General features: G+C 68.7%; 47 protein-coding genes and 1 pseudogene (1 of these 48 running past the window's edge). 24 read left to right on the top strand and 24 right to left on the bottom strand.

Annotation, left to right across the window (positions count from 1 at the left end):
- The 4 genes in view from BLR46_RS14680 to BLR46_RS14665 are tightly spaced (each overlapping or abutting the next) and all read left to right on the top strand, a layout consistent with a single transcriptional unit that may run on beyond the window.
- On the top strand, positions 1-124 hold the 3' portion of the coding sequence (locus BLR46_RS14680) for a right-handed parallel beta-helix repeat-containing protein (protein ID WP_143008330.1). The gene continues 776 nt to the left of window position 1, outside the view; only the last 124 of its 900 coding nucleotides appear in the window; its start codon lies beyond the left edge, outside the window; the stop codon is at positions 122-124.
- Positions 121-1293: a polysaccharide pyruvyl transferase family protein gene (locus tag BLR46_RS14675; protein WP_093253862.1), complete on the top strand. Its 1173-nt coding sequence runs from the start codon at positions 121-123 to the stop codon at positions 1291-1293. Before BLR46_RS14680 ends, BLR46_RS14675 begins: the two co-directional genes overlap by 4 nt.
- Complete coding sequence (locus tag BLR46_RS14670; RefSeq protein ID WP_093253860.1) at positions 1284-3233, top strand: O-antigen ligase family protein; 1950 nt, start codon at positions 1284-1286, stop codon at positions 3231-3233. The genes BLR46_RS14675 and BLR46_RS14670 overlap by 10 nt, the downstream gene beginning before the upstream one ends.
- Positions 3226-4293, top strand: a complete 1068-nt coding sequence (locus BLR46_RS14665; RefSeq protein WP_093253857.1) for a GNAT family protein — start codon at positions 3226-3228, stop codon at positions 4291-4293. Before BLR46_RS14670 ends, BLR46_RS14665 begins: the two co-directional genes overlap by 8 nt.
- A 3-nt stretch (positions 4294-4296) precedes the next feature.
- Here BLR46_RS14665 and BLR46_RS14660 read toward each other — a convergent pair whose 3' ends face one another.
- The 6 genes from BLR46_RS14660 to BLR46_RS14635 are packed head-to-tail and all read right to left on the bottom strand — an operon-like array spanning position 4297 to position 10206.
- The gene (locus BLR46_RS14660) at positions 4297-5253 is read right to left on the bottom strand and encodes a glycosyltransferase family 2 protein (RefSeq protein WP_093253855.1); all 957 of its coding nucleotides are present in this window, start codon (positions 5251-5253) and stop codon (positions 4297-4299) included.
- Positions 5250-6752 carry an oligosaccharide flippase family protein gene (locus BLR46_RS14655; protein ID WP_093253852.1) on the bottom strand — a complete coding sequence of 501 codons (1503 nt, stop codon included), beginning with the start codon at positions 6750-6752 and terminating at the stop codon, positions 5250-5252. The genes BLR46_RS14660 and BLR46_RS14655 overlap by 4 nt, the downstream gene beginning before the upstream one ends.
- 12 nt (positions 6753-6764) lie before the next feature.
- A complete protein-coding gene (gene nadE / locus BLR46_RS14650; RefSeq protein ID WP_093253850.1) occupies positions 6765-7757 on the bottom strand; it encodes an NAD(+) synthase in 993 nt (330 codons plus the stop codon).
- Positions 7754-9736 carry an asparagine synthase (glutamine-hydrolyzing) gene (gene asnB / locus BLR46_RS14645; RefSeq protein ID WP_093253848.1) on the bottom strand — a complete coding sequence of 661 codons (1983 nt, stop codon included), beginning with the start codon at positions 9734-9736 and terminating at the stop codon, positions 7754-7756. The genes nadE and asnB overlap by 4 nt, the downstream gene beginning before the upstream one ends.
- Before the next feature lie 3 nt (positions 9737-9739).
- Positions 9740-9946 (bottom strand): hypothetical protein, encoded by a 207-nt coding sequence (locus BLR46_RS14640; protein ID WP_093253846.1) that lies wholly within the window; start codon positions 9944-9946, stop codon positions 9740-9742.
- Entirely contained in the window at positions 9943-10206 is a 264-nt protein-coding gene (locus BLR46_RS14635) for an acyl carrier protein (RefSeq protein ID WP_093253844.1), read from the bottom strand. The genes BLR46_RS14640 and BLR46_RS14635 overlap by 4 nt, the downstream gene beginning before the upstream one ends.
- A gap of 97 nt (positions 10207-10303) precedes the next feature.
- Here BLR46_RS14635 and BLR46_RS14630 point away from each other — a divergent pair, with 97 nt between their 5' ends.
- From BLR46_RS14630 to BLR46_RS14600, 7 genes are all read left to right on the top strand, one after another.
- Positions 10304-11770: a class I adenylate-forming enzyme family protein gene (locus tag BLR46_RS14630; protein WP_245701758.1), complete on the top strand. Its 1467-nt coding sequence runs from the start codon at positions 10304-10306 to the stop codon at positions 11768-11770.
- Between the two features lie 37 nt (positions 11771-11807).
- The gene (locus BLR46_RS14625; RefSeq protein WP_093253839.1) at positions 11808-12629 is read left to right on the top strand and encodes an SGNH/GDSL hydrolase family protein; all 822 of its coding nucleotides are present in this window, start codon (positions 11808-11810) and stop codon (positions 12627-12629) included.
- A 14-nt stretch (positions 12630-12643) separates the two neighbouring features.
- On the top strand, positions 12644-13045 hold the full coding sequence (locus BLR46_RS14620; RefSeq protein WP_093253837.1) for a holo-ACP synthase: 402 nt from the start codon (positions 12644-12646) through the stop codon (positions 13043-13045).
- Positions 13046-13082: 37 nt separating this feature from the next.
- A complete protein-coding gene (locus BLR46_RS14615; RefSeq protein WP_176761807.1) occupies positions 13083-13949 on the top strand; it encodes an SGNH/GDSL hydrolase family protein in 867 nt (288 codons plus the stop codon).
- A gap of 131 nt (positions 13950-14080) precedes the next feature.
- Positions 14081-16984: a PxKF domain-containing protein gene (locus BLR46_RS14610; protein ID WP_093253832.1), complete on the top strand. Its 2904-nt coding sequence runs from the start codon at positions 14081-14083 to the stop codon at positions 16982-16984.
- A gap of 70 nt (positions 16985-17054) precedes the next feature.
- The gene (gene gnd, locus BLR46_RS14605) at positions 17055-17936 is read left to right on the top strand and encodes a phosphogluconate dehydrogenase (NAD(+)-dependent, decarboxylating) (protein WP_093253829.1); all 882 of its coding nucleotides are present in this window, start codon (positions 17055-17057) and stop codon (positions 17934-17936) included.
- Entirely contained in the window at positions 17936-18991 is a 1056-nt protein-coding gene (locus BLR46_RS14600; protein WP_093253827.1) for an LLM class flavin-dependent oxidoreductase, read from the top strand. Before gnd ends, BLR46_RS14600 begins: the two co-directional genes overlap by 1 nt.
- A 120-nt stretch (positions 18992-19111) precedes the next feature.
- Here BLR46_RS14600 and BLR46_RS14595 read toward each other — a convergent pair whose 3' ends face one another.
- From BLR46_RS14595 to dhaK, 5 genes are read right to left on the bottom strand one after another with little or no spacing between them, the layout of a single operon-like run.
- Positions 19112-19990 carry a patatin-like phospholipase family protein gene (locus BLR46_RS14595; protein WP_245701757.1) on the bottom strand — a complete coding sequence of 293 codons (879 nt, stop codon included), beginning with the start codon at positions 19988-19990 and terminating at the stop codon, positions 19112-19114.
- Positions 19987-20418: a DUF3151 domain-containing protein gene (locus BLR46_RS14590; RefSeq protein WP_093253824.1), complete on the bottom strand. Its 432-nt coding sequence runs from the start codon at positions 20416-20418 to the stop codon at positions 19987-19989. The genes BLR46_RS14595 and BLR46_RS14590 overlap by 4 nt, the downstream gene beginning before the upstream one ends.
- Before the next feature lie 29 nt (positions 20419-20447).
- Positions 20448-21152 (bottom strand): dihydroxyacetone kinase phosphoryl donor subunit DhaM, encoded by a 705-nt coding sequence (gene dhaM, locus BLR46_RS14585; RefSeq protein ID WP_093253822.1) that lies wholly within the window; start codon positions 21150-21152, stop codon positions 20448-20450.
- Complete coding sequence (gene dhaL / locus BLR46_RS14580) at positions 21149-21775, bottom strand: dihydroxyacetone kinase subunit DhaL (RefSeq protein ID WP_218118493.1); 627 nt, start codon at positions 21773-21775, stop codon at positions 21149-21151. Before dhaL ends, dhaM begins: the two co-directional genes overlap by 4 nt.
- Positions 21763-22758, bottom strand: coding sequence for a dihydroxyacetone kinase subunit DhaK (dhaK, locus tag BLR46_RS14575; protein WP_093253819.1), 996 nt, complete (start codon positions 22756-22758; stop codon positions 21763-21765). The genes dhaL and dhaK overlap by 13 nt, the downstream gene beginning before the upstream one ends.
- Before the next feature lie 149 nt (positions 22759-22907).
- Here dhaK and BLR46_RS14570 point away from each other — a divergent pair, with 149 nt between their 5' ends.
- Genes BLR46_RS14570 through purD form a run of 4 tightly spaced genes read left to right on the top strand, consistent with a single transcriptional unit; the run spans position 22908 to position 25832 of the window.
- Complete coding sequence (locus tag BLR46_RS14570) at positions 22908-24191, top strand: adenylosuccinate synthase (protein WP_093253813.1); 1284 nt, start codon at positions 22908-22910, stop codon at positions 24189-24191.
- A gap of 2 nt (positions 24192-24193) precedes the next feature.
- Positions 24194-24427 (top strand): hypothetical protein, encoded by a 234-nt coding sequence (locus tag BLR46_RS14565; RefSeq protein WP_093253811.1) that lies wholly within the window; start codon positions 24194-24196, stop codon positions 24425-24427.
- Positions 24427-24609, top strand: a complete 183-nt coding sequence (locus tag BLR46_RS14560; RefSeq protein WP_093253808.1) for a DUF6767 domain-containing protein — start codon at positions 24427-24429, stop codon at positions 24607-24609. The genes BLR46_RS14565 and BLR46_RS14560 overlap by 1 nt, the downstream gene beginning before the upstream one ends.
- Positions 24606-25832 carry a phosphoribosylamine--glycine ligase gene (gene purD / locus BLR46_RS14555; RefSeq protein WP_093253805.1) on the top strand — a complete coding sequence of 409 codons (1227 nt, stop codon included), beginning with the start codon at positions 24606-24608 and terminating at the stop codon, positions 25830-25832. The genes BLR46_RS14560 and purD overlap by 4 nt, the downstream gene beginning before the upstream one ends.
- 87 nt (positions 25833-25919) lie before the next feature.
- Here the strand turns inward: purD and BLR46_RS14945 are convergent, their stop codons facing one another.
- The 7 genes from BLR46_RS14945 to BLR46_RS14520 all read right to left on the bottom strand — a co-directional run bounded on the left by BLR46_RS14945 (position 25920) and on the right by BLR46_RS14520 (position 40704).
- Positions 25920-28469 (bottom strand): S1 domain-containing protein, encoded by a 2550-nt coding sequence (locus BLR46_RS14945; RefSeq protein ID WP_143008329.1) that lies wholly within the window; start codon positions 28467-28469, stop codon positions 25920-25922.
- Between the two features lie 259 nt (positions 28470-28728).
- The gene (locus tag BLR46_RS14545; RefSeq protein WP_093253798.1) at positions 28729-30222 is read right to left on the bottom strand and encodes an SWIM zinc finger family protein; all 1494 of its coding nucleotides are present in this window, start codon (positions 30220-30222) and stop codon (positions 28729-28731) included.
- Positions 30212-33607, bottom strand: coding sequence for a DUF5682 family protein (locus BLR46_RS14540; protein ID WP_245701756.1), 3396 nt, complete (start codon positions 33605-33607; stop codon positions 30212-30214). Before BLR46_RS14540 ends, BLR46_RS14545 begins: the two co-directional genes overlap by 11 nt.
- On the bottom strand, positions 33604-34674 hold the full coding sequence (locus BLR46_RS14535; RefSeq protein ID WP_093253795.1) for an ATP-binding protein: 1071 nt from the start codon (positions 34672-34674) through the stop codon (positions 33604-33606). Before BLR46_RS14535 ends, BLR46_RS14540 begins: the two co-directional genes overlap by 4 nt.
- Positions 34675-34685: 11 nt before the next feature.
- Positions 34686-39125, bottom strand: a complete 4440-nt coding sequence (locus BLR46_RS14530) for a hypothetical protein (RefSeq protein ID WP_093253793.1) — start codon at positions 39123-39125, stop codon at positions 34686-34688.
- Positions 39122-39964 (bottom strand): DUF4132 domain-containing protein, encoded by an 843-nt coding sequence (locus BLR46_RS14525; RefSeq protein WP_093253790.1) that lies wholly within the window; start codon positions 39962-39964, stop codon positions 39122-39124. The genes BLR46_RS14530 and BLR46_RS14525 overlap by 4 nt, the downstream gene beginning before the upstream one ends.
- 83 nt (positions 39965-40047) lie before the next feature.
- On the bottom strand, positions 40048-40704 hold the full coding sequence (locus BLR46_RS14520; protein WP_093253788.1) for a helix-turn-helix transcriptional regulator: 657 nt from the start codon (positions 40702-40704) through the stop codon (positions 40048-40050).
- Positions 40705-40793: 89 nt separating this feature from the next.
- Between BLR46_RS14520 and BLR46_RS14515 the strand changes: the two genes are divergently transcribed.
- Positions 40794-41216: a DoxX family membrane protein gene (locus BLR46_RS14515; protein WP_218118492.1), complete on the top strand. Its 423-nt coding sequence runs from the start codon at positions 40794-40796 to the stop codon at positions 41214-41216.
- A gap of 183 nt (positions 41217-41399) precedes the next feature.
- Here the strand turns inward: BLR46_RS14515 and BLR46_RS14510 are convergent, their stop codons facing one another.
- The 3 genes from BLR46_RS14510 to BLR46_RS14940 form a co-directional block, all read right to left on the bottom strand.
- Entirely contained in the window at positions 41400-42638 is a 1239-nt protein-coding gene (locus BLR46_RS14510; RefSeq protein ID WP_093253786.1) for an alpha/beta fold hydrolase, read from the bottom strand.
- Complete coding sequence (locus BLR46_RS14505; protein ID WP_093253784.1) at positions 42631-44721, bottom strand: cytidylate kinase family protein; 2091 nt, start codon at positions 44719-44721, stop codon at positions 42631-42633. The genes BLR46_RS14510 and BLR46_RS14505 overlap by 8 nt, the downstream gene beginning before the upstream one ends.
- A gap of 274 nt (positions 44722-44995) precedes the next feature.
- A complete protein-coding gene (locus tag BLR46_RS14940) occupies positions 44996-45223 on the bottom strand; it encodes a hypothetical protein (RefSeq protein ID WP_143008328.1) in 228 nt (75 codons plus the stop codon).
- A gap of 34 nt (positions 45224-45257) precedes the next feature.
- Here BLR46_RS14940 and BLR46_RS14500 point away from each other — a divergent pair, with 34 nt between their 5' ends.
- Entirely contained in the window at positions 45258-45605 is a 348-nt protein-coding gene (locus BLR46_RS14500) for a hypothetical protein (RefSeq protein WP_093253782.1), read from the top strand.
- Here BLR46_RS14500 and BLR46_RS14495 read toward each other — a convergent pair.
- The 3 genes from BLR46_RS14495 to BLR46_RS15160 are packed head-to-tail and all read right to left on the bottom strand — an operon-like array spanning position 45602 to position 49121.
- A complete protein-coding gene (locus tag BLR46_RS14495) occupies positions 45602-46645 on the bottom strand; it encodes an LCP family protein (protein WP_093253780.1) in 1044 nt (347 codons plus the stop codon). The genes BLR46_RS14500 and BLR46_RS14495 overlap by 4 nt on opposite strands.
- Positions 46642-48603 (bottom strand): dTDP-4-dehydrorhamnose 3,5-epimerase family protein, encoded by a 1962-nt coding sequence (locus tag BLR46_RS14490; RefSeq protein ID WP_176761805.1) that lies wholly within the window; start codon positions 48601-48603, stop codon positions 46642-46644. The genes BLR46_RS14495 and BLR46_RS14490 overlap by 4 nt, the downstream gene beginning before the upstream one ends.
- Positions 48604-48626: 23 nt before the next feature.
- The gene (locus tag BLR46_RS15160; protein WP_176761804.1) at positions 48627-49121 is read right to left on the bottom strand and encodes an SGNH/GDSL hydrolase family protein; all 495 of its coding nucleotides are present in this window, start codon (positions 49119-49121) and stop codon (positions 48627-48629) included.
- A gap of 460 nt (positions 49122-49581) precedes the next feature.
- Here BLR46_RS15160 and BLR46_RS14485 point away from each other — a divergent pair, with 460 nt between their 5' ends.
- The 7 genes and pseudogenes from BLR46_RS14485 to BLR46_RS14455 form a co-directional block, all read left to right on the top strand.
- Positions 49582-50952 (top strand): tyrosine-protein kinase domain-containing protein, encoded by a 1371-nt coding sequence (locus BLR46_RS14485; protein ID WP_093253775.1) that lies wholly within the window; start codon positions 49582-49584, stop codon positions 50950-50952.
- A 139-nt stretch (positions 50953-51091) separates the two neighbouring features.
- Complete coding sequence (locus BLR46_RS14480; protein ID WP_093253772.1) at positions 51092-52171, top strand: EpsG family protein; 1080 nt, start codon at positions 51092-51094, stop codon at positions 52169-52171.
- Entirely contained in the window at positions 52168-53280 is a 1113-nt protein-coding gene (locus BLR46_RS14475; protein ID WP_176761803.1) for a glycosyltransferase family 2 protein, read from the top strand. The genes BLR46_RS14480 and BLR46_RS14475 overlap by 4 nt, the downstream gene beginning before the upstream one ends.
- A 407-nt stretch (positions 53281-53687) precedes the next feature.
- Positions 53688-54347 carry a nitroreductase family protein gene (locus BLR46_RS15155; RefSeq protein WP_176761802.1) on the top strand — a complete coding sequence of 220 codons (660 nt, stop codon included), beginning with the start codon at positions 53688-53690 and terminating at the stop codon, positions 54345-54347.
- A 170-nt stretch (positions 54348-54517) separates the two neighbouring features.
- Complete coding sequence (locus BLR46_RS14465) at positions 54518-55702, top strand: polysaccharide pyruvyl transferase family protein (RefSeq protein ID WP_093253765.1); 1185 nt, start codon at positions 54518-54520, stop codon at positions 55700-55702.
- 230 nt (positions 55703-55932) lie between these two features.
- Entirely contained in the window at positions 55933-56997 is a 1065-nt protein-coding gene (locus BLR46_RS14930) for a polysaccharide biosynthesis protein (RefSeq protein ID WP_143008325.1), read from the top strand.
- A 131-nt stretch (positions 56998-57128) separates the two neighbouring features.
- Positions 57129-57632 (top strand): annotated as a pseudogene (locus BLR46_RS14455) (transposase); the annotation flags it as partial.
- Positions 57633-57671: the final 39 nt, after the last annotated feature.

Raw genomic sequence — 57671 nt, 5'->3', positions numbered from 1 at the left:
GTATCGCGACAACAGGTTCGGCCGCGACTACCGGTTCGGCGTGGCCGGGAACCTGGAGAACAGCGTCTGGGACAGCAGCAACGTGTTCGACGACAACGACGAACCGGCGAGGGGGTCAGGATGAGGATCGGCTTCCTGGGGATCCAGTGCGACAACGCCAACCTCGGCGTGGCCGCGCTCGCGTACGCCGGCCTCCACCTCGTGCACCGCCTCGCCCCGTCGGAGGCGGAGTTCGTGCTGTTCTCAGACAACTCCGTCTCGGGCATCGACCGGATGCGCACCGCCCTCGGGATTGGGGAGCGACGAATCCGCGCCGTCCCGTTCCGTCACCGCAGCCCGCGCCACATGGCCCGGTCGGTCGCCGCGATGGCGGGGTGCGACGCGATCGTCGACTTCAGCGGGGGCGACAGCTTCTCGGACCTCTACGGCGCAAAGCGGCTGGCCAAGCTGCTGCTGCACAAGGAGCTGGCGATCCTGACCCGCACGCCGCTCGTGCTTGCGCCGCAGACCTACGGGCCCTTCCAGCGGCGGTGGTCCCGGCCGCTGGTGCGGCACGTGCTCGACCGCGCGGCGCTCGTCTTCTCGCGGGACGATCCATCGGCCGAATACGTCGCCGGGCTGGTGGACCGGGAGGTAATCGTCGCCACCGACGTGGCCGTGACACTGCCCTGGCGGCGCGGCGTCGAACTCGAGGGAGCCGAACCGGCGGTCGGTTTCAACGTCTCCGGCCTGCTGTGGCGCGGCGGCTACACCGGCCGGAACCAGTTCCACCTCGTCGCCGACTACCGCGCCTACTGCGACGAGGTGGTGGCCGCGCTGCTGGACGGAGGATTCTCGGTCCACCTCGTCTCCCATGTCGGGCCGGCGGGCAGGCCTGCGGCGGAGGACGACCTCACAGCTTGCCGGGAACTGCAGCGGCGCCATCCGCGCGCGAGATTGTCACCGCCGTTCGGGGATCCAGTGGAGGCGAAGTCCTGGATCGCCGCCACCGAAGTGTTCATCGGCTCCCGCATGCATGCCACGATCGCCGCCTTCACGTCGGGCGTGCCGGTGGTCCCGGCGGCGTACAGCCGCAAGTTCGCCGGCCTCTTCGGCAGCCTGGGCTACGAACCGCTCGTGGACCTCACGGTGCTGGACGCCGGGGCGGCGGCTGCGCTGACGCTCGGCCTCGTGCATGATCGGGCACGGCTCGCCGAACAGGTCGCCCTGGCCAACGAGCGGGCGCAGGCGCGGATCAGCATCTTCCCGGAGCGACTCGAGGCACTGCTCGGTGCGGAGCCGTCATGGGACTGAGACGCTTGGGCCGGGGGTCGTTGCCCGGGTGGGCCGTGCTGTGGGTTGGACTCGCGCTGACGCTGGGCGCCGCCCTCATCATCCCCGCCCACGCCCCGCCGCAGTACCAGTCGACCGCCCGTCTTCTGCTGCTGCTGCCGCCCGATGCCCGCAGCACGGAGGTCAACCCCTACCTGAACCTGCCCAACGGGCTCATCGTGCTCAGCATGCTGGTGGCGCAGGTCCCGGACGGCGACGCGGCCCGGGACGCGATGGCGGCTGAGGGCTTGGAGTCGCAGTTCGAGGTGGGCCTCGACCCGTCGCGGCCGGTGGTGACGCTCAGCGTGGAGGGCACGGACCCGGACGACGTGGTGCGCACCCGCGATTGGCTCGTCGCGCTGCTGGAGGCGGAGTTGTTGCGCGTCCAGACTGAGGAGGGTGCACCCGCGAGGCACGTCGCCGACACGTACTCGATCCTCGCCGAGCCCTCCGCGGACCGGATCCAGGGCGACCCGCTCCGCGCGTCGGCGGGGTTCGTCGCCGCGGGCACCGTGCTCAGCGTGCTGGCCGCGCTCGCCGTGGAGCGCCGCCGGTCCTCACCGGTGCCCGATTTCACCACGCCGGAAACCGGCGGGTTCTTTCCCGCGTGGATGTTCGTCGCGCTGTTCGCCGTGCTGCTGCTGGTGATCCCCACGCGGCTCGTGGTGGGTCCGATCGGTGCGCCGGGCGCCCCCGCGAACCTGCTGGCGCTCGGCGGCCTGCTCTGGTGGACGGCGGCCACGCTGGGCGGCCAGCTGCGCCGGTTCGACCTCTCGCCGCTGCGGTTGGGCGTCGGCCTGCTGGTGGGCGTGACGCTGCTCAGCTACGCCTTCGGCCACGTCCAGGGCTGGTACCAGCCGGCCGACGTCCGCCCGCGTTACGGTGCGAGGAACTGGCGGCTGGCGGACGTCCCGGAGATGACCGAAGTGGCCGTGAGCGCCTCCGACCGTGGGCTGCTGGCGCTGGCCGGCTGGGTCGGCATCGCGCTCGTCACCGCCGAGGGCATCCGGACGTGGCGCGAGATGCATCGGGTGCTGGTCTGGTTGGTGGGGGCCGCGACGGTGGCCGCCGCGATCGGCGTGGTGCAGTACTTCACCGGGTTCAACGCCGCCACGCTGATCGACCTGCCGGGCCTGTCGGCGTCGGCCGAGTTCGGGCGGGGCATCGCCCGGTCCGACCTCGTGCGGGTGGTGAGCACCTCGACACACCCCATCGAACTCGGCGTCGTCATGGCCTGCCTGTTGCCAATTGCGTTGCACGTGGGGCTGTACTCGAAGCGGCTCATCGGCTGGCTGCCCACCCTGATGGTCGGGCTCGCCACGCTGATGACGGTCTCACGCTCCGGCATCGTGGTGGCGGCGGTCGCGCTCGTCGTCCTGTTCCTCGGGTGGCCCAACCGGTGGCGAATGATGGCGCTGCTCGCCCTGCCGGTCATGGGGCTCGTCGGCCCGGTGGCGCTCCCGGGTCTCCTCGGCACCATCCGGTCGCTCTTCACCAATCTGGGCGACGACCCGAGCATCACGGGCCGGACCGACGACTACGACCTCGTCTTCAGGCTGATCGGCGAGCATCCGCTCTTCGGGCTCGGCTTGTTCACGTTCGTCCCGATGGTCTACCGCACGATCGACAACCAGGCACTGGTGCTCCTCCTCGAGATCGGGGTGGTGGGGACCCTCGCATTCTTCGCCCTGGTCCTCGTCGGGGTCGGCCAGGGCATCTCGGTGCACCGCCGGGGCCGCGACGACCAGGAGCGTCACGCCGGTCTGGCGGTGACCGCGTCGCTCGCTGGCGTCGTGACGAGCTACATCACCTTCGACGCCCTCGGCTTCCGCCAGGTGGCCGGCCTCACGTTCCTGTTCCTGGGGCTGGCCGGCGCGCTGTGGGGGCTGACGAGGCAGGTCGAGAGGACCCACCATGGCTGACGACGAGTACGAGTTCGGTCCGCTCAGGCGCGACGACCCGGAGGCGATCTCGGACCTCATCACACGGATGGACGGCGGACGGGGGGAGCAGCGGCTGCGAGACAAGTCCGCCGCCTACTACCGGTGGATGTATCTCGACAACCCGGCCGGGCAGGCCGTCGTGCACTCCGCGCGGCTGGGGGACAAGGTGGTGGCCTCCTTCGCCGTCGCGCCGAAGATCTTCCAGGTCGAGGGTCGACGCGTCATCGTCGGCAAGACCATGGACATGTTCACCGACCCCGGGCACCAGGGCAGGGGCCTGATCAAGCGCTGCACCGCCGCCGTCTTCGCGGGAGCCAGGGACGCCGGCATCGCCGGCTGGTACGTCACGCCCTCGGTGAATTCCTACCCGATCTTCCGCGACCGGTGGGGCTACGTCGAGGACTTCTCGCTGGCCTACCGGACCCGGGTGCTGCGTTGGGGGCCGCTCCTGGCCGCGTTCCTCCGCCCCCGCCCCGTCGCCCGGCTGCTGGGGGCCGTCCTCGGGCGGCTGCCGCGCCTCGTGCCCCGGCGCCGCCGAGCGCCGAGGGGCACCACCGTCGAGCTCCTGGAGTCGTTCGACTCCGAGGCCGACCGGCTCTGGGACTCGGTGGCGCCGGGATACCGCGTGGCCATGGTGCGGGACTCGGAGTACCTCAACTGGAGGTACGTGGCGAACCCGGACCGGTACACCTGCTTGGCGCTGCGCCGCGGCGGAAGGCTCGTCGGCATCGTCGTGCTCACCGAGACGATCCGGCGCGGGGTCCGGGTGGGGGAGGTCGTCGACCTCGTCTGCCCGGCCGGCGGCGACACACTCCGGCTGCTGCTGCGCGTCGCCCTCACCCACTTCCGGCGAGAGGGCGTCGCGCTCGTCCAGGCGTGGTCGATCCCCGGCACCGGACTGGACCGGCGGCTGCGCGGCGCCGGCCTCCGGCTCCGCCGCGGCCACGTGAAGTTCCTCGTCAGCCCGAACTTCCCGGAGCCGGCGGTCCACGACCCCGAGGCGTGGTTCATCACCCAGGGCGACGGCAACGACGTGTGAGCCTCAGCTCCAGCCGGGCGTCACCACCAGGGAGCGACGGGTGAGCAGCCACACCGCGTTGATGACGCTGCCGCGCACCTTCAGCGCCGCCTGCTCCCGCCGTCGCGGCAGCAGCACCCAGATCGCCGCCCAGGCCACGGTGGACACGGCATGGTGCAGGAGGCGGACCACCGCGTAGACCGCGCGCTCCCAGAGGGGATGGTGCTTGCGCCAGTAGAGGAGGTCCGACTTCTCCATGATCAGGTAGTACTTCACCGGGTAGGCCTTGGTGCTGCCGCCCCCGAAGTGGATGGCCTCGGCCTCCGGGTGGTAGACGCTCACCCAGCCGGCGTCGTGGAACCGCTTGCCCCAGTCGGTGTCCTCGCCGTAGAAGAAGAAGTCCTCGTCCAGCATGCCGACGCGGTCCATGGCCTCGCGCCGCACCATCAGGAAGCAGCCGGACAGGACCTCGGCGGGGTGCGTGTGGTCGTAGGTCTCTGGCGGCAGCGACCGGCCCGGGACCAGCCCGGTGCGCTTCAGCCACAGGTGGTCGCCGACCGCGTTCAGCAGGCTGGGGAACCGGCGGCAGTTCTGCCTCGTCCCGCCCTGCTCGTTGTAGGTGCGGGGGCCCACCATCGCCACCTCGGGGTGCTCGACGAGGTACGCGTACAGCGTGTCGATCACCCCGTCGAGGGCGACCACGTCGGTGTTCACCAAGCACACCGCTCGGCCGCGCGCAGCCCGGAACCCGACGTTGTTGGCCCTCGCGAAGCCGAGGTTGTCGTCGTTGACGATGATCTGGACCGACGGGTACCGCTCCCGCACCGCCTCCGGGGACCCGTCGTGCGAGGCGTTGTCCACGACGATGATCTCCATCGCGGTGCGCCGGGTGGTCTCGAGGAGCGACTGGATCACGCCCAGCAGTAGGTCGCGGGTGTTCCAGTTGACGATGACGACGGACACGTCGACGGTTTCGGTCACGGCTGTTCCTCCAGCGTCTGGTCGCCGGCGGGCGACGGGGGAGCCCCGGCGGAGCGGAGCTGTCGGAGGGCGCGGCGCTCACGGAAGAGCAGGACGGCCCAGGTGGCCGCGCCGAGCGCGGCGGAGAGCAGCACGTCGGCCCAGCCCGGGGTGGGTGCGACGAGGACGAGCAGGGCGGTCGGGATCGCGACGAGCACCGAGGCGAGGAGGCCGGGGCGCATCGTGGCGAGATAGGCGGCGACCGGGAGACCGATCACCTTGTGCAGGTTGACCAGTTGCACGGCCATCGCCACGAGCATCGCGACGAGGAGCGTCAGGGCCGCGCCGGGGCTGCCCCACAGCACCGACAGCGGGTAGAGCGCCACCACGACGATCGCCGCGCGCACGAACGTGAACCGCCGCTGGAGGCCGGGGCGGGCGAGGGCGAGGTAGACCGAGAACGTCACCATCGAGGCCATGTAGACGATGCAGAAGGCGGAGTAGAGCGAGAACGCGGGCGCGGCCTCGGCGAACGGCGGCCCGTAGATGAGCGCGAGCAGCGGGGCGGAGGCGATGGACATCACGGTGGTCAGCGGGAGGCCGAACGACCACACGAGCCGGGAGAGCTGCAGCACGCTGGCGCGCATGCCGGGGTGGTCGTCCTGGAACGTGGCGAGGATCGGCACGACGAGCGGCTGGACCACCTTGCTGAACAGCGTGAGGGGGAAGGCGGCCAACGCGATCGCGAGCGTGTAGAGGCCGAGCTGGTAGTCGGGGATGACCTTGCCGAGCACGAACACGTCGGCCTGCATGATGAGCAGGGTCATCAGCGGCAGTCCCGCCATCCCGCGGGAGAACCGGAAGAGGTCGCGGGTCGACTCGCGGTCGAGGTGGAGCCGCGGCCGCACCGGGCAGAGGACGAAGGACAGCACGAACCGGGCGAACGCCTCGAACACCGCGCCCAGCACGAGCGCCCACACGTTCTGCCACAGCAGCCCGAGCACGATGGTCATGGCGGTGCCGAGCAGCCCTGCGCCCTGCATCGTCCAAAGCGTCGCCCCGAACCGGAACTGCCGCTGCAGCGCGTAGATGCGGGGGCTGGTGAGCCCGGTGAACACGACGATGGCCGGCGCGACGAGCAGCAGCGGCTCCAAGGCGGGCTTGTCGTAGAAGCGGGCGATCGGGCCGGCGAGGAGGACGCCCATGACCGCGACGACGAGCCCTCGGACCACCCCGAACCACCAGGCCACGTTCAGGAACTCCGGCGTGCTGCCGCGCCTGTTCTGGATGACCGCCTGCGCCACGCCCACCTCCGTCAGCGCGGTGAACAGCGCGATCACGACGAGCGTGATCGCCATGAGCGCGAAGTCGTCGGGCAGGATGACCCGCGCCAGCAGCATGTTGCGGCCGAGCCGCGCGAGCCGGTCGACGACCGTGCCGGCGGCGAGCAGGCGCCCGCCCCGGAACGCCTTCGACCCGAGCGCCCCGGGGTCGGCCTGCTGCGGCTCGTGGACGGACATGGTGCGCGGCGCCTACCCGTGGATCTCGGGGACGTTCTCGACGAGCACCGGCGGTTCGTGCAGGTAGGCGGTGGTGCGCCGCTTCTGCTCGATGTCGCGGTACACGCGCTCCACCTGCTCGGCCGTCAGGCCCGTGGCGGACGCGACCTGGTCGACGGGCACGTCGTGGTTGAGCCCGTAGAGGCACAGGTCCATGAGGTGGTGCGGGAGCGAGAAGTAGAACTCCTCCTGCGACTGCGCCAGCGAGTACGTGTCCGTCGTCGACGGGCGCGTGCGGACCGCCTCGGGGACGCCCAGGTGCTCGGCCAGCGCGTACACCTGCGTCTTGTAGAGGTGCGCGATGGGCTTGATGTCGGCCGCCCCGTCGCCGAGTTTCACGAAGAAGCCCTGGTCGTACTCCAGCCGGTTCGGGGTGCCGGTGGTGACGTAGTTGAGCCGGTCGGCGTGGTGGTACTCGAGCATCTTGCGGACCCGCTGCTTGAAGTTCGTCGCGGCGACGATGCCGAGGTAGGCCTCGATCGTGAGCCGGTGCCGCGACCGCTCGCCCTGCGGGTCCTCGACGACGATCGAGTAGAGCCGGAGCGCGTCGTCGTCCACGACGCTGGGCAGGACGATCTTCGACTTCCAGCCCTCCCCGTACTCCGGCACGACGCGCCGCACCGCCTCGTCGTAGCGGCGGTAGCAGCCGACCGCCTCGAGGGTCGTCGCGATGTCCTCGACGACGGAGTCGAAGCCGAAGTGGTCGGAGATCGAGCGGCTGAGCGAGATCGTCTCCGGCGACGAGGCCCGCTCCGGCATGTGGAGCCCGAAGACCCGGCCCGGACCGAGCGCGGCGACGCACAGCGCCGCGGTCACGCTCGAGTCGATGCCCCCGGAGAGCGCGACGACGGCGCCCTTGCGCCGGTGGGTGGTGAGGTAGCCGCGGATCATCGCGACGATGCGGTCCGTCTCCGCGGCGAGGTCCAGGTCCAGCGTCCGCGGGCCGAAGTCGGTGGTGGTGGTCATGATGCCTCCTGGGCGGTGAGGTCGATGGCGAGGACGGGCTCCGGTGGCCGGGCCGGCGCGGCGCGGCGGCCAGCGAGGAACTGGGCGTGCAGCAGCTGGGTGGAGAGCACGGCGACGAGTCGCATGTTGTCGGTGTTGCCGAAGCGGCGGCTGCGCTCGCGGGCCTTGGCGACGAGCCCCCGGACCTGTGCGGCGTCGAACACGCCGGCGGCGAGCACGGCCTCGGTGGACGCCACGTCGAGCACCCAGTCCGGGGGTGCGCCGTCGCCGAAGAAGCTGGCCGCGTCGGGAGCCCGGTAGGGCTGCTTGGGGCGGTGGCGGATCGCGTCGGGAACGAGGTCCGAGAACGCGTGGCGCAGCAGGAACTTCTCCTCGAGGCCGAACAGCTTGTGGCGGGCAGGCAGCTGGTTGGCGAACGCGACGACGTCGCGGTCGAGGAACGGGAACCGACCCTCGACGGAGTTCGCCATCAGCATCCGGTCGCCCTGCGACGCGAGGATGTAGCCGGGCAGCAGGGTGGTCATCTCCAGCCACTGCGCCCGGGCGAGCGAGTCCCAGCCGGCGGCCTCGGGTGGCATCGCGCCGGCGTGGTCGGCGTGCGCGGCCTCCACCTCGCGCCGCATGCCCTCGTTCAGCAGCGTCACGACGGCGCCGGTGGAGTTCCAGCGGGTGCGGTGCGACGCAGCGGGATCGGACGGGTCGAAGTCGGCGGCGAAGAAGCTGCGCGCGAACGCGGGCGCCTTCCCCGGGTTGCGCACCAGCCAGGGGTACAGCAGCTCCGTCGCGCGGTCCCGGAGCCGCGACGAGGGGTCGCGGGCCCAGAACTCTCGGACCTTCGCCTCGCGGTAGATGTCGTAGCCGCCGAGCACCTCGTCGGCCCCCTCGCCGGTGACCACCACCTTGTAGCCGGAGCCGCGCACCAGCTTGGAGAGCAGGAACAGCGGTGCGGGCGCGGTGCGGAGCAGCGGCGACTCGGCGTGCCACACCACCTCCGGGAACACCTCGGCGATGTCGACGTGCGACACCTCGACGTCGTGGTGGTTCGTCTCGAGGCGCTCGGCCATCAGCCGCTGGTAGGGGCCCTCGTCGAACTCCTCGTCGGTGAACCTCAGCGAGAAGGTGTCGAGGTCGGCGTCGGTGAAGTGGCGGATCGCAGCCGCGGTGACCGACGAGTCGAGCCCGCCGGAGAGGTAGGCGCCGACGGGGAAGTCGCTGCGCTCGAACCGCAGCCGGGTGGCGTGGACCAGCAGTTCGCGCAGGCGGCCGGCGTTCTCGTCGAGGTCCTGACCGGGCTCCTCCCCGCGGGGCGGGAAGCCGGGCCGCCAGTACGGCTCGCTGCGGAACCCGGCGCCGTCGAACCAGGCGACGTGGCCGGGCGGCAGCTGCGCGATCCCGGCGAACGGGGTCCGGGGCGCGACCGTCGACCACAGGGAGAACACCTCGCCCAGGCCGGCGGGGTCGAGCTCGCGGGGGATCGTGTTGTCCGTGAACAGCGCCTTCACCTCGGACGCGAACGTGAGCCGGTCGCGGTCGAGCCGGTAGTAGAGGGGCCGCACGCCGAGCCGGTCGCGCGAGAGCACGAGGCGGCCGGCGCGCCGGTCCCAGATGGCGAGCGCCCACTGCCCGTTGAAGCGCGGGAAGCAGCCCGCGCCCCACTGCTCGTAGGCGTGCACGATCACCTCGGTGTCGGAGCGGGTGGTGAACCGGTGCCCGAGGGCGAGCAGCTCGTCGCGGAGTTCGATGTAGTTGAAGATCTCGCCGTTGAACGTGACCCAGACGGTGCCGTCCTCGTTGCCGATCGGCTGGGCGCCGCCCGCGTAGTCGATCAGCGACAGCCGCGTGTGACCGAGTATCGCCTTGCGGTCACGCAGCCAGCCGCTGCCGTCGGGCCCGCGGTGCGCGAGCGCGCCGAGCATCGGGAGCACGTCGTCGAGGTCCGGGGGAGCGCCCTGCGAGGCGACCCCGCATATCCCGCACATGGGTCACGGCTGGTCGTGGGCGTCCGCCGTCAGCGCGAGCAGCGCGTCGGCGTCGGTGAGGAGGGCCAGGTCGATCTGGTCGTCGGTGAGCCGCGCCCCGAGGACGTCCTCGACGAGCAGGGCCCGCCGGAGCGCGTCGAGCTCGGGGTCCTCCACCGGGCGCAGGTGGGCGCACTCGGCGACGAGCCGCTGCGCCAGCTGCCTGGTCATGCCGCCCCCTGGCGCTGCTTGGCGGAGACGTAGCGGGTCAGCCCCGCGACGCTGCCGAGGTTCTCGGGCAGGGTCTCGGTGTCCTCGACGGTGAAGCCGTACTCGGACTCCAGGAACTCGATCAGCTCCAGGACGCCCGTGGAGTCGATGACCCCGGTCTCCAGCAGCGAGGCGTCGTCGGCAGGCAGGCGGGCACGGTCCCCGAACAGGTAGTTGTCCGTGATGAACGCACGAAGGGTCTGGGTGATCTGCGATTCCATACCAATTTCCCCCGAATCGGTACCCCGTTGTAGATAACGAAGTGTACTGTCCGAACATCGACTTGAGCCAGAGTCCTTTTGAACCGGGGTGGTGGCCTTGTTCAGCGATTTCCTGCTCGCCGCCGGACGCGACGACGACGTGGCCGTGATCGACGGCCGCCCGTACACCTACGCCGACCTGCGCGCCGCCGCCCACCGCATCGCCGGTGAGCTCCTCGACCTCGGCGTCCCGCCCGGCGCGCGCATCGGGCTGCTCGGCACCAACTCGTTCTTCTGGATCGCCGGCTACCTGGCCGCGCTGAAGCTCGGCGTCGTCGTGCCGATGTCGGACAAGCTGGACGGCGACGAGCTGGCGGCGGAGGCGGAGTTCGTGGACTGCGCGGCCCTCCTGGCCGATCGACGCCAGCTGCGCCACCTCGGGGACGCGCTGGGGGACCGGCCCGTCGTCACCGACGAGGTGCTCGCAACCGACGGCCGCTCGGCCTGGCCGGACGCCAGCCCCGCCGCCGGGGACGACGCCGCGCTCATGTTCACATCCGGCACGACGTCCAGACCCAAGGTCGTGCGGCTCACCCACCGCAACCTGCGCGCCAACACCGAGTCCATCGTCGAGTACCTCGACCTCGGCCCCCACGACCGCGTGCTCGTCATCCTGCCGTTCCACTACGTCTTCGGGGCTTCGCTGCTGCACACGCACCTCGCGGTCGGCGGCAGCGTCGTGCTCTGCAACACGTTCACGTTCCCGGAGACCGCGATCGAGCTGATCGCCGAGCACGCGTGCACCGGGATGGCGGGGGTGCCGTCGTCGTACCAGCTGCTGCTGAAGGCGAGCAGCTACGCGAGCCGGGCGCTGCCGTCGCTCACCAAGGTCCAACAGGCCGGCGGGAGGCTCGCGCCCGACCTCATCCGCAGGCTCGTCGCGGCGCAGCCGACCAGCCGCGTCTTCGTGATGTACGGGCAGACGGAGGCGACGGCGAGGCTGTCGTACCTGCCGCCGGAACTGCTGGAGACCAAGCTCGGTTCCATCGGCCGCGGCATCCCGGGGGTGGAGCTCGTCGTCGAGCACCCCGACGGGCGGCCGGTCGCGCCCGGCGAGGAGGGGGAGATCGTCGCCTCCGGGGAGAACATCTCGCCCGGCTACTACCGCGACGAGGCGGCCACCGCGGAGAAGTTCCGCGACGGGCGGCTGCGCACCGGCGACATCGCCACCGTCGACGAGGAGGGCTTCATCCACATCGTCGGCCGCACCGGGGACTTCATCAAGTCGTGGGGCTACCGCATCTCGCCGCAGCAGGTCGACGAGACCGCCCTGCTGCACGACCACATCGCCGCGGCCGTCACCGTCGGGATGCCCGACCCGGACGCGGGGGAGGCCGTCACGCTGGCCGTGACCGCCGTGCCCGGGGTGACGCTGACCCCCGACGAGGTGCTTGCCTTCCTGCGCGGGCATCTGCCGAAGCACATGGTGCCCGCCGCCGTGCACGTGCTCGACGAGATCCCGCTCACCACCAACGGGAAGATCTCCAGGAGCGCCGTCCGGACCCTGTTGGAGACCATGGGCTGAGTGTTACCTTGGTGGTCTGGATGATCAGGGGGAGATCATGCTCAGGAGACCACTCATTTCGCTGGCCGTCGGGCTCGTGGCGCTGGCGCTCCTCGGGACCGCCGCCTACGCGTTCTACTGGGACCCGCAGCCGACGTACAAGGCGGCGCCCAACGACGCGGCATCCCGCGTCAGCCCACAGGAACTTGAGCGCGCCGCCGAGCAGCGCGTGTTCTTCGGGCACATGTCGGTGGGCAACAACGTGATCAGCGGCCTGCGCCAGCTGTACGAGGCGCACGACGTTGCCCCGCCGAACTTCATCGAGACCGACATCGGCGAGATACCGTCGCTCGACGAGGACGGCGGCGCGTTCGTGCACACGCTGATCGGCGAGAACCGCCACCCGTACCGGAAGCTGGAGAACTTCGAGGCGATGCTGCGGGGCGGGCTCGCCGACCAGGTGGACGTCGCGCTGATCAAGTTCTGCTACATCGACCTGCGCTGGGACTCCGACGTCGAGAAGCTGTTCGAGACCTACAAGGCGACGATGGCGCAGCTCGAGGCGGACTACCCGCATGTGCGGTTCGTGCACCTGACCGCGCCGCTCACCACCGGGCCGTACGGCATCAAGGACCACATCAAGATGGTCGTCGGCCGGAACGACAACGCCACCCGCGAGCGCTACAACGCGCTCATCCGAGCCGAGTACGGGCCGGATCGCGTCTTCGACATCGCCGCGCTCGAGTCGAGGGCACCCGACGGTGCGGTGAAGGCCGAGCTCTACTCCGGCTACAGCAACGACGGCGCCCACCTCAACGAGACGGGCGCGGCCCTCGTCGCCGCCGAGTTCGTGCGGATGCTGAACGCCACCCCCAACTGACGGCCGGGGCGACGATGGACGGGGTGCTCCGCGGCGTCGGGGTGGACATCGTGGAGGTCGCGCGGATCGAGCGTCTGCTCTCGCGCGGCCGGTTCGCCGGACGCTGGTTCACGGTCGCGGAGGTGACCTGTTGCGGCCTCGACGGGTCACCCGCCGTCCGCTTCGCCCGGTTGCTCGCCACCAAGGAGGCCGCGTGGAAGGCGCTGGGGGTGGCGTGGCAGGGCGGTGTGCCCTGGGCGATGCTCGAGGTCGGGTTCGGGGATGGGGTCGGGCCGGTGCTGCTGCGCGGGCAGGTGGCGGAGGCGGCATCGTCGCGCGGGGTCGGGGTGATCGAGGCGGCCTCGGGCTGCGACGGCCACCTCGCGTACGCGGTGGCATTCGCCTGGACCGGTGACTTGCAGGTTACGGCGGAGTAGGCTGCTCGCAGCATCAATGGCTGGAGGGAGCCTCACCGTGCACCGAGTTCTCAGGGGAATCGCGGCGGCTGGCGCCGCGATCATGCTCGGTGCTGCCTCGATCGCGCCCGCGGCCGCGGACAACGACTCGCCCAACCGCGGCCGCTACGCCGCTCTCGGCGACTCCTACGCCGCGGGGGTGGGCCTCGCGCCCCTGCGTGTGGCCGGTGAGTCGATGCGATCCTATGAGGCGTACCCCGTGCTGCTCGCAGTCGGAGCGCACCGCGTGACGTTCCTTGCCGAGAGCGGTGCCACGGTCGACGAGGTGTTGGAGCAGGTGGCGCGCATGCCGGAGGCTGCCCGACAAGTGACGCTCACCGTCGGCGGCAACGACGTTGGCTTCGTCGACGTGCTGACGAACTGCGCGGCCGAACTGCAGACGGTGTCGTGCCAGGCGGCTTTGCAGCAGGCGTTCGTCGCCTCCAGCGAGCTGCCGGAAGAGCTCGGCCTCCTGCTCGCGGCGATCCGGGAGCGGGCCCCGCAGGCGACGGTGTACGTCACCGGGTATCCGCAGCTGTTCCAGCTCTCGACGACCGGGGCCTGCACCACCCTCGACCTCGCCGGCTTCCCCTACGATCCGGCCGCGCTGCAGACCATCGACAACGCCGCACTGGGGCTGAACCAGATCATCGAGGGGACCGTCGCCGCCACCGCGCTCGCCACCCTCGACCGCGGGCTCGTCTACGTCGACGTGACCGACGAGTTCGCCGGGATGGGCGCGTGCAATCCTTCCGGCCACATCGCTCCGCCGGCCTTCATGCCTGGCACCAGGGTGCCCCTGCCGTCGAGCCTCCATCCCACCGCAGAGGGCCAGGAAGCGTACGCCGAGGCCATCGGCGACGAGGGCTTCACCAGCCGCTACTGAGGCTTTTGGAGTCCCTGAAAAATAACCTTCCGGAATGGTAGTCAGAACGGTTTCCACCCGTTAGGCTGCAGCCAGCCGCGTCAGGGGAGATGCGGTCACGATTCTGGGGGGAATTCATGAAACACACTCGTATGCGAACGAAGCTGTTCGCTCTCGGCGCGGCCATTGTCCTCGCAACCACCGGGTTGGTTGCCAACGCGGACGACATCAAGCACGCCATTGCCACCTCTGCTGGCTCCACCATCACGCTGAACGTCGGCGACCCCGGAGGCACGAGCTACTCGGTTGTGACCACCAACGGTGATGGCAAGAACGGCTGCAACCTGACAGGGCAAACGGCACTCACCGTTGACGTCATCTCTTCCGACACCTCGATCGTCTCGGTGTCGGCCGCACAGATCACCTTCAACTCATGTGGCGATGTGAAATCGGTCGGCGTAACTGGCCTTGCCGCGGGCACGGCGACGATCTCACTGTCGCAGGTGACCAACACCACCGGCGGGACGTTCAACCTCGCGCCCGCCACGTTCACCGTGGTCGTCAACAAACCAGTGGTCGTGGAACCGAAGGACACCACCCCGCCGACGATCGCCTTCGAGACCCGCACTCTCGCGAACGGCAAGGGCTGGAACGACGGAGATGTCGTAGTCACCTGGACCTGTACCGATGACGTGGGCGTGGACGAGTCCGCCTCGACGCTCACCCAGAAGGTGACCTCGGAGGGCGCGAATCTCAGCGCCATTGGAACATGCAAGGACCTCGCGGGCAACGTGGCCACCCATGAGGTCACCGGGATCAACATCGACCGCACGTCGCCAGTGATCGAGCTCGCGTCGCGCGTCCCTGCGAGCCCCGACGAGTGGGGCACTTCGGGCCTCGTCTCATGGAGCTGCACCGATACCCTCAGCGGTGTCGACGTGTCGGCGTCGTCCCTCGAGGCCAACATCAGCGGGGACGGGGCGGACCAGAGCGCCGACGCTGAGTGCTTCGATCTCGCCGGCAACCGCGCCACTCAGACCGAGACCGGGATCAACGTCGACGCGACGCCCCCCGTGATCGAGTTCCAGAACCGCGCTCCAGTGCCCAACGCCAACGGCTGGAACAACTCCGACGTCGTCGTGACCTGGACCTGCACCGACGCCACCTCGGGCGTCGACGGATCCGCCTCGAATCTCTCGGTGACGCTGACCGCGGAGGAGGCGGACCAGACCGCCGAGGCCGTCTGCGTCGACCGTGCGGGCAACCGGGTGACGGCCAGCGAGTCGGCGATCAGCATCGACAAGACGGCGCCCACGCTCTCGTTCGAGTCCCGCACGTCCGCGAACGGTCAGGGCTGGAACAACTCCGCAGTGATCGTCACCTGGACGTGTACCGACGACCGCGGCGTGGACCTCGGCGCTTCCACACTGGAGGTGACGCTCGACGAGAGCGGCGCGGGGCAGAGCGCCGAAGGGACGTGTGTCGACCTCGCCGGCAACCGCGCCGTCGACACGGTCCAGGGGATCAGCATCGACCTCTCCGCTCCGACGATCGCCCTCGAGTCCCGTACGCCCGCCAACGACAACGGGTGGAATGACACCGAAGTGGTCGTGACGTGGACCTGCGTGGACACTTTCAGCGGCGTCGATGCAACTGCCTCGACGCTGCGGGCGGTCTTGGGTGAAGGCCCGAACCAGAGCGCGGACGCCATCTGCGTGGATGCGGCCGGAAACAGGGCGACGGCGAGCGAGACGGGCATCAACGTGGACCTCACGGACCCCGTGCTCGCCTTCCAGTCGCGCACCGCACCCAACGCCCACGGCTGGAACAACGGCGACGTCGTCGTGACGTGGACCTGTGAGGACGCCCTGAGTGGCGTCGACGGGGCAGCCTCCCTCACCAGCGTCACGCTGAAAGAAGAAGGCAAGAACCTGAGTGCCAAGGGCGTCTGTGCGGACCAGGCGGGCAACACGTTGGAGGACACACAGGATGGGGTCAACATCGACCTTACCGACCCGGTCATCTCCTACGTCGGTCAGGACCCCGCGGCGGTCAACGGCTGGAACAACACCGCCGTCACGCTCACCTGGACCTGCACCGACAAGTTGTCCGGCGTACACGCCGACGACGAGACGCTGACACGCACGATCACGCAGGAGGGCGAAGACCTTGACGCCACCGGCACCTGCATCGACCTCGCGGGCAACGTGAGCAGCGACACGCAGGACGGGATCAACATCGACCGCACGGCCCCGCGCATCTCGTACGCCGGTCAGAATCCGCCGGCAGTGAACGGCTGGAACAAGACCGACGTGACTGTCACGTGGAACTGCGCGGATGATCTCAGCCGCCCGGTCTCGTCGACGACGTCGCAGACCGTCACCGGTGAAGGCTCGGCGCTCACGGTGACGGGTACCTGCACCGATCATGCCGGCAACTCCTCCAGCGCCACCGAGGAGGGCATCAGGATCGATCGGACCAAGCCGACGATCACCTGGAACGGCGGACCGGCCGAAGGGTCGAGCCACTATTTCGGCTCGGTACCGGCTGCTCCCACCTGCACCGCCGACGACGACCTGTCGGGCGCGGACGGCTGCGAGGTCACCGGCTACGGCACCGCCGTCGGCAACTACACGCTGACCGCCAAGGCCGCGGACGTCGCCGGCAACCAGACGGTCGAGACCCGGAGCTACAGCGTCAAGGCCTGGACCATCTCCGGTTTCAAGTCGCCGGTCGACATGGGCAAGGACTGGAACGCAGTCAAGGGCGGCTCGACGGTGCCGCTGAAGTTTGAGGTCTTTGCGGGAGAGACGGAGCTCACCGACACGTCTGTCGTGGCCTCGTTTAGGGTGGCGGGCGTGGCATGCTCTGCCGACAGCCTCAAGGCGGAAGACATCGAGTTCACCACCACGGGGAAGACGGTCCTGCGTTACGACGCGACCGAGGGCCAGTTCATCCAGAACTGGCAGACGCCCAAGAATCCCGGCAAGTGCTACACGGTCACCATGAGCACCATCGACGGAAGCAGCGTCAGCGCGAACTTCCGCCTCAAGTGATCCAGTAAGGCATCAACAGGCGCGAGCCCCGATTAGTGTGGAAGCAATCCACCTGAAAGGGGCTCGTGCTGTGCATATGGGACTGATCGGCCTCGGCCGAATGGGCGGGAACATGCGGGAGCGGCTGCGGCGCGCGGGCCACACCGTCGTCGGGTTCGACCGCAACCCGGAGTTGTCGGACGCCAGCGGCCTGCGGGACATGGTGGCGCAGCTTCCCGAGTCGCCGAGGGTGGTGTGGCTCATGGTCCCTGTCCAAGCCGTCGACAGCGTGCTGGACGAGCTCGTCGGGCTGCTCTCGGACGGTGACATCGTCATCGACGGCGGCAACTCGAAGTGGACCAACGACAAGGAGCACGCGGCGCGGCTCGCCGAGCGGGGAGTGCGTTTCCTCGACGTCGGCGTGTCTGGCGGGGTCTGGGGCCTGGAGTACGGCTACGCGCTCATGGTGGGCGGTGACTCCGCCGACGTGCAGCACTGCATGCCGCTGTTCGAGGCGCTGAAACCGGAGGGCGACTACGGCTTCGTCCACTCCGGCGGTCACGGTGCGGGCCACTTCGCGAAGATGGTGCACAACGGCATCGAGTACGCCATGATGCAGGCCTACGCCGAAGGCTGGGAGCTGCTGATGGCTTCGGAGGAGGTCGAGAACGTGAGCGCCACCTTCGAGAGCTGGCGGGAGGGGAGCGTCGTGCGGTCCTGGCTGCTGGACCTGCTCGTCGCCGCGCTGGAGAAGGACCCGGACCTGCAGAAGATCCGCGGGTACGCCGAGGACTCCGGCGAGGGGCGGTGGACCGTCGAGGCGGCACTCGACCTCGCCGTCCCCGTGCCGGCGATCTCCGCCTCCCTCTTCGCGCGCTTCGTCTCGCGCCAGGACGACTCGCCGGCGATGAAGATGATCGCGGCGTTGCGCAATGAATTCGGCGGCCACGCCGTACTCCCAGAGGATGACTGATGACCACGGACAACGCAGGTATCGAACTCGGGCTGGACTCGTTCGGTGACATCACCACCGACGTGTACGGCAACATGCTCTCCTCCGCCCAGGAGATCCGCAACCACATCCAGCACGCCGTCATCGCCGACCAGACGGGCGTCGACGCCATCAGCTTCGGCGAGCACCACCGCTACGACTTCGCCATCTCGGCGCCGGACATGGTCCTCGCCGGCGCCTCCGGCCTCACCCAGCGGATCAAGCTCGGGACGGCCGTGACGGTCCTCTCCAGCGACGACCCGATCCGGGTGATCGAACGCTTCAACACCCTCGACGCGATGAGCAGCGGCCGCGCCGAGATCACAGTGGGCCGGGGCTCGTTCATCGAGTCGTTCCCGCTGTTCGGCTACAACCTGCACGACTACGAGATGTTGTTCGAGGAGAAGTTCGACATGTTCGCGCAGCTCCTCGACCGGCCCGAGAAGTTCAACTGGTCCGGCAGCCACCGGCCGCCCGTCGTCGACGGAGTGGTCATGCCGCGCGCGGAGCGCCGCCTCGACGCCTGGGTGGGGGTGGGCGGCTCGCCGGAGAGCGTGTTGCGCGCCGTCCGGCACCGCGTGCCCATGATGCTGGCCATCATCGGCGGCCCCGCCCGACGGTTCCAGCCGTACGTCGAGCTGTACCGCCAGGCGCAGCAGGAGTCGGGAATCGAGCGGATGCCGCTCGGCGTCCACTCGCCGGGGCACGTCGCCCGCACCGACGGCGAGGCCCGCGACCACGTGCGCGCCGCCTGGATCGAGTACCGCAACCGCATCGGCAAGGAACGCGGCTGGCCGCGCGCGGGGGTCGACGAGTTCGAGAGCGAGGTCGCAGGGGGCTCGTTCTACGTCGGCTCCCCGCAGACGGTGGCCGAGCGGATCGCCGACACCGTCCTGGCCCTCGGCCTCGACCGCTTCGACTTGAAGTACTCGAACGGTCCAGTCCGCGAGGACCACCTGCGCCAGAGCGTCGAACTCTACGGCACCGATGTCGTCCCGCGCGTCCGCGAGCTCGTCCGCGCCGCCCGGGAGGCCTGACCCGGCCTCGCCCAGCGGGTTTACCTGCCGAATCCGGCAGGTAAACCAAGCCACCAGCGAGAGTTCGATTTACCTGCCGGATCCGGCAGGTAAATCGCACTCTGACAGGTAAACCGAGCGTTAGAGGCCGACGAAGTTCTTGATCCGGCTCATCTCGCGGCGGCCCTGGGCGAGGCCCGCCTGGTACATCACCTGGAGCTTGGCGACGTTGCGCTCCGAGTTGGTGATGGGCATGTGCTCGGGGAAGACGAGGTAGGCGCGGCCGTCGCGCTCGAGGTCGAGCAGTTCCTCACGGGCGCGGTTGTAGTTCGCGGCCCGGGCGAAGAGTCCCTCGGCGACGGCGGGGTAGCGCTTCAGGGCCGCGCGCATGGCCCGGCCGCCGCGCTGGGGCTGCTTCACGTACTTGCGCGGGCGGGTCGTCACGACGATGAGCCGCTCGAACCCGGCGGCGAGGGCCGCGTCGTGGGCGAACCCGCCCGTCGGGCCGAGGGCACCGTCGCAGTAGTCGACACCATCGATGGTGGTCCACGGCATCAGCAGCGGCATCGTCGACGAGGCGCGGACGCGTTTCATCAGGTCGACGCGGGTCTCGATGTCCTCGCGGGTCCAGTAGACCATCTCGCCGTCACTGCAGCGCACGGCGCCGATGGCGAGCTGCGTCGGGTTCTCCTGGAAGCGGTCGAACCGGTACGGGAGCGGCTGGTGCTCGTCGCTGGTCTGCTCGTAGATCCATTCAGCGTTGAAGAATCCCTTGCCACGCAGCCAGTGCGACAGGCCGCCGAACTGGTCCTCGCGGGCGAAGTCGGTGAACGACTTCTTGGCGCGCAACTGGTCGCGGATGAGGTAGTTGGCCGTGCAGCTGGACCCGGCCGAGATGCCGCCGACCCAGCCGGTGAAGACCTCCGCCTCGAGCAGCGCGTTCAGCACGCCCGACGAGTAGGAGGCCCGCATGCCGCCGCCCTCGAAGACGAGCGCGACGTCGGGTGCGGTGATCTTCACTGCGCGAGGGCCCGGTAGGCCTCCTCCGAGGAGTCGCGCAGGAACTGGGCGCAGCGCTGCTGCTCCTCGACCTCGCCGATCCGGCCGGCGGCGACGCTGAGCGCCCAGAGGCAGCGCAGGAAGCCGCGGTTCGGAACGTGCTCCCAGGGGATCTGGCCGCTGCCCTTCCAGCCGTTGCGGCGCAGCGCGTCGAGCCCGCGGTGGTAGCCGGTGCGCGCGTAGGCGTAGGCGCTGATCGACATCTCGAGCCGGTCGTCGCGCAGGCATGCCTCGGCGAGCAGCGCCCACACCAGCGACGACTCCGGGTACCGCGCGGCGACCTCCAGGAACCCGTCCTTGCCGGCCTCGCGGATGGCGTCGAATGCGGGGTCGGACGGCAGTTCCACACGGACGGCGGTGGCGAGCAGATTGGGGTGCGTCTCGGTCATGCGCCCAAGACTAGTAGTCGAGGGCCCCGTCACGCGGGAGGGTCGCCGAGCCCCTGCGCGATGAACGACACGACGGCGTCGAGGGCCTCGTCGGCCTGTGGACCCTCCGCATCGACGAGGATGGTGTCGCCGAGCTTCGCGCCGAGCGCCATGAGGCTCATCGTCGACTTCGCGTTCACCGGCGCCCGGCCGCTGAAGCTGACCGTGATCTCGGCATCGTACTTGCTGGCGAGCGCCGCCAGCCGCGCCGCCGGGCGGGCGTGCAGGCCGATGGCGTTGACGAGCCGCACCTCGGTGCCGCCTCGCCGCTCGCCGACCTGCTCCTGCGGCAGCCGGCCCAGCGCGCTCAACTTCGCGTCCATCGACGACTCGGCCGCCTCGACGACCTCGTCGAGGTTCGCGCCCATCGCCGCCCGGATGAGCCCGGCGGTCAGTCCTTCGACGAACGGCGCCGCCACGATCCGCACGTCGTCGCCGACACCCAGCAGGTCGATCGCGGCCTCGGCGCTCATCAGCGCCGAGCCGAGGTCGGCGAAGACGGCCACCCCGTCGCCGGAGTTGACCTGCTCGATCGCGGACATCACGGCCGTGGCGTCGGTGCCGAACCGCCCGTCGGGCATGCCGGCGGCGATCGCAACGTGGGGCCGCTCGTCGGACAGCATCACCTCGGCGAGCGCCAGCGACGCCTCCGCGAGCGCCCGCGAGTGGGACACCAAGACGATTCCAACGGTCATCGTGACACCTCCGCGAGCGCCTGGAACAGGTAGGTGGCCGACGTGGCCCCCGGGTCGGTGTGCCCGACGGACCGCTCGCCCAGGTACGAGGCACGGCCCTTCCTGGCGACCATGTCGGTCGTCGCCGCGCGACCCTCGTCGGCGGCCCGGTGGGCGGCCTCCGCGGCTGCGGCGAAGTCCTCGGCGACGTGCGACTCCAGCGCGGCGACGGCCGGCGCGAGCGCGTCGACCATCGTCTTGTCGCCCGGCTCGGCCTTGCCGCGGAAGGCGAGCGCGTCGGCGCCGGTGCGCAGCGCCGCCGCGAACTCCGACGGCGCCACCTCGGCCCGCTGGCCGAGCGTCATCGCGGCCTTGAGGAACAGCGTCCCGTAGAGCGGTCCGCTGGTGCCGCCCACCTTGCTCAGCATCGCCATGCCCACCGCCTTCAGCTGGGCGTCGATCGTCGGCGCGTTCTCGGCGGCCGGCACGGCGGCGGTCATGCCGCGCAGCATGTTGGCCCCGTGGTCGGCGTCGCCGATGGGGGAGTCCAGCTTGGTGAGGTAGTCGGCGCGGTCTTCGATGATCTCCCCGAAGCGGGCGATCCACGCGGACACGAGGGCGGTGGTGATCATCAGGCCCCCCAACGCAGGCCCGCGGTGTTCACCGGGGCGTCGAACAGGCGCAGGATCTCGGCGTCGGCACGCGCGAGGGTGACGGAGGCGCCGGCCATGTCGAGGGAGGTCGCGTAGTTGCCGACGAGGCGCCGTGCCACCCGCACGCCCGCGGCCTCGAGCAGCGCCATCACCTCGCCGAACAGGATGTGGAGCTCGATGAGGGGGGTGGCGCCCATGCCGTTGACCAGCAGGATGGTGTCCGCGTCGGCGAAGTCGAGATCGGCGAGGATCGGTTCGACGAGCTGACGCGCCACGTCGGCGGCGTCGGTGAGCGGCTCGCGGTGGCGGCCGGGCTCGCCGTGGATGCCGATGCCGATCTCCATCTCGTCCTCGGGGAGGTCGAACGTCGGCCGCCCGGCGGCGGGGACGGTGCAGGAGGTGAGCGCCATGCCCATCGAGCGAGTGGAGTCGGCGACCCGCTGCGCGAGCGCGGCGGCCTCGCCGAGCCCCATTCCCTCCTCGGCGGCGGCACCGACGACCTTCTCCACGACGACGGTGCCGGCGACGCCGCGGCGGCCGGCGGTGTAGGTGGAGTCCTCGACGGCCACGTCGTCGGCGATGACGACAGTGCGGACATCGACGCCGAGGTCGGTGGCCAGCTCGGCCCCCATCTCGAAGTTCATGACGTCGCCGGTGTAGTTCTTCACGATGTGCAGGACGCCGGCGCCGCGGTCGACCTCGGTGGTGGCGGCAAGGATCTGGTCGGGAGTGGGGGAGGTGAACACCTCGCCCACGCAGGCGGCGTCGAGCATGCCGTGGCCGACGTAGCCGCCGTGGAGGGGTTCGTGGCCGGAGCCGCCGCCGGAGACCAGCGCCACCTTGCCCTGTGCCTTGGGGTCGGCGCGCAGGATGACGCGGTTGGTGTGGTCCACCCGGACGCGTTCGTCGGCGGCCTCGACGCCGCGGAGCGCGTCGGCGATGACCCGCTCTGGCGAGTTGATCAGCTTCTTCATCGAGACCTCCTCCTAGAACGCCGGCGCACCAAGCCTAGGCGATTCCCGCCGTCGCGAAGCGTCCGGTGCCCGTTTCCCGACGGTTGGTCGTAGACTGAGGCGCGCCCGGGGGAAGTTCCCGGGTAGTCGTTCGTGATTGGAGAGCTTGCATGCCAAGCGTCGTCGTCGTCGGTGCCCAATGGGGAGATGAAGGGAAGGGGAAGGCCGTCGACCAACTGGGCGACCAGGTCGACCTCTGCGTCCGCTACTCGGGCGGCAACAACGCCGGCCACACGCTGGTCGTGAACGGCGAGAAGTTCATCATGCACCTGCTGCCGTCGGGCATCCTCAACACGGACACCACCACGGTGATCGGCAACGGGGTCGTCGTCGACCTCGACGTGCTCGCCCACGAGCTCGACGAGCTGCACACCCGCGGCGTCCAGGTACGGCACCCGCTCATCTCCGCCAACGCGCACATCATCACCGAGTACCACAAGGTGCTCGACAAGGTCACCGAGCGGTTCCTCGGCAAGCGCAAGATCGGCACCACCGGCCGCGGCATCGGCCCCTGCTACTCCGACAAGATCAACCGCCTCGGCATCCGGATCCAGGACATCCTCGACGAGTCCATCCTGCGCCAGAAGGTGGAGGCGTCGCTCGACCAGAAGAACGAGCTGCTGGTCAAGGTCTACAACCGCCGGCCGATCATGGCCGAGGAGATCGTGCAGTCGCTGCTCGCCCACGCCGAGACCATCCGGCCCTACATCGTCGACTCCGGTCGCTACATCAACGACGCGCTCGACGAGGGCAAGGTCGTGCTGTTCGAGGGCGCGCAGGCGCACCACCTCGACGTCGACCAGGGCACCTACCCGTACGTCACCTCCTCGAACCCGACGGCGTCCGGCGCCACCACCGGCGGCGGCATCGGCCCCACCCGCGTGGACCGCGTGATCGGCATCGCGAAGGCCTACACCACCCGCGTCGGCGAGGGCCCGTTCCCCACGGAGCTGTTCGACGAGGACGGCGAGAAGCTGCGCGAGAAGGGTGGCGAGTTCGGCGCGACGACCGGCCGCCCCCGCCGCTGTGGCTGGTTCGACGCGCTGCTCGTCGAGCAGGCCGTCAAGCTCAACGGCTTCACCGACGTGTTCCTCACGAAGCTCGACATCCTCTCCGGCTGGGAGAAGATCCCGGTCTGCGTCGGCTACGAGATCGACGGCGAGCGCCACGACCACTACCCGATGACGCAGTCGCAGTTCCACCACGCGAAGCCCATCTACGAGGTGCTCGACGGCTGGGCCGAGGACATCTCCGGCGCCCGCACGTTCGACGACCTGCCGCCCAACTGCCAGGCGTACGTCCACCGGCTCGAGGAACTGATCGGCTGCCGCATCTCCGGCATCGGCGTCGGCCCCGGCCGCGAGCAGGCGGTCGTGATCAACGACCTCATCTGACGATGCGGTGGCTCGTCGTCACGCTCGTGACGCTGCTCTCGGTGTTCATGGTGGCCACCGTTGTGATCGCCGTGTGGCAGGAATCGATCGGCTGGGGATGGTGGTGGGCCATCCCGCTCGGCGCCGTGTTCGTGCTGGCGGTGATCGGCTTCCGCCTCGTGATCCAGCGCGCCGACGAGCGTGCTCGCCTCCGGGACGCCGAGCTGGATCGGCTGGAGACGGAAGGGGGTCAGTGATGGCGAAGCTCGCCCAGCCCAAGTGCCCGCTGCGTCCAGGCGACCCCTGCTCACTGTGCGTCCCGGGCGCGAACGGCCCCCACGACTGCCAGACGGTCCGCCTCGTGATGGAGGACCCCGAGCTGCGCGAAATGCTGCAGGCCAAGAAGGCCGAGTGGCGCGCACTACAATCTGCGTCGTGAAGATCCTCCTCCTCGGCTCCGGCGGGCGCGAGCACGCCCTCGGCCGCGCGCTCGTCGCCGATCCCCAGGTCACCGAATTGCACATCGCGCCCGGCAACCCCGGCCTGGCCGCCCTCGGCACCCTGCACACCATCGATGTGCTCGACGGGGACGCCGTCGTCGCGCTGGCGCGGGAGGTCGGCGCCGACCTCGTGGTCGTCGGCCCGGAGGCGCCGCTCGTCGCCGGCGTCGCGGACGCCCTGCGCGCGGCCGGGATCGACGTGTTCGGCCCATCCGCCGAGGCCGCCGTGCTGGAGGGGTCGAAGGCGTTCGCGAAGGACGTGATGCGCGAGGCCGGCGTCCCCACCGCCGACTGCCGCGTCTGCACCACCACCGAGGAGGCCGCCGCCGCGCTCGACGAGTTCGGCCCCACCTACGTGGTCAAGGACGACGGGCTCGCCGCCGGCAAGGGCGTCGTCGTCACCCCCGACCGCGACGCCGCGCTCGCCCACGCCGATTCCTGCAGCCGGGTGGTCATCGAGGAGTTCCTCGACGGGCCCGAGGTCTCGCTGTTCGCCATCTGCGACGGTGCCACCGCCCTCCCGCTCATGCCGGCGCAGGACTTCAAGCGCGTCGGCGACGGCGACGCCGGCCCCAACACCGGCGGCATGGGCGCCTACGCGCCGCTCCCGTGGGCGCCCGAGGGCCTGGTCGACGAGGTGATGCGCGACGTGGTGCAGCCCACCCTCGACGCCATGGCCGCCCGCGGCACCCCGTTCGTCGGGCTGCTGTACGTCGGGCTCGCGCTCACGTCGAAGGGCACCCGGGTGGTGGAGTTCAACGTCCGCTTCGGCGACCCCGAGACCCAGGCCGTCCTCTCGTTGCTCAAGACCCCGCTAGCCGGGGTGCTGCGCGCCGCCGCCCGTGGCGAGCTCGCCTCGCTGCCGCCGCTGGAGTGGCACGACGGGGCCGCCGTCGTCGTGGTCTCCGCGGCCGAGGGTTACCCCGACGTTCCGGCAAAGGGCTGCCACATCGTCCTCCCGCCCGACACCGAGGGCGCCTACGTGCTCCAGGCCGGGACCGCGCTCGACGGGGACCACCTCGTCGCGGCCGGCGGCCGGGTGCTCGGCACCGTCGGCAGGGGAGCGGACCTCGAGGCCGCGCGCGCCGCCGCCTATGGCCACCTCGCGAAGATCGACTTCGCCCAGGGCTTCCACCGCACCGACATCGGCATCCCGCACTAGCTGTGCAGGCCCGCTGTTGCGCTCCTTCGGTGGCTAGGCAGTTACTAGGCGCCTATGTCCCATCCCTCTATGGTTGAAAACCAGTTGTCAGCGGAGCGGTTCCGCCATTTCGAGTGTAATTTTCCCATCGTCGTGAAGCCGTGAGACCACAACTTCTATGGTTGCTCCTTCTTCGAGTGGTCTGAGTAGAGACCTTTTGGGAACGAGCCCATTCTGTGGGCCTCCGACATCGACTAGTGCTCCACGGGAGACGATCTTAACTACTTGCCCGAGGCGTCGCTCTCCCAGTAGGGGCTTTGGTCTGCTCATCGGTGCTGGTTGCGCAACTCTTGGACGTGCGCGCATCGCGGCGTCCGGTGTGCCGTTTGAGGCCGTCTCCAACGAGCTATTGATTGCAACGATCAAATCTCGTTTCTGGTCGGTGCTCTCGTTGGTGTCACGACCTAGGATCAACTCACGGTACTCCTTGATGAGACCGCGAATCACGACATGCTTGAAGTTCTCGAAATCTTTGCGAAAGAGATAGTCATTGAAAAATGAAACGCACACCGAAAGATACTCGTGAAACCTGTCATCGTTCTTCAGTAGGGCGTTTCGCACATCCTTGTTTGCTCCAGTCGAGGCGCGAGATAGGTAGCCGGAGAGTCGTTCAATTTTCGTGTCTATATCTCCAACGCTCCCCAAGGTCAATCGAACGTTGTCGTGGCCCCATGTTTCCGGGGGATTGGATAGGTCCTGCAGGTGTTTGGATATCTGTAGAAAAACATTGTTCCGAAAACTAAAATGAACGGCTTTGAGGAGCGCTAAAGCCGACTCCATGTCCGGATCCGGAACAGTAGCGGCCAGCTTGCGGGAGATCTTGTCAAGCCGGGAGTCGGGATCCTCGTTTGTGCGGAAATCGAATACATGCCGCATCCCGTGTGTATTCTTGAGTAAGATTTCGATGCAGTCAATCTTAAAGTTGCCAACTCGATCCTCGTAGAATGTGTCAAGCGTGCTGTATGCGGCAATCAGTTCGCGCCGGATCCGCATGCATTCGTCGCGATACCAATTATAGTAATCCTTCCGCCCGTGCGCCGAGGCCTGCCATAACTCTTTCCCGAGGAAGAAGCCGTCATCCAAGCGGCGCTCCACCTCCTCGTTGATCTGATTCACTCGCTGTTCAAATTCGGTATGCCAGTCACTCTTGATGCCCACCTCTTCAGAGAGGCTAGCTTCGTAGACATTGTACTCGTGGACAATGGACGCGCAGATTTGGTTTATCTGATCGTTCAGTTGGCGGTCCGGTAGTGGCAATCGTCGAGCGAGGTCGGCGACACCTCGAATTGCCTGCTGGAGTGACACCGAAATGTCCGCTTCTTCATTCGGGCCGGTAGCAGCTTCGAAGACTTCTAGATCCATTCGCCTTAGTCTCTGGGCGATTTTCCCGAGCAGTTTGACCAGCACCTCAGCTGTCGAGTTCGTTTCTGCAGCACAGTAGGTCAGGACCTGAATGCGGTCGGACTGCTGGGCACCGTTGATTTTCCTCTCGAAATCACTCCTCAAGGACTCGACGGTCTCACTCAATCCCTCATAAACATTTATACCTGCCGTGATGAAGTCGCTACGCCTTTGGATTGCTGGCTGAATCCGTCGTAGATGATCAATATTGCTCGCAATTCCTTGTTTAACGAACCCCTCAGACTCGGTAGGCCTCATTATCGTGAAGATCTGATCGATGTTATCTTCTAGGCCTTGAAGATGCATGTCAGCAATCGAAGTGTTGATTTCGCCCAGGCCGGGGAGGTCTACTAGTCCTATCTTCGCGCCAAGAAGACGTGGGAATGGAGTGTGGATCTTCACCGACTGGACTGCGAGATAAGCGCGCGACGCAGGCTGTCGACCGCTCTCTTCCTCTCGTACCTCCTCATTTGTCGGATATGCCACGAACTTGCGAAGGTCCTGAAGTGGAACGCGCTGTTTCTGGCCGGTCAGGAGGGAGAGGTAAGTATCCTTCGCTCGTTGGACCTCGCGCAGACGCGATAGCGAATCGCTGGCGATTGAGTCTACGTTGTTGCCAAGGTGCTGTGGCAGATCGGTCGCTAGGAAGCTGGTGAGTGAGTCGGCAGTGATTGGAGTTTTCAATAGAGAATTGACCGATTCCAAAAGCGGTCGGACGTATTGTGTAAAGAACGCTTGTTGGTCCCGGAATGTGACTTCTGCGAACTCTTCGGAGCTGTTGTAGATCTCGGAGCGGACTGCTGTAACCGGAAGTCCATCTCCGGTGGGTACCGCGACATCGGTGAGACCAGAGAAGCGTTGCAGTGTTGTGGACTTACCTACGCGTGCTTCTCCTGAGACACCTATATTGAGTGTTTCCCGTGAGAACCTCGTGGTCAGGGTCTCTAGGCTGCGGCTCCGGCGATCTAGTGCGGTTTTGAGAGCCCCGAGATCCTCGGCGATCTCGTGGATACGTTGGCGCGACTCAGGATCGCGCTCGAGGTTCAGCAGGTTCTTCAGTTGCACGGTCGCTCGGTTCACGGCTTGCGTACGGATCAGCACGCGGTCGCTCTGCTCCACCACCCGAGGCAGGAGTTGTTTGCGTGTGCTCAGTATCTCGTCTACTGCAGACGTGATCTCTAGGTCGGTTTCTTGCATGCCGAGTACCTCTCCGTACTGCCAATGGTTGGCAGGAGCCTATAGCGTTTCCAAGCGGTCGAGGCGCTGTACGTCAACGTTGCGACGTGCAAGACGGCATTCCGCCAATGGGACCGGTGAAACTCATTGAAGGGTCGGATCGCTATCCAGGGCTGCTGGCGCCGTGTGGAAGGCAACGAAGCGATCACTTGGGGTCTGGTTCAGTTGAGAAGGTCAACGTGCGCTGCCGGTGAAGGCCGAGGGACACTGTGACTTGACCTCAATAGAGCGCGAGGGCGAGCCAGGCGAGGGCGAGGGCCTCCGGATCGGGCTCCCAGGTGCCGTCGAAGCGGCGGGCACCCTCCTGCGGCGCGCAACGCAAGCGCTCCAACAGCTCGGCCGCGAACCCGGCCCCCGCCCGGTCCAGCCACGCGACGTCCGCTCGGATTGAATCGCCCTGCAGCACGACCGCCCCGCCGCGCAGCACCCGCTCCAGCCAGCGGCCGACGACGAGCGCCACGCTGGGGGGCGTGGCGGTCCACTGGTCCGGCGCGGGCGGCGGCTCGTCGGGCGGAGCCGGGGGCAGCTCCCCGACCCAGTCGAGCGACACCCGGTCCAGCCCCGGCCACCAGACGCCGCCCAGTTCCTCGGGGGGCCGCACCACGTCGTCCAGGAAGCGCACCCCGAGCAACTGCTCTCCCCGAGCCAGGCAGGCGACCTCCGCTCGCGTGCGCGCGAGCAACTCCAGCCCCGGCCCGGCACCGAGCCGGGCGGCCACGTCGCCCAGGAACAACCGTGAACCGGCCACGACGAGCTCAGACCGGCCGCCGCCCTCGATCCGCCCGGTGATCACGTGATGCCCCTCGGGCACCGCCTGCCACAGGGATCCGGCATCGGTGAGCGCCGCTCGCACCTTCCGCCCGCCGCCCAACCGGCCGTCCGGGCTCGCCGTCGCACCGGAGACCACCAGCCCGTGCCGCGACAACTCCCGCGGCGACGCGGCCAGCCCGGCCCAGTCCGAGGGGCCGTGGTAGCGCACCGCCACGTCGCCGGCGCCGCCCGGCAGCACCCGCGAGATGTGCCAGGCCTCGCCGTCGGCGTCCACGAAACTCACCTGCACGCCGGCGAAGAGCGACGCGGTCAGCACCGGCTCGGCCACCAGCGGGCGCAGGCTCAGCCCGCCCACGTCGCCGTACGCCCGCCGCCACCGGCCCAGCACGTCGGCGGGCACCTCGTCGGCGCGGCGCAGCTGCCACAGGTTGAACAGGAGCGACGAGGCGGCCGCGACCCCGCCGTCGCCCAGCAACCCGGTGAGCCCGCGCTCGGCCACGACGAGGCCGTGGACCCGCATGCGGTGGAGGTCGGCGGTGAGGTGCGACCGCAGGGTCGCCGGCATCCGGACCATCCCGACCTGCAGCAGTTGGCCGAGGTTGCGCCACGTCTCGTCGACGACCGCCCGCTGCTCGGCCGTGAGCCGCACGACGTCGCCCGCCAGTGCCGCCGCGCCCAAGGAGACCGGAGCCGCGTCGTCGACCGGCAAGCTGAGCGCGACGGCGGCACGGTGGGTGCAGCGCGGCGCGAGGAGGCAGTCGCAGGTGATCTGCTCCGGATCCGTCACGGTCTCCACGGGAGCGATCGTCACCGTCGCGTTGCCGAGCGCGACGCCGCGCCCCTCCACCCGCACGCCCTCCGCCACGAGCGCGTCGAGCCGGCCCCGCAGCCGAGGCGGCAGCGCGTCGACGATCGCGGCGACGACGGCGGGATCAATGTTCACCGCGGATCACCCGCCCCACCCAGCGCGCGAGGTCGAGCGGCGTGACGGCCGCCACCCGCATCCCGACGCCCGCGAGCTGCTGCGCCACGCCGACGTTGTAGGCGCCGTCGCCGGAGTCGTCCAGCGCCGCGCAGCCCATCAGGTGCACGCCGGCGGCGTGCATCGCGTCGACCTCCCCGAGCAGCTCGCCCACCGCCGCGTACTCCTCGAAGTCCGACACCAGCACGCACAGCGTCCGCGACGGGACCCGCACCCGGCTGCGGGCGACGTGCATGGCGCCGGCGATGTCGGTGCCGCCGCCGATCGACACCTCCAGCAGCAGCGACAGCGGGTCGTCGACGTGCCCGGTGAGGTCCATCACCTGGGTGTTGAACGCCAGGAACGTCACGTCCAGCTGCGGCACGCCGGTGAGCACCGCCGCGGTCAGCGCCGAGAACACCACCGACGAGCTCATCGACCCCGACACGTCCACCACCACGATCAGGTGCCAGTCCGACGCCTTCGCCTGCGGCTGGCGGAACACCGGCGCCGCGGGCACCACCTGCGGGCGCCCGTCGAGGAGGACGACGTGGCGGAGGTTGCGCCGGATGGTGGCCGCGAGGTCCAGCGGGCCGACCGCACGTCGGGTGGGGCGCGCCGACGCCAGCCCCGTGAGCGCGGGCCGCAGCCGCACCGCCAACTGCTCGGCGAGCTGGGCCACCAGTCGCCGCACCAGCGGCCGCAGCCGCGCGAGCCGCGCCTCGGACAACGACCCCGCCAGCAACAGTGCCGTCGTCAGCAGGTCGACCGACGGCCGCACCCGCGCCGGGTCCAGCAGCTCCAGCACCTCCCCGCGCCCGGCGGCCGCCGCCTCGCCGAGGATCTCCTGCAGCGCCGCCTGCCCGAACACCGCCTCGATCTCCGCCGCCCATTCCCGCACCCCGAGCGCCGCCGGGCCATCGCCGGCGCCGCGCCCCGACCCGTCCAGCGCGTCCGTCTCCGGCCGCCCGTACAGACCGTCGAGGCAGTTGCCGAGCCGCTCGCCCGCGGGCGACAGCGACTCCCGTTCCTGCGCCAGGATCAGCCGCCACCGCTCCGGCACCGGGTACACCCTCACCCCCTCCGACGAGGCCCCCTCGGCCACCGCCGTGCCCACCACCGGGGCGACCGCCCCCTGGGCCGGCCCCAGCCCCAGCGCCGCCAGCCGCTCCCGCGCCGACCGGTCGTGCGCCACCACCGCCAGCGTCTCCTCCGGCGGCAGCACCAGCGCCCCCGCCGACTGCCCGTAGCGGTGGCCCAGCTCCGTCAGCAGCGCCCGCCGCCGCGCCGCGCCGAGCACCTCGAACCCGCCCCGCAACGACGGCAGCACCCGCACGAACTCCTCGTCGTCGATCTCCGCGACCCGCTCAACCAGCGCCACCATCGCCGGCGACGAGTCCAGCTCCCAGCCCGCCACCAGCAGCAGCCCGACGAGCCGCCGCCGCAACACCCGGTGCTCGGGCAGGTCCAGCCACGACGCCACCCGCGCGCCCAGCGCACCGACCAGCCCCGCCGCCCCGCCCTGCATGAGCGGCGACCCGTCCTCCAGCACCTCCCGCAGCGCGTGCTCCAGCCCCAGCTCCAAGTGCCCGGCCATCGCCACGAACGACCCCAGCGCCACCGCGTCCGCCTCGTCGTCGGAGCCCCGGATCCCCTGCAGCTCGCGCAGCGCCGCCGACGTGAACTCGCCCTCCAGCTCCCCGGCCCGGGCACGCAGGTCGTCGGCCAGCAGGGTGGCGCCCGGCAGCCGGGCGCGGGCGACGTCGTCGAGGAGCACCCCGAGCCGCACGGCGTCGCCGAAGCCGCACGTCGCGGGGAGGGCGCGGGCCGCGTCGAGGGCGTGCGCCGCCACGTCGGGCAGGCCGCAGTCGGCCGCGTCCGCGAGCAGCCGGGCGTGCGCGTCGACGTCGTCGAGCGGCCGGGTGAGGAGCGACGTGGTGGCCAACTGCTCCGCGGTGAGGCCCTTCACCGCCGACAGCTCGATGCTCGCGTCGGTGGCCGCCGTCCACGCCACCTGCCACCGCTCGAGCACGGCCTCGGCACCCCTGGTGCGCGCCACGGATTCCCGCTCCCCGTAGGCGATGCCGCCGACCTCGAGCCGGCGCAGCAGGACGTGCTTGGTGAGGTCGGGCTCCCGCAGCGGCGCCAGCGAGACGGCGTGCCGGCCCTCGGCGGGCAGCCGCGCGGCCCGCAGCTCCGCCTGGAGCGTCTCCCGCAGCGGGGAGCGGGGCGTCCCCGTCGCCACCCGGCCCGCCCGCGCGCCGACGAGCACCGTTTCCAGCGCCCCGGCCAGCGCGCGCGACCGGCCCGACAGCGCACCTTGCCCCAGCACCGACGACACCGCCTCCAGGATCTCCCGCCGCGACGGGGCCGCGAGGCCGCGCAGCGCGGCGAGGTCGAGCGCGACCCGGACCGTCTCCGCCGCCTCCGCCGGCCCCGCGGGGTGGCCCCCGCGCCGCAGCTCGCGGACCACCCGCGTGACCATCCGCGTCGCCGCCGACCGGATCGCGGCGGGGTCCCCGTCGGCCTCGACGACCGCCTGCTGCCACTCCGGGTCGCGGATGCCGGCCGGGTAGCCGGACCGGGAGTCGAGCTGCGCGAACGTGTACGGCACCAGGCAGCCGGCGCGGTCGTCGTCGCCGACGGGGTCCTCCCAGTCCAGCGGTGCCCACCCGCGCAGGTCGCCCGCAGCGAACGGATCAGAGCCGGCCCCCGACAGCACCGGCGCGTGGAACGCCCCGACCACCGCCACCGCGCGCCGCCCGCCCAGCGCCGCCAGGCACGCGCGCATCCACGCCTCCCGCCGCAGCGTGTGCCCGTCGATCTCGCCGACGGCCTCCCGCCCGGCCCAGCCGTGGGCCAGCGCGGCGCGTCGAACCGCCTCTGGCGTCGACCCGGGCGCCGGCGCCTCCACCAGCCGGTCCCACGTCTCGTCGCCGTCGAACTCCTCCGCCCGTGCGCGGGCCGCGAGCGCGCGCCGCCACCGGGGCTGCGCCTCCCGGGCCTCCGATTCCGAGGAACCGGCGTCCGCCAGCGGCAGGTCGATGCAGGCCACCGGCACGCGCGCGGAACGGGCCCAGCGGAGGGCGGCGAGCTCGGGGGAGAAGTCGGCGAACGGGTAGAACGCGAGCCCGCGCGGCCCGTCGAACGCGAGCGCGAGCGGGGCGATCGCGTCGGGCTCGGTGAGCCAGTGCAGCCAGCCGCGCGCCTCCGCGGGCAGCTCGATGGCCAGCACCTCCGGGGCGGCGGCCTCGAGCAGCGACGGCATCGCCGCCGCCAGCGCGGGGGAGTGGTGCCGGACGCCGACGAGGTGCACCGCCTCGCAGGCGGCCAGGGCCTCGACGGCGGCGCGGGGGTCTCCGGTCACGGCTCGAGCTGGTCGCGGAGCGCCCACAGCTGGCGCCAAGTGTGTTGGCCGGCCTCGGCGCGGCGCCGGATCACGGTGTCCCAGTAGCTGAGCAGGCGGGCGCCGTCGTCGGCGTCGTCCTTGCGGACCGCGCCGAGCAGGTGGCCGGGGATCTGGCGGATGCCGTCGGCGGCGTGCGGGAAGAACGCGGCCGACAGCGCGATGGAGCCCGAGATCGCGACGGCCTCGGCGGTGGAGAGCACGGTCGACGGCCGCTCCACCGCCCAGCCCTCCTGGCTGACGCCTGAGCGGAGGTCGCGGAAGGCCGTGACGAGCGTCTCCACGACGACCTCGTCGACAGGGGTGGTGGCGCCGGCGTCGCGGACGGCCCGCCTGGTGCGCTCGGTGACGAGCGCGATCTCGGCGGCGGGGTCGGCGATGGGCGGGACGTGCTCGAAGTTGAACCGCCGCTTGAGCGCGGCGCTCATCTCGCTGACGCCGCGGTCGCGGAGGTTGGCGGTGGCGATGAGGCAGAACCCGGGGACCGCGTGGACGGTGTGGTCGCCGAGTTCGGGCACCGCCAGCCGACGCTCGGACAGCACGGAGACGAGCGCGTCCTGCACCTCGGGCAGGCAGCGGGTGATCTCCTCGACGCGCGCCACCCGGCCCTGCTGCATGGCCGCCATCACCGGGCTCGGCACGAGCGCGTCGGCGGACGGGCCCTTCGCCAGCAGCTGGGCGTAGTTCCAGCCGTAGCGGAGCTGGTCCTCGGTGGTGCCGGCGCTGCCCTGGACCGCCAGCTCGCTCGTCCCGCAGATCGCGGCGGCCAGCAGCTCGGACAGCATCGACTTCGCCGTACCCGGCTCGCCCACCAGCAGCAGCGCCCGCTCGCCCGCGAGCGTGATCACGCACCGCTCCACCAGCGACACGTCGCCCACGAACTTCGGCCGCGGCCCGCCGCAGACGAACTTCACCACCGCCGACGGGGTCAGTCGCCACCCCGGCGGGCGCGGCCCGGGCTCGGTGGCGAGCCGCGCCAACTCGTCGGCGTACAGCACCTCCGGCGGCGGCACCTGCATCTCGCTCATCGTCGCTCCTCTCAGCCCCGACGCCGTCGGTACGGTTGCGTGCGGAGCTCCTCGTAGCCCGGCCGGTCCCCGCCCGTGAAGCGCTCCCAGGCGGTCTCGAACAGCTCGCCCGGCGGCACCTCCGCGACGACCGCCTCGTGGACCGGCTCCACCCGCGGCGCGTCCCGCAGCGCGTACAGCGGCGCCTTCCACACCTCCATCGGCAGGAACGGGGCGGTCGCCTCCAGCCAGCCGCCCGGCAGGAAGTACGCGCGCCGCGCACGTGCCCGCTTCGCCTTCACGACGAAGCCCCGCGCCACCAGCGGGGCTGCCGCCCGGTCACGGTCGCGGGCCGACCAGCCGTTCCACCGGTCCACATCCGCATCAGTGGGGGCGTGCAGCGCGAGCAGCTGCAGCCAGTAGCGGGCCGACGGCTCGTCGAGGCCCAGCGCGTCGCGGACCGCGGCCACCGTCGCGGGCGCGGAGACCAGCGGGTCCTGCCCCCAGCCCTTGCCCGGCCGGCGGAGCCAGGCGACGTAGGGGGCCACGTCGCCGGAGAGGAGCGTGACCACGCGACGGAGCCGCTGCAGCCCCTCGAGCGGGGGCTGCAGCGGGGCCAGCTGCGCCATGAGCGAGGGCCAGTCGGCGACCTTGGCCGGGTCGAGCGTCCAGAGGTCGTAGTCGCGGCGCGGGCTGACCGCGAGGGCGGGCGAGATCGTCGACAGGTCCCGCTCGGAGGCGGGCCGCCAGTCGAGCTGCCACGTCTCGCGGCGGGCCCGGTCGGCCAGGGCCTCGAACCGGTCGGCCACCCAGGGCCGCAGCGGGTCGTCGAGGCGGAGCCGGGCGGCGAGCCAGAACAGCATCGAGGCCGACGCGTGGATCTCGCCGTCGCCGTCGACGAGCGACTGCAGCATCCGGGCGCCGCCGTAGCGGACGGCCTGGTCGGCCTCCGCGAGCAGCTCGCCGGGCAGCGACACCTTCCCCGGAGAGCGCTCCCGCCAGATCCAGACCATCGCGTCGATGTCGGGGCCCTCGGTGACGAGCCGCATCGGGTCGCCGGCGCCCATCGTGTACATGTCGAACAGCAGCCGGAAGTCGACGGTCCGCAGGAACTCGCGCGCGGCCGCCGCCTCGGCCACCTTGAGACCCAGCAGCTCGCGGAGCTCCTTGGACAGGAAGTTCTTCTGCCAGCTCCGGACCCCCTGCATGCCGGCGAGGAACAGCGCGGCGGCGGCGCGGGACCAGCCGGTGCCGGCGGCGAGCCGGTCGGCCCGGGTCGGGTCCCACTGCGGTCCGCCCCGTTCGAGGAGGCTCCGGAAGGCGCGGGTGAAGTGGCCGAGGTCGAGCGTGGGGCGGGCGCCGAGGAACAGGACGAGCTCGGCCCCGTCCACCCTCGCCGGGTACTCGCCCGAGGGCCAGATGACGTAGTGGGCGGCGGTGCGGAAGTCCACCCGCGCCACCAGCCCGCGCTGCCGTCCGTGCGCGATGACCGTGCCGGCATCGCGCTGGCCGACATTGGCGCGGCCGGTCTGGAACCAGGTGACCATCGTGCGGTTCGTCGCGAGGCCGGAGTCCTTCAGCGCGCCGAACAGGGCGGCGGTCCCGCGGATGACGTCGGGGTCCTGGAGCGGCGCGGCGGCGAGGGCGAGCAGCACGTCGGGGCGGGCGGCCACCTCGGGCAGGACCTCGAGCCCGTAGGAGCGGGTGCCGGAGCCCCGGGCACCGGCGGCGAACCCGACGATGTCGTCGCGGGTGACCTGCTGGCCCCAGTGCGCGTGCGGCAGCCAGTTCACGACGTCGAGGCGCGGCGCCCACTCGGAGAACGTCCCGGCCGGGGCCGACTTCGGCACGTCGAGCGTCGCCTCCACGGCTGCGACGAGGAACTTCACCTTCGCCGCGAGCCACGCCACGCTCGCGAGCAACGTCTCGTCGCGGGTGCCGAGCAGCTTGCCGGCGGCGGCGAGCGCGGCGCGGGTGAGCCGCTCGTCGCCGTGCTTCTCGGGGTCCACCTGGCCGAAGGAGGCCGACGTGTGGCTCGCCCTGAGCAGCGGCCCCACGTCGCGGGCGGTCACCGACCGCATCCTGCGGCTCGCGGCCTCGTCGCGCACGCGGAACTGGTGCCAGCCGGAGCCGTGCACGTCGTGGAGGAAGTGGTGCCGGCCGTGCTCGTCGAGCGCGCGGCCGACGGGGGCGGCGCCGTCGGCGGTGCGCAGACCGCCGTCGGGCGTGACGACCCAGGCGCCCCCGCCGGGCCGGGCGAGGCGGCCGATCGGGTTGTCGTGGGTGGCGCCGTCGAGCTCGAGCACCGCACCCGAGGCCTCGAGGGCGCGGATGCGACGGTGCGGGCCGCGCAGGACGATCCAGCCGTGGACGCCGTCGGCGGTCGGCAGCAGGGAGCCGGCGGTGGTGGGGGTGGTGGGTCGCCACGTCGTGGGCCCGAAGCTGAGGTGGTAGCCCTCGCGGAGGTGCGGCTCGGCGATCCGCGCCAGTTCGGCGGGGAGCGATTGCCGGCCGCGGCGGCCGGTGGCGGGGTCGATCTCGGCGACCTGGCCGGTGTCCTCGAGGGTCCAGTAGGTGGTGCCGTCGCTGAGGGTCATCGACGGGTTGAGGAACACCTGCTTCGCATCGCCGACGCGCTGGACGGCGCGGCCGCAGAGCCGGGCTCCGCCGACCTCGATCGAGGCGGCCGGGCTCTGGAAGCCGAGGTGGGTGGGCTCCTGCTCGTGGTGGCGGGCGGGGTCGCTCGCCCAGGTGAGGTTGTTCTTCCAGCCCGACCCGCCCCAGAGGCAGCCGACCACCCCGTCGACCAGCGTGTAGCGCCACTTCTCCGGCTCCCGCGCGCCCTGCGGCGCGAAGCGGGCGCTCGCGACGACGCGGTCGCCGTCAACGAACCGCACCCCGCCTGCCGCGGCGACGCCGATCGCGGGCCACGCCTCGTGGAAGGTGGGCGCCTTCCCCGTGGCGCGCCGCAGGTCCTCGGCCGCCGCCTCGAGCGCCGGCCAGCCGAGCTCGGTCAGCAGCCCGTGGCGGAGCGCGCCGGCGAGGAGCTCGGGCCCGTCGATGTGCTTGGCGAAGGCGCGCAGCCCGTCGGCCACGACCCTGCGGTCGGGCATCGCCATGAGCGGCCGCAGGCGCTGGAACTCCTCCCAGACGGCCATCGCGGTCGGCTCCGAGCCGAGCCGCGGGTGCGCCCAGCGGCGCAGGAGCTCGCGGCTGCCGGAGTGCTGCAGCACTGCGGGCGGGACCTCCGTGCGGAGCAGCCAGTCGAGGTTGACGCGGGCGGCGAGGGCCTCGTCGGCGGCGAGGAATTCGAGGTCGGCGCGCTCGGACGCCTTCACCCAATGGTCGAGCCCCAGCGACAGGTGGGCGGGCAGCTCGACGCGCGCCCCCGCCGCTAGGAGGGCGTCGACGAGCTCGGGCTGCGGGCTGCCCTGGCCGGCGAGCCGCACGTCGGCGCCGCGCAGGCCGGGGAGCGTGCGGAGGAGGAGCGCGAGCGCGCGCGGGTAGGCGCTGTGGTAGGTGAGGCTGCCGAGCATGCGGGTGGCCCAGTCCGCGGCGTCGCGCTCGCCGCGGCGCAGCTCGTCGAGGACGCCGGTGGAGTCGAGGACGGTCAGCCAGCCCTCGACGTCGCCGCCGGTGGGGTTGGTGCGGAAGAGGGTGTCGCGGAGCGCGGGGTCCGCCTTGGCGAGGCGGGTGAGGGTGCGGCCGAAGCCCTTCCAGAACCCGACGGGGGCCCGCCTCGTCGCGGCCTCGCGGGAGAGCGCGGCGAGGAAGTCGGGCTCGGCGTCGTCGGCGGCGGCGCCGGCGGCCTTGATGAGGCGGCGCAGGTCGGTGGCGGTGGTGGCCGACGGCGGGAGGCCGCCGCGGGCGCGGTCGATGGTGAGCTGCCGGTAGCTGTCGAGGGCGTCGGCGGGCTCGAGGTGGGAGAGCGCGGCGACGAGTTCCTTGGCGCTCAGCGCCCCGGCGAGCGCGAACTCGAGCAGGACCGCACGGTGGTGTTCCTGGTCGATCGGGAGGCCGTGGACGCGCTCGGCCTCGCGGGCCTTGGTGAAGAACTGGGTGGCGAGGCGCTGGTTGTCGGCCTCGAGGAAGTGGCGGGCGGCCTCCTCGAGGAAGGTCGGCAGGAAGTGCGGGGCGGAGCGGTCGAGCTGGCCGGCCATGGCGAGGATCTCGTCGCGGGCGTTGCCGGGCTTCGACCTGGCCTGCCGGGCGGCGCGCTGCAGGCCCTGGACCAGGTTGAGGGCGTGGCGGGCGTTGGCGGGGTCGGTGATGATGGCGCGCGCGGGGAAGCCCACGGCGCGGTTGGGGACGTGGCCGACGGGGACGCCGCGGTCCGCGCGGAGGCCGAAGGTCTCCAGCGTGAGGTCCTCCACCTCGGCGAGATTGTCGGGGACGAGGCGGACGACCCGGCGGTCGCCGAGCAGGTCGGAGGCGTAGTGGCGGGCCTGCAGGACCACCTCGTCGGTGCTCACTTGGCCTCCTCGAGCTTGCGGGCGGCGTGGATCGCGCGGGCCATCCGGACCCCTTCGGAGTAGGCGACGGGGCCGACCTGCGCGACCGGGGCGAGCGCGCCGTCGACGAGCCAGTGCAGTTCGCCGGTCACGGCCTCGGCCTCCGGGTGCTCGGCGCCCACCCAGTAGCGGGCGGTGGTGCGGCGGCCCGCCTCGTGGATCGTGGTAGTGATGTAGCCGCCGGAGAGGCCGTAGCCGAGCGACGAGGCGCGGGAGGTCGCGTGGCGCTGCTGCTCGAACGCGGCGCCGCCCCAGTCGTCGACCGCGGTGACGTGGTCGGCGGGGAGCGGGTCGGGGAGGGGGTGCACCTCGCGGAACAGCTGGTCGAATCGCTGCCGGACGCCGAGCTCGGCGGCGAAGCCGCGCCAGTCGTCGAGGTCGGGCAGGAGGGCGGGGTGCGGGATGCGGACGGTGTCGGCGGCGACGGTGGCGGATTCGCCGTCGAGGTCGACGATGCCGAGGCCCTCGCCGTCGGCGTGGCGGAGCAGGCCGGCGGTGCCGTCGTCGGTGGCGACGACGAGGTCGCGCAGCCACGACCGCCACGACTCGTCGGCCCACACCTCGGTGACGAGCCGCAGCGGCACCGACTGCGAGCGGAGGAACCAGCGCTCGACCTCGCGCCCGGCCTGCTCGTCGTGGAGGTGGAGGAAGGTGAGGAGGTTGTCGAGCTGGGCGTACGCGTCGGTCTTCTTCGCCTTGGGCGGGACCGACTTCAGCTGTCGGCCGCTGTCGTTGCGGGCCACGATCTCGCGGTCGATGATCGCCAACTCATGGCCGGTGTCCACTGCGAACCAGCGCATTCTCGTCCCTCGCTTCTCGCTCGTGGATTCACGCGGAGCCTAGCAGCGCGCGAGCGGGACAGAAAGGGGTTGCGCGCATCGCGTCAGGAGGGCACGATCCGGACGCAGCAGCGACCCGGTGCGGGGTCGAGCACCGCGCGGCGGTCGGAGCCGGTGGCCTCGGCCACGGCGGTGAGGAGGTCGAGGTTCATGCCGCAGACGCGGGCGGTGTGCGACTGCACCAGCCGGTGGAAGGGACAGTTGCGCATGATGACGCTGCCGTCGGGCTCCTCGACCGGGACGTAGCCGAGCTCGGTGAGGGCGTCGTCGAGGCGGAGTTCTTGGCCTATCCCGCGTCCCACCTCCGTGGCCGCCGACCGCAGCGCATCCTCGATCGGCTCGCCCGAGGCCGCAGACTCTTCCACGGCCGCGACGAGGATCTCCGCGGCGAGGTCGTAGTGGCGGCGGGGGAGGGAGACCGACACCTCTGCCTCGGCCAGCGCGTACAGCTTCGTGGGCCGGCCGGAGCCGGGCCCCTGGCGGCCGGACAGCCGGCGGTAGCTCACGTCGAGGAGTCCCTCCTTCGCCAGGCGGTCGAGGTGGAAGGCGGCGGTGGCGCGGGGGAGATCGAGGGCGGCGGCGGCGTCGTCGCGGCTGACGGGGGCGTCGGCGGAGGCGACGAGGTCGTACAGCGCCCGGCGGGTGGGGTCCGCGAGCGAGGCGACGGCGGAGAGCGTCTCGGCGTGGTTGTGCTTGGCCATCGTGACCCCAGATCTAAAAACAAAAACCGTTGACTCAAGAGTAGCGCAGATCTAAAATAGGTGACACCTACTTTTAGAAGGGACGAGTCATGCTCACCACCCAGCAGGCAGACATGGCTGTCCGACCCGGGCTCCACAGCTCGAGCCGCCAGGCCTACCTACTCCTGCGCACCATCTTCACCGTCGCCCCGATCCTGTTCGGGCTCGACAAGTTCTTCAATGTCCTCGTCGACTGGACCCAGTACCTGGCCCCGTTGGCGACCGACATCATCCCCGTCTCCCCGCAGCTGTTCATGTACGGCGTCGGGGTGGTGGAGATCCTCGCCGGCATCCTCGTGGCGGTCTCCCCGCGGATCGGTTCCCTCGTGGTCGCCGCCTGGCTGGCCGGCATCATCGTCAACCTGCTGATCCTGGGCGACTTCTACGACGTGGCCCTGCGCGACTTCGGCCTCCTCGTCGGAGCCCTGGCGCTCAACCGGCTGGCCACGGCGCACCACCACGAGGAGGTCTGAAAAGTATGGGGTGAGATTCCTGCCACTTGGCCCCCGCCAGGAGCCTCTGTGGCAGAAATCTCACTCCATGATTTCGGCCCTTCGAGACGCTCGCTGACGCTCGCTCCTCAGGGACCGGACTGAGCTGCCGCCAACGGTGGCTGAGGAGCGACGAAGTCGCGTCTCGAAGCCCCGGTGGCGGACTCAGCGGAGTCGTTCCCCGTGGGCGAGCTCGAACAGGTGGCGGAGGACCTTGCCGTTGCTCGAGCGCAGGCCGTCGTGCTCGTACTCGTTCGTGACCCAGGCGCTCACGTTGGGCAGCAGCTCGGCGGTCTCCATCGAGTGCTCCAGTGGGACGTACACGTCGCCGTAGTAGACGGCGGCGGCGCCGCGGGCACCGGAGAGGCGCAGGGCGTTCTCGTCGTACAGCTTCGGCCAGTCGACGTCGGCGAGCGCGTTGGCCACGTCGGACCACGGCCGCCAGGCGGGGAGCTCGTCGAACCACTCGGGCATGAGGTGCTCGCCGGTCAGCAGCAGGGGGTCCTCGTCGAACTCCTCGGGCCGCACGCGCGCCGCGGCCCAGGCCGTGCGGACCCCGTCGGCCATGCTCGACTCGTGCAGGATCAGGTACAGCGGGTTGCGCAGGTGGAACGGCAGCGTGTCGTGGAGGTCGTGGCGGAAGGCGTTGCTCCACGGATCGTGCTCGAGCAGCCAGTGGAGCCGCTCGGCACCGTTGCTCATGCCGAGCAGGTGGCCGAGGCTCTTCAGCATCGACGGGGAGACCGCGTCGCCGTTGGGGAGGCGGAGTTCGCCGTCGAAGGCGAGGTCGTGCAGCTGCTGCATCCGCTCGGCGTCGTCGGGGTACCAGCGGAAGTACTGGCGCGACTTCTCGGCCATCTTCTCGTACGTGAGCGCGTAGATCTCGTCGGCGCTGCGCCCGACGGCGGGCAGGCCGCCGGTGAAGTAGGCGTGCGCGATCGAGTCGGGGAACCTCGACAGGTAGTGGGTGGTGCAGAATCCGCCGAACGACTGCCCGAGCAGCGACCACTGGTCGACGCCCAGCAGCTCGCGGAACGCCTCGCAGTCGCGGACGATGGAGTCGGCGCGCAGGTGGGTGGCGTACTCCGTCGCCTCCGACACGCTCATCTCGAGCAGCTCGTCGCCGACGGGGGTGGACAGGCCGGTGCCGCGCTGGTCGATCATGACGACGCGGTAGCGCTCGAGGGCGGTCTTCAGCCAGCTGGGGTTGCCGTCGCCGGGGCGGGGCGCCTCGCTGCCGGGCCCGCCCTGCAGGTAGACGAGGTACGGCAGGTCCTCGCCGTCGCGGCGGGTGATGACGCGGGCGAACACGTCGATCATCCGCAGGTCCGACTTCGCACCCCACACGAGCGGCAGGGTGAGTCGGTGCTTCTCGATACGAAGTCCGTGGGTGTACTCAGCCATTCGTTCCTACCTCGGTGTCCGTCTCTGGATACTTGCTGCGGTAGAAGCCGACGATCATGTCGACCACCTGCTCATAGGTCACGGTACCCGTGTTGATCACGAGGTCGTAGTACTCGTCGGCATTGGGGTCCCACTGGTAGAGGTTGCGCGACATCTCGGCCCGCACCCGGTCCTCGACGGCGATCCGCGACTCCGCCTGCGACTGGCTGAGGCCCGTCTTCGACATCACCCGCTCCACCCGCTTGTTGGTGGGGGCGGTGAGCCGGACGTGCAGGGTGCCGACGCCGCGGCCCAGCACGAGCGCGCCGTTGCGGCCGGCGATCACGGCGCCGTCCTCGGCGAGCTTCAGGAGCTCGACGCGGTTGGCCTGGGCGAGCGAGAAGTCCTCGGCGACGCCGAGCGCGCGGGCGAGGTCGGCGTCCTGGGTGCCGGTGAAGGAGACGGTGCGCAGCCAGCGGTCGAAGGCGTTGTCGGAGGACAGCGCGGAGATCTCGACCTTGGCCACTTCGTCGGAGCTGAACTTCTGTGGCACGTACTTCACGCCGAGCTTCTCCGCGAGGCGGGGGCCGATGTCGGTGGCTCCGGAGCCCTCGAGCTCGAAGATCGTGACGACGGGCAGGACGCCGCGCGACGGGGGGCGCAGCAGGAGGTCGCGCTGGTCGCCGAGCTCCTCGACGACGACGCGGCCGAGGTCGACGCCGTAGGCAGTGCTGACCGCGCCCTCGGAGCGGCGGGTGTTGAGCTCGCGGACGATGCCGCGGTGCTCGTCGACGCTCAGGTTGTACCAGAGCATGACCACGAGGGCGAGGATCGCGAGACCGGCGGGGAGGATGCCGGTGGCGAGGCGGATGCCTTGGAGCGCGGACTCGGACTGCACCTCGGCGCCGCCGACGTAGCCGAACGCGCCGATCACGGCCGCGCCGGCCCAGCCGCCGACGCCCTGGCCGGTCTTGCGGATGAAGGAGAGGATCGAGTAGGAGCCGCCCTCGGCGCGGAGGCCGGTCTTCCACTCGCCGAAGTCGACGGTGTCGGCCTGCATGGAGAACATCAGCGCGTTGGTGCCGCCGCTGCCGAGGCCGAAGAGGAACCAGGCGACGATCGCGAAGACGAGGTTGCCGTCGGGGACGAAGTAGATGAGGACGAACGCGATGGTGATGACGACCGCGGCGCCGACGTAGCCGTTGCGCTTGCCGAAGCGGGTGGTGATGCCGGGCACGAGGGAGGCGACGATGACGGTGCCGACGGTCTGGGCGAGGGCGAGGAACGTGTACCAGGCGGCGTTGCCGAGGACGTAGCGGGCGTAGTACATGCCCACCGCGTTCATCGTGAAGATCGAGGCGAGCAGGAAGAACGCGCCGAGGCAGAGGACGATCAGCGGCCGGTTCTGGCGGATCATCGTCATCGTGCGCTTCAGGGAGATCTTGGTGGCGCTGCGGGGCACCACCTCACGCGCGTTCTTGAAGCAGATCAGGTACAGGATCACGGCGAGGACCGCGAGCGCGATCGTCGTGAGCGTGAAGCGCAGGCGCACGTCGTCGCCGGTGGTGTCGTTGAACTGCGGCGCGACGACGGCCGACAGCAGCACGCCGGTGACGGCTGAGGCGATGGACCGGGCGCCTGAGAGCTTGGAGCGGTCGACGGAGTCCTGCGTCATTGCGGCCGACAGCGAGCCGTAGGGGATGTTGACGAACGAGTAGGCGAGCTGGAACAGCGCGTCGAACAGGAAGATCCAGGCGACGGTGAGCGCCGGGCTCAGGCCGGCCGGGGCGCTGAACAGCAGCACGAACACGATCGCCAGCGGCGTGGAGCCGAACAGCAGCCACGGGCGGAGGCGGCCCCAGCGCGTGTTGATCCGGTCGACGGTCTGGCCGGCGATGAGGTCCGCCGCGCCGGCCCAGATCTTCGTGATGCCGTAGATGGTGCCCGCGACGCCGGCGGAGAGGCCCGCGATGTCGGTCATGTACACCATGAGGAACATCGAGGTCATCATGAACGACAGGTTGTTCGCCACGTCGCCCAGCGAGTAGGCGAAGACCTTCCCCCTCGAGAGGGTGCCGGTGCTCTTGCTTGCGTTCTTCGACATCTCTCGCTCACCTCGTTGGCAACTTTCCGTGGTCCTTCGAACTCTACGAGTCCGTGTCCATCGGCGCCTTCTGGTGCCGGAAATTGCCTATGGTCCTACCGAGTTCCGGTTGGGGGAGGTGCATGCCAACCGATCCCTGAGGAGGAGCGGAGCGACGTCTCGAAGGGTCAGGCCAACCGGTCCCTGAGGGGGAGAGGAGCGACGTCTCGAAGGGCCAGGCCAACCGGTCCCTGAGGAGGAGCGGAGCGACGTCTCGAAGGGGCCGGCGGCTGCCTCAGCCCTCCACCGACTCCTCCGGCGACGGTTCGGGCTCGAAGGTCACGATGGGCGGCGGCTCGGGAAGAAGAGGGGGCGGGGACTCGACCTCGGTCTCGGTGGGTTCCGGCCCGGGCTCCGGTGCGGTCGACGAGGGGCGTTCCGACGGTGAGGGCTCGGCCGTCGTCGGCGCGGGAGCAGTCGTCGACGCCGCCTCGCTGGGCGTTGAGGCGGTTGGCGTGGACACGGGCACGGTGCGCCGCTGCGGGCGTTGAGCAGGCGTGCTCGACGACTCGGTCGCCCGCTGGGCTGGAGGCGTCACCTCGGCCGCCGACGTCGACACGGCATCCTGTCCCACCTCGGCGTCAGCGGAAACGGACGCTGAGGAGGACGGCGATGGGGCGGGCGATGAAGGCACCGGTGTCGGCGACGGCGAAGCCCCGGACGGCGACGGGCTGGTCGAGGGCTCTGCCGACGGAGCGAGTGGCGCGACCGGGCGCGGTCCGGCGTCGACCGGACGGGTGGACGTGAGCGCTAGTGCGCTCAGTGTGATCGCCAGCCCAGCCAGCAGGACCAAGCCGACGGCGGTCCACCACCGCTTCGACCGCAGGACGCGCATCGTCGACTAGCGGTACTGCTCGTAGTAGCTGGCCATGTCGTCGTTGCGCAGGGCGTCCTTGAGCTTGACGATGCGGTCGGAGTCCACGACGACGATCGACTGGCCGTCGGACGAGGTGTCGGTGCCGGCCACCGGGAACTGGAACGACTTGATGTTGTTCGCGTTGGTGCCGAGGCCGAGACCGAGGTCGATGATCGCCTGGTTGGTGAGCCCGGCGTCGACGGTGAAGTTCGGGCCGAGCGTGGTGATGGCGTCGCGGAACTTGCCGGGATCGGTCAGGGTACCGGCGGAGGCGAGCTTGTCGACGACGGCCATGACCACGGCGCGTTGCCGCTCGGCGCGGTCGAAGTCGCCTTGTGGGAGGTTGTATCGCTCCCGGACGAACACGAGGGCGCTCTCACCTGTGAGCTCCACCTGTCCCTCCGGGAAGGTGAATCCGCCGCTGCTGGTCGCGTGACGGTTCTGCACGGTCACGCCGCCGAGGGCGTCGATGACGCGGGTGAAGCCCTCGAAGTCGATGATCACCGTGTGGTCCATGGGGACGTCGAGCAGGGCCTCCATGGTCTCGATGGTGAGGCCGGCGCCCCCGTAGGAGTAGGCCGCGTTGATCTTCGCGTTGCCGCGGCCGGGGATCTGCACCCAGGTGTCGCGCGGGATGCTCATGAGGTAGGAGCCGGAGCGGTCGCCGGGCACGTGCAGGAGCTGCAACACGTCGGAGCGGCCGCGCTCGCCGCCGCGCGTGTCGGACCCCATCAGCACGATGTTGATGGGCGGATCGGATTCGCCCTCCTTCGTCGGCACCGGTGCCGGACGTGACGCGCCTTCGGTGGGCGCGAGCGACGGGTCCCGCTGGATCGAGTTCAGCCCGTCGACGGTGGCCTTGCCGTAGTAGCCGACAATCGCGACGACCGCTACGAGTACGAGCGCGAGGAGCACCATGACGGCGACGAACACCTTGCTGTCACGGAGCCGCTGCTTGCGGGTGGCTGCGCGGCGGGGGCGGTTCTCGCTGCCATCATCGTCGTGGTTGAAGAAGCCCTCGACACTCATCTGTGTTCCTCTTTCTTGGCTCCGAGCCGCTCGAGACTGTCGACGATGACGTCCAGGTTCGCGTCGATCTGGCGGGCGGCCGTGGCGGCCGCCTCCGGGCCTCGGCGGTACGGGTCTGCGACGTCGTCGCCGACCTCCGAGGACCGGTGGGACCAAAGATAGTCAACGAGCCCCTCGAGGGTCACTTCGGGAGGCAGTTGCGCCAGGACACGGGCCGCGTGCCCGATCACGAACGCCTTGCGGCCGAGCATGGGCCATTCGTCGAGGATCCAGCGACGGTGGTCGGCCGCCATCGTGAGGATGAGGTCGGTATCGGTGACCAGATCGCGGGTGAGCTGGCGTGCCTGGTGCGCCGACGTGTCCCCGCTGCTGACGTGCCCGGCCATCGGCGGGTCGATCCCCTCTCCTACGAGGGCATGCGTCCCGGCCGACGAGAACTCCAGCCCCGGCACGGCGCGGCCGCGGGCCACCACGTCGGCGTAGGCGGAGCGGCAGATGTTGGCGGTGCAGACGAACAACACCTTGAATGGTTTCGTTCGCCCGACCTCGGAGCCGCCCATCGTCGCCGCTGCCGAGACGTCCAGCGGGCGTGGCTGCTCCGCAGGACGGGGGAGGTGGTCGGCGATCTGCAGCCAGGCATTGCCCGGGCGGAAGCCTGCCTCCTTGAGACGGTCGAGAGCCAACACGCCGCCGTCGCCGGGGTCGTCGTCCTCGGGAGCCGGTACGCCCCGGACGAGCGACGTGTCCGCGCCGCTCAGTTGGAACACGCGCTGCGCCACGTCGAACCAGCTCACGATCTTGCCGTCGCCGGTCACGTTGTACGTCCCGGTGGCCGCGCCGAGGTCAAGCAGGTGGTTGATGGCGGCGACGAGCTGGTCGGCGAACGTCAGGCGTCCGTGGCGGTCGCGGATCACGGTCGGTGAGGTGCCGCGCCGGGCGGCGACCGCCATGTGTTCGACGAAGCTCTCCGTCCTGCCCATCACCCAGCCGGTGCGGATGATCAACGCGCGGGGCACGGTGGAGGCGATGAGTTCGCCGGCGGCGAGCGCCCGTCCCCGGGCGCTGTCCATGCTCAGCACGGCGTCGTCACCGTGGATGGGGGCTGCGCGCTCGAAGATCGGGTCGCTGGTGAGGTGGACGAGGCGCATGCGATGGCGGCGGGCCACGTCGGCCAGGCGCTGGAACCGCTCGGCGGCCTGGTGCCATGGGTCGGGGCGCTGGGGGGAGTCGGGGGTGCCGGTGGCCACGTCGCCGTGGGCGCTGAGCAGCACGTCGTACGCGGAGAGGTCCACTGAAGAGGCCGCACGCGGGGCGAGCTCGGCGGTGGTGATGCCGTCGGCGTGGGGGAGTTCTGCGAGGATGGCCCGGCCTAGGGGCGTCTCGGTGCCGGCGACTAGGGTGCGCCGTGGAGCCATCGGGGTTGCGAGCGCGAGGGGCGGGTTGAGGGTGTCGCGGTGGGCCACGACGGCCCGGGCGCGGGGGATGGGCCACTCGATGCCGAGAGCGGGGTCGAAGAGGTCGACGGCGCCCGCCCGGCTGCGCCCCTCGGGGGTCCAGTGCTGCTCCAGCAGGTAGGTGTACGTGCTGTCGTCCTCGAGGGTCTGGTGGGCGGTGGCGACGCCGCGTGGGACGAAGACGGCGATGCCGGGGTGCAGCTCGACGGTGAAGGTGCGGCCGAAGTGTTCACCCTCCCGCAGGTCCACCCACGCCCCGAAGGCCCGCCCGCGCTCCATCCCGACGATTCGGTCCCATGGCTCGGCGAGGAACCCTCGCGTGGTGCCGCGGTTCACGACGTGGGTGACGTTGTACTGCACGGGGTCGAAGTCGGGGAGCCCGAGGGATGTCATCTTGGCGCGGTGCCAGCCCTCCTTGAACCAGCCGTCGTCGTTGGGCTGCAGCCCTAGGTGGATGACGAGCAGCCCGGGGATGTCGGTGGGGCGGATGGAAAGTTCAGCCAAGGCAGCGGTTCCTACTGGATGGATCAGGACAGGGCTTCGACGACGGCGCGCGCGATTTCGTCCTGGGTTTCGGCGGTGAGGGTGTCGCCGTCTCCCGCGCCGGGCTGGCCGACGTTGATGAAGGTGCCGTCGACGGCCTCCACCGCAGCGCGGATGTTCTTCGCGTGGAGCGTGAGCCAGTACGGGGCGGGCGAGTCGCCGGTGACCGGGTTGATTGCGACGAGTTCCGCGTCGGGCAGCGCCTCGCGAAGCGCCGCGAAGTAGTCCGACGGGGCATCGTCGAGCGCGTAGTCGCCGTCCGCCGTGCCGCCGAAGGTGACGACGAGTTCGGGCTGGGCCTGCGCGATGAGGTCCACCGAGCCGCCGAACCGCGAGCAGGGTTCGAAGTCGCAGCTTCGCGGGGCTGACAGATACCCGCGACCGGGAGAGGCGAGGTTGACCACGTCGCCCCAGCCGAGTTCCTCTGCGGCGGTGGAGACCCAAGCCTCCTCACCGAGGGAGAAGGAATCGCCGATCACCACCACGGTGTTGCCGCTGGTTGCCGCGCTCTCGGATTCTGTCGGCTCTAGCGAGGGGGCGTCGCTCGTCGGCTCTTCGTTCGGCGCTGCAGAGGTTGGCTCGCTGCTTGGCTCTGGAGTGGGCGCCGGGGTGGGTTCGGCCGACGGAGTTTCGGGTGAGGAATCCGGCGCCACAGGCGCTCGAGTAGGCGCGGGCTCGGCCGGGACCGTACGGGTGGACAGGAGGGCGGCGGCGCTCAGAACGACCGCGAGGACGGCGAGGACGACCAAGCCGATGATGCTCAGCTTGCTCAAGTCGCGGGTGAAACGCATTGCCTGTCTTCCTGTCGCGATTCAGCGGGTGACCGGTTTGAGGTTAGTCTAGGGCGCGTTGCATCGTTCTCTATCGCGGCGAACGAGCGCGTCTGGATGGTGAACCCGGCCGTTGCCGGGCGTGTGTACACACAGAGGGAATTGGTTGATGGAGCTCCAGCAGTACTTGCAGATCGTTCGTCGATACTGGAGGAGCACACTGGCGACGGTCCTCGCCTGCATCGTCCTGGCTGCGCTCTTCACTCTGTTGCAGAAGCCCACTTACACGTCCACCTCATCGGTGTTCCTCACTGTGGAGAGCGGTGGCACCGCGGGTGAACTCTCACAAGGCGCCACATATGCAGAGCGTCAAGTCACCTCTTATGTGAGCGTGGCGACCACTGCACTCGTCCTGGATCCAGTGATCCAGGAACTTGAACTCGACAGCACGCCCGCGAGGCTAGCCGGCAAGCTGAGCGTCTCGGCACCGGCGTCGACGTCCATCATCAAGATTGCCGCCGAGGACGATTCGGCCACAGGAGCGGCTGAGCTGTCCAACGCCGTTGCCAACAGCCTGCTGAACGCCGTTGATGAACTCGCGCCCCCAGGCCCAGAAGGCAATCGGCTCGTCAGCGCCACAGTTATCGACTCCGCGCTCATCCCCGCTTCACCGTCCGCGCCGCGCCCTGCATTGAACTTGGCTTTGGGTGGCCTGCTCGGCGTGGTGCTTGGCCTCGGGCAGGCAATTCTCCGGAGTGTGCTGGACACGCGTGTCCGCACGACCGATGATGTCGCGGAGATTACTGAAGCTCCGGTGCTCGCTTCGATCAACACGATTGACACGTCTGCCGATAGGGCAGCGCCGGTCGACGGCGTGGCATGGGCGAACGCCGAGGCTTACCGGCGGTTGCGCACCAACGTCGGGTTTGTCGGGTTAGGAGGCGAACGCCGCTCCTCCATGGTCGTCACCTCTTCGGTCGCGGGGGAGGGTAAGACGCAGACCGCGACCAACCTCGCGCGCGTCTTGGCTGAAGCAGGCGAATCGGTACTGTTAGTAGACGCTGACCTGCGACGCCCGCAGGTAGCTAACCGCATGCGGCTCGACAGCCAGTTGGGGCTTTCGGACGTGCTTACCGGGCGGGGCAGACTCCAAGAGCTCGTCATCAACGTCATTCCGGGACGTTTGGCCGTGCTGCCAGCGGGCACGGTGCCTCCAAATCCCTCGGAACTGCTGGGTAGTGAAGCCATGGCCCATTTACTCACGTCCGTCGAGCGACAGTACGATTACGTAGTCTTCGACGCACCTCCCCTCCTGCCCGTCACAGACTCTGTTGTACTCGCCGCGCAGGCGGGCGGAGCCGTGGTGGTGGTACGCTCCGGTGTCGTTAAGACAACACAATTGGAGGGGGCAGTTGAACTCCTCAGGGCCGGTGAAGTGACGATATTCGGCATTGTTCTGAACGATGTCCCCCTGTCAAGAGCCGATGCATATGCCGGATACTACTCTTCCGTACATGACGAGGGCGTGGCTTGGAAGTGAGGCCTGCGAGCGAGGGAACTCGGCGACTTGCGATTGAGTGCCGCTCTGAGCGATCTGGACACATCGCCTTTGAGCTTACCCGCGTCGACACGCCACGAGTCAAGCGCCGCAAATCCTTGTGCGTGCCACGGAGAGCCTGATGGCGCCATATTTCGCTGCCATATTGGTGACGGTGGGTCTCAGCCTGGTGGCAGAAACGGTCCTCGGTAGCGAAGGACGGGTGGTCACATCGAGGCGCCTCAACCTTCGTTACATCGCCACTTTCTGCATGACGACCGTCACCCTCGTGCTTATACTGATGGCGGGTCTGCGCTGGATGGTGGGTACTGATTACGGCCAGTATGAGCGCAATTACGTAGAATACAGGGATGGTTTCCTCACATCACTTATAACATTTGATGAGCCAGGTATTCGACTCCTGGCCGTGGCCGCCTCTTGGATCAATGATGATCCAGCCATGATGTTCTTCTTAGCGGCAGTCATCACTGTTGGACTGGCTTTGAGGACTTATCTACGTAACACAGACGGGCCCATCGCATTCGTTCTGAGCCTATACATCCTCTCGGCCTCGTGGCACACCTCGTTCAACGCTGTCCGGCAGGCCTTGGCCATCAGTCTGATCTTTGCTGCGCACCGTTATATCATGCAGCGGCGATTCCTTGCCTATTCGGTCGTCGTAGCTCTCGCGACTTCGTTTCACCTGAGCGCCGCCGTGGCCATCCTGCTCTACTGGATACCCTTTCGAAAGATCCGCATCTCAGGGGTACTCTGGATCGTTGTGGGCACGGCGATGAGCTTCCTTGCCGCAGAGCAAATTTTGCGATTCGTCCTCGAAATCACGGGATTGGGCGTGACAGCCTATGTTCTGCGAACTGTCGATCCGGTGCGTGTCCTTATCGCCCTCGCGCCGTTGGCTCTCTACGCATCATATTCGCCCAAATCGACGGATGATAGCAAGACTTGGTTCTACCGAAACCTTGCTGTATGGCACGCCGCAATATCAGTCCCCTTTTCTACTAGCGCCTACCTATACCGCTACACCCTCTATACGATGATCTTCATGCCCCTTGCGCTTGCAGCACTCACAGAGTTCAAGCAACCCCTGTTGCGTCAGTGGGCACGTGTGGGGATCATTCTGTTATTCGGGGTAGTCTGGTATTACGAAGTATCTCAAACTCCAGACCTTAATCCCTTCAAGTGGATATGGGATCGGCCTTGATCGCAGACTCCAAGCGCAATGTGCTTCTTCAGAAATCCGAAGTCGAGCCACCAGGTGGTGACGTCCGCATGAACACCATGCCTCTTGTTTCAATCATCGTGCCCGTATATAACACTGAGAAATACGTAGCTGACTGCCTAGCATCCTTGCTTGATCAGACTTGGACAGATCTGGAGGTTCTATGCGTGGATGATGGGTCGACTGATTCGTCGCTCAAGATCATCCACGCTATTGCGGCCCGCGATCCGCGATTAGTCGTCATAACTCAGCCTAATGGGGGCGTCAGCTCTGCTCGTAACAGCGGATTGCGGCGCGCAAAAGGGACATATGTAGGCTTCGTCGACTCTGATGATACGGTGGATTATACGCTTATTGCTAGTTTGATGAGCCAGATGGGGCCCAACTGGGACATCGTGATCGAAGGTGCTAGACGTCCGGAGTCTGTCGTTGGGATTAAAGAGAAGGCCGATTTTGCGTCGAGGGTGCTGAGAAACGAGCTCCTTAATTCGCCGTGCGGAAGGCTCTATCGACGTTCGCTCATTGAGGAGTCCGGTCTGATTTTCGCTGAGGAGACCTCGTTGGGAGAGGACTTGCTCTTCAACGCCAGCTACCTAAGCCGTGCGCGAGGGGTAAGAACAATCTCGGGAAAGCGATACTTCATAAGGGAACGAGAGGGGTCCCTGACGCGGTCGTTTCGACCGAGCAAATTTGAAGAACTGATGTACGTACATGATGCGCTGAGGAGGATTCTTGAATGGGCCGCTTCTGCGCGAATGGATTCCGTCCTGAACTATCTTCGAATAAAAGCCCTTGCCTCTAGTCTGGCCTCAGCTCGCGCATCGAGAGTGATCAGAGATCATCGCGATATGTTTGCCCGGGCTAAGGCCATGAGGGAGTCGTATCCGCACCTGCCTGTCGACCTCGGAGACCCGCAAATGAGGGCAGTAGGCTGGGTGTACGCCCGACTCGGCCTGGTGCCACTTACCTGGCTTGTGGTGCTCAGCCGTTGGTTGCGGGAACTGACTCGGCACATTCTCAGATCAAAGTTTGTCAGTGCTGAATTGGGACGCCGCTCAACTAATAGCATGACGCGTGTGGAAGAACTGTAAGAATGAAGAGGATCCCAGCTATGAACATACGAGAACAAGTAGTAGCCGTAGCTCCGGAGTGGGCACTGAAGCGCGCGCGTTCAGTGTTCAAGGCGCTGGTAGGTCGCAGGGTGCAGCGTTACGATGCGACCCTCTTCAGGCGGTACCGTCTCCGTAGAGTCACCGGCGCCAACCTCTCCCAGCTAGAAGGTAAACTCACTTTCCACGCTCATGCGATCGAGAAGGGCCTTAGTCACAGTGTACTCCGTCCTCATTTCGGTCGTACGGCACTGACGCAGTTGGCCTTCGCGATGGAGGAATACTCTCGACAGGGGTACGGTAGAGAGCGTCGTACCTACAAGAACGCCCTATCCGCGATTGGCGCGTACGCGCAAGCTCATCGTGAGCTCGGTCTAGAGCCGTCCCTATTGAGTGAGATCTTCGACGAAGTAACCCTTGCTTACGCAGAGTCAAGTTCGGACGACCTCGCGGGGGTCACGGTCTTGGAGGGATCCTCGAAGAAGGACAACGGAGTAAAGAACTTCAAGGCCCTTTTCGAAGGTCGGTACAGCGTCCGTGAGTTCGCCGATGGCCCTTTGAGCGTGGAACGGATCCTGCCTGCTCTGAACTTGTCACGAAAAGCGCCATCGGTGTGTAACCGTCAAGCCTCACGGGTAAAGATCGTTACCGATGCAGTGCTGATTGACAAAGTTCTGAAGATTCAAGGGGGAATGACCGGCTACGCCACACCGCCAGCACTGTTGGTGGTTACAACGGATCTGGCAGCATTCTTGGAGCCCACCGAACGAAATCAGCCTTTCATTGATGGTGGAATTTATACTATGGCGCTTCTCCTGGCACTCGAACATGAGGAGCTCGCAGCCTGCCCCCTGAACGCCATGATGACGGGTCGAAATGAGGATAGGGTGAAGAGCCTTCTAGGTATTCCTGTTAGCGAGCGCCTGATCGTTTTTCTCGCTGTCGGGGAGTTTCCTCGAAGCGTGAAAGTCCCGATGTCGTTCCGGTTGCCAGTCGATGATGTTGTCCGGTTGCCAGTCGATGATGTTGTATCGCACATTAGCGAGTGATCGGTCGTCTTTCGCGGCGGGTGGCCCGATTCCGGTCGAAACGTCCACCCAATTCGGTCCTATGTTCTCACAGTTCCGTCCTGAGTGAGTTTCTGAATCACCAAGTGCCACCTACCGACACGTGGATCTAATCTCGCGACCATGCCAGCAGTCAGAGGAGTTACATCGCGATGAACACAGCGTCTTTCCCGCCAGATCATAGAGGCAAAGAAGTCCTAATATCTACCCTGTATCCCCTTGGTGGGAACTATGGCGGCCTAGCCCAGGCCTACGCGCTTCAAGAAGTTATTCGGGGCCTCGGTTTCTCTGTGCGCACCATTGACTCGGCGGGGAAATTCAGTTCAGGCCGCGTGGCGGCGCGAAAGATTCGTCGGCTTCTTCGCGAGCGTATCACGCGCCAGCAATTACCTCTTGAGCTAGATGAGACGCGGACCGCGTCAGTGCAGGAGTCTACACGCCGCTTCGTCCGGGAAAGAATGCGTACGATCGATCTATTTGGGCTCTCGCGCGCGCGTCGAGACGTCACGCTGCAGCAGACGCACGCGATCGTCGTAGGAAGTGATCAGGTATGGCGGGGGGGATACGCCGACGTTCGGCAGCAGCTCTTGGACTACGCCGTGGGCCACGACCTCATCCGGATGTCTTACGCAGCTTCGTTTGGCGCAGATCATTTGGTGCGCTATTCACCACGGCTAATTGCTCAGTCAGCGCGCTTGGCTCGGGCTTTTGACGCAATCTCTGTCAGGGAAGACACGGGGGTTGATCTTTGTGCCCGGCATTGGGGAGTGCAAGCTGATCACCACGTCGACCCAACGTTACTTCTCAAGGTCGAGGACTACAGATCATTGATAGAGACTAGCCCCGAACCGGTCACGCGCCGCAGTGGTGGCATATTCGTGTACGTACTCGACCGCAGTGAAAGTGCGAACGCAGTTGTCCATGACCTGGAGAGAAGCCTTGGTCTCGAATCGTTTGATATTCTGCCGCCACCAGCGCGTAGCTTAACGTCGTTCGATCGGCAGCCGGGCCGTTTCAGGATGAAGCCTGTAGAGGCATGGTTGGCTGCTTTCGCGGACGCTGATTACGTCGTCACCGACTCTTTTCATGGAACGGTCTTTTCCATCATTTTCAACAAACCTTTCATCGCGCTCGGTAACCGCTCGCGCGGTCTTGCGAGGTTTCGATCTCTTCTTGCGTCGGTCGGTCTTGAGGAAAGACTCTTCGATTCGGAGTCCTTCCCCGGCACGCTGCCGCCAGATCCCGACTGGTCGCGCGTGAACGAACGCGTAGCGGCAGGCCGAGAGCTCGGACTCCATTACTTGATGAGGCTATTAAATGATCGTCGCTGTAGTTGATCAGAACACCTTTGCTCTCATGGTGACGCGTCCCCACCTCCGTTTGTGTCTTAGTCAGCTACTTCGTCCGATGTTCGAGGCGGCGGTGAATGAAGGGTTTTAGTCGTCTTGCTTTGGTCGGCAGTCTTCTCGCCGTTGGGTCCGCTGCAGGAGCCCTATCCAAGTGGATCTTGGTTTGGTTGTCTGACCTTTTCGGCGGACCCTCGGCAGTAGGGGCGTATAGTCTTCTTTTGGCGGTTGGGACCCCGCTCTTCGTTGCGTCACAGTTGGGGCTGCGCACGATTTTGCTGACATCGCAAACTGCATGGCCTTGGCGCACTTATCTGACGCTGCGTCTCTTTGGCACGCTAGCCGCGGTAATCTGCCTCTGTCTCTTCGTGCTCGTCGTGCCAGCCATCCCGCTGAGCTTAGGGCTGGCTGTCGTCGCGCTCAAACTCTTCGACTCCATCGCGGACTTAGATTTCGCTCGCCTGCAGTATCATAACCATCTAGCGACGTTGGGCATACTTGGTGTAGCTGGAGCTCTTGTTTCGATCGTCGGCTCGATCTCTGCCGCTGCACTATTTCAGAGTGTGTTGGCGGCTGTTGTGGCGGCTGCATTAGCGTCTGCGGCGGTCGCAGTAGTTGCGACTGCGAGGGCGCGTCATTTGCCCTACTCCGCGAGCGCACCAGGGGGGTACCGCGCGATCCTGGGCGCCAGTATCCCGGTAACGAGTGCGCAACTGCTCGCTTCATTGTTGACGTATCTGCCCGTCTTGTTTCTCAGCATGTGGGGCGATCTCGCGACTGTAGGCATTTACGCCGGCGTTGCGTATGTGCTTACGGCTGCGGACTTGATGGGGTCGACGCTCGCCAAGTTGATGATATCGCCGTTGATGGAAGTGGCCAAAAATTGCGGGAGAGCAGCAGTCGCATCCACCAGCAGGCGGCTCACGCTGCGAATCATGATTGTCGGGCTCGGGATCTGCGCCGCTCTGATGCAGTGGGGGTCCGGCTTCTTCAGCTGGGTCTACGGTCCTGAGTTCGCGCTTCCCTGGTACTCGCTGGCTTTGTTTGCGCTGGCGGCCATCTTCATCGTCATGTCGTACACATTGTCGGTCTCTCTGAACGTTTTGAACGCGTATCTGAGCGTCACTGTCTCATTCGCCGCCGCATGCATTGTAGCTGTCGTCGTAGGGTCAATTCTTCACTCTTTCGGCGTACAGGGACTCATAGTGGGCCCCATGATGGCGGCCAGCGGCGCCGCGACAAGAGCCTTACTAATGTTATGGAGGGTCACGAAGGCTTCTCGGTGAGGGCATTCGGGGCTCTTCACAATCGAGGGTGTAGGTAGCGCGTTCGGGGGTTGCGGCGTGGCGTCTGGTTGAAGGGGTCGAGGCCCTCCGAAGATGGAAGTTCTCACACTGCCCATCGGGAAGACCTCGACGTGTCCGACGCTACCTTCACGCGCCCTGATCTGACTAGTTTTTGCCGCCTCGACGGACTCGGGCTGGAGGTCACCGGCCAACGCCTCGAGCCCGAACGGGCGATCTTGGCTTGTCGGCCGGTCGACGCCGATGACTGGTGCCACGAGTGCGGTGGCCAAGGCCGCGCTCGGGGCACGGTGGTCCGGCGCTTGTCGCAGGTGCCCTTGGGGTGGCGACCCACGATCCTGCACGTCAGGCGCCGGCGATACCGCTGTATCGAGTGCGGCCGGGTGTGGCGTCAGGACCTCACGGCGGCGGCGGAGCCGCGCGCGAAACTCTCCCGCGCGGCGCTGCGCTGGGTGCTGGAGGGGCTCGTGGTCCAGCACCTGAGCATGTCGCGCATCGCTGAAGGTCTCGACGTGGCGTGGAACACCGCCAACGACGCCATCCTCGCCGAAGGCCGGCGCGTCCTGCTCAGCGACCCGGCCCGGTTCGACGGGGTCGAGGTGATCGGCGTGGACGAGAGATAGGGTGGATGCTGTCGCTCGCGCTGTGATCCAGTC

The sequence above is a fragment of the Tessaracoccus oleiagri genome (assembly GCF_900103275.1).
Taxonomy (GTDB): Bacteria; Actinomycetota; Actinomycetes; order Propionibacteriales; family Propionibacteriaceae; genus Arachnia; species Arachnia oleiagri.
Note: the sequence above shows the minus strand (reverse complement) of the source record. Positions and strands in the feature narration are given on the sequence as shown.

What these genes read in the sequence shown, in the direction of transcription:
- BLR46_RS14675 (WP_093253862.1), top strand. Translation starts at nt 121, where the DNA reads ATGAGGATCGGCTTCCTGGGGATCCAGTGCGACAACGCCAACCTCGGC.
- BLR46_RS14670 (WP_093253860.1), top strand. Translation starts at nt 1,284, where the DNA reads ATGGGACTGAGACGCTTGGGCCGGGGGTCGTTGCCCGGGTGGGCCGTG.
- BLR46_RS14665 (WP_093253857.1), top strand. Translation starts at nt 3,226, where the DNA reads ATGGCTGACGACGAGTACGAGTTCGGTCCGCTCAGGCGCGACGACCCG.
- BLR46_RS14655 (WP_093253852.1), bottom strand. Translation starts at nt 6,752, where the DNA reads ATGTCCGTCCACGAGCCGCAGCAGGCCGACCCCGGGGCGCTCGGGTCG.
- nadE (WP_093253850.1), bottom strand. Translation starts at nt 7,757, where the DNA reads ATGACCACCACCACCGACTTCGGCCCGCGGACGCTGGACCTGGACCTC.
- asnB (WP_093253848.1), bottom strand. Translation starts at nt 9,736, where the DNA reads ATGTGCGGGATATGCGGGGTCGCCTCGCAGGGCGCTCCCCCGGACCTC.
- BLR46_RS14640 (WP_093253846.1), bottom strand. Translation starts at nt 9,946, where the DNA reads ATGACCAGGCAGCTGGCGCAGCGGCTCGTCGCCGAGTGCGCCCACCTG.
- BLR46_RS14635 (WP_093253844.1), bottom strand. Translation starts at nt 10,206, where the DNA reads ATGGAATCGCAGATCACCCAGACCCTTCGTGCGTTCATCACGGACAAC.
- BLR46_RS14625 (WP_093253839.1), top strand. Translation starts at nt 11,808, where the DNA reads ATGCTCAGGAGACCACTCATTTCGCTGGCCGTCGGGCTCGTGGCGCTG.
- BLR46_RS14620 (WP_093253837.1), top strand. Translation starts at nt 12,644, where the DNA reads ATGGACGGGGTGCTCCGCGGCGTCGGGGTGGACATCGTGGAGGTCGCG.
- BLR46_RS14610 (WP_093253832.1), top strand. Translation starts at nt 14,081, where the DNA reads ATGCGAACGAAGCTGTTCGCTCTCGGCGCGGCCATTGTCCTCGCAACC.
- BLR46_RS14600 (WP_093253827.1), top strand. Translation starts at nt 17,936, where the DNA reads ATGACCACGGACAACGCAGGTATCGAACTCGGGCTGGACTCGTTCGGT.
- BLR46_RS14590 (WP_093253824.1), bottom strand. Translation starts at nt 20,418, where the DNA reads ATGACCGAGACGCACCCCAATCTGCTCGCCACCGCCGTCCGTGTGGAA.
- dhaM (WP_093253822.1), bottom strand. Translation starts at nt 21,152, where the DNA reads ATGACCGTTGGAATCGTCTTGGTGTCCCACTCGCGGGCGCTCGCGGAG.
- dhaK (WP_093253819.1), bottom strand. Translation starts at nt 22,758, where the DNA reads ATGAAGAAGCTGATCAACTCGCCAGAGCGGGTCATCGCCGACGCGCTC.
- BLR46_RS14570 (WP_093253813.1), top strand. Translation starts at nt 22,908, where the DNA reads ATGCCAAGCGTCGTCGTCGTCGGTGCCCAATGGGGAGATGAAGGGAAG.
- BLR46_RS14565 (WP_093253811.1), top strand. Translation starts at nt 24,194, where the DNA reads ATGCGGTGGCTCGTCGTCACGCTCGTGACGCTGCTCTCGGTGTTCATG.
- BLR46_RS14560 (WP_093253808.1), top strand. Translation starts at nt 24,427, where the DNA reads ATGGCGAAGCTCGCCCAGCCCAAGTGCCCGCTGCGTCCAGGCGACCCC.
- BLR46_RS14945 (WP_143008329.1), bottom strand. Translation starts at nt 28,469, where the DNA reads ATGCAAGAAACCGACCTAGAGATCACGTCTGCAGTAGACGAGATACTG.
- BLR46_RS14535 (WP_093253795.1), bottom strand. Translation starts at nt 34,674, where the DNA reads ATGAGCGAGATGCAGGTGCCGCCGCCGGAGGTGCTGTACGCCGACGAG.
- BLR46_RS14525 (WP_093253790.1), bottom strand. Translation starts at nt 39,964, where the DNA reads ATGCGCTGGTTCGCAGTGGACACCGGCCATGAGTTGGCGATCATCGAC.
- BLR46_RS14520 (WP_093253788.1), bottom strand. Translation starts at nt 40,704, where the DNA reads ATGGCCAAGCACAACCACGCCGAGACGCTCTCCGCCGTCGCCTCGCTC.
- BLR46_RS14515 (WP_218118492.1), top strand. Translation starts at nt 40,794, where the DNA reads ATGCTCACCACCCAGCAGGCAGACATGGCTGTCCGACCCGGGCTCCAC.
- BLR46_RS14510 (WP_093253786.1), bottom strand. Translation starts at nt 42,638, where the DNA reads ATGGCTGAGTACACCCACGGACTTCGTATCGAGAAGCACCGACTCACC.
- BLR46_RS14505 (WP_093253784.1), bottom strand. Translation starts at nt 44,721, where the DNA reads ATGTCGAAGAACGCAAGCAAGAGCACCGGCACCCTCTCGAGGGGGAAG.
- BLR46_RS14495 (WP_093253780.1), bottom strand. Translation starts at nt 46,645, where the DNA reads ATGAGTGTCGAGGGCTTCTTCAACCACGACGATGATGGCAGCGAGAAC.
- BLR46_RS14485 (WP_093253775.1), top strand. Translation starts at nt 49,582, where the DNA reads ATGGAGCTCCAGCAGTACTTGCAGATCGTTCGTCGATACTGGAGGAGC.
- BLR46_RS14480 (WP_093253772.1), top strand. Translation starts at nt 51,092, where the DNA reads ATGGCGCCATATTTCGCTGCCATATTGGTGACGGTGGGTCTCAGCCTG.
- BLR46_RS14465 (WP_093253765.1), top strand. Translation starts at nt 54,518, where the DNA reads ATGAACACAGCGTCTTTCCCGCCAGATCATAGAGGCAAAGAAGTCCTA.